Source organism: Mycobacterium sp. TH-M116, assembly GCF_057473685.1.
The window spans coordinates 1-49,835 of the sequence record NZ_JBYCLC010000368.1; the positions used below are offsets into that span (position 1 = coordinate 1).

A 49,835-nucleotide genomic window follows, 5' to 3' on the forward strand; every position below is an offset into this window, starting at 1 on the left:
GGGAACAGCACCGCGCTCGGGGCGACCGGCGGGGCCGGCGGGCCCGCCGGGCTGTTCGGCACCGGCGGCACCGGCGGCACCGGGGGCCCTGGTGGGCTCGGCGGGGCCGGCGGGGCCGGCGGACTGCTCTGGGGTGCCCCCGGGGCGAGCGGTGCGGCAGGCACTGCCGCCCCCGACTCAGTGACATTGACGTTGTCAGATGAGCGCCTGGTCACGACCCTCTCGGTCGGCAGCAACGGGCCCACCGATCAGGTGATCGTCGACACCGGGTCAACCGGCCTGGTACTGCCGCCCCAAGACGTCAACACGTCCAGCCTCACCTACACCGGGCAGACGGGCACCGCAACGTACGGCGACGGCGGGGACTATCTGACCGAAACCTACAAGATCTACGACGGGACAGTGAACTTCGGCAACGGAATTTCGACCTCGTCGAACACCCCGATCGCCGTCGTGCAGACGATGACCGAAGGCGGTCGCCCCGATCCGGCCTCGCAGGCGCCCGCGGTCTTGGGGATCGGGGTCGACGACGGCGGGCCGATGGTGGGTGCCAGCCCGGTGCAGTATCTGTCCGGCAGCCTCGGCCAGGGCGTGCTGCTCGACGAACCCGCCGGGACGATGACATTCGGGGCCGTCGCGCCGTCGTCGTCGACCCCGTACACGACGGGCGCACCGGCCGGCACCCTGGAAATCAGCATCGACGGCGGGACCCCGGTGCCGACGCAGGATGCGTTCATCGATTCCGGCGGGTTGTACGGCGACATGCCGACCAACCTCAACGCCCCCAGCAGCGGCGGCTACGTGGATGCCGGAACGACCATCACCGTCGAGAACAGCAGCGGCACGGTGCTGTACACGGCGACCGTGGGCTCGGACCAGATGTCGGTCGTGTCGAGTGCGGCGGGCGGCGACTTCAACAGCGGAATCGCCCCGTTCCTGGAAGGCCCCGTCTACCTCTCCTACAGCCCTGCCGGAACCGGGACGATGTACTTCGGCACCTGACCGTCGTGCTGGCCGGGCTGCCCACTTTCCGGTGCGGATGGGAAGCTCATGTGGTGGACCAGACCCCGGTGTTCGAATTCGCCGACGTCGTCGTGGAACGGGCCGGGGTGCGGGCCCTGGACGGGTTCACCGCCGCCGTCCCCGGACGGGGGGTGACGGCGATATTCGGGCCGTCCGGTTCGGGCAAGTCGACCGTGCTGCGCCTGTGCAACCGGCTGGAGCTGCCGACCAGCGGCCGAGTGTCGTTCTGCGACAACGACATCTCCGAGATCGACCCGTTGGCACTGCGACGACGGGTGGGCATGTGCTTCCAGCGCCCGACGCCGTTCCCCGGCACCGTGGCCGACAACCTGCGCATCGCCGACCCGGACGCCTCCGACGCGCGGATGCGCGAGACGCTGGAGCGCGTCGCGTTGACCGAGCCGGGGACCGGGTCGGGGAGCCGCTCATGGCTTGGCCGTGACGCGACCGCGCTGTCGGGCGGGGAGGCGCAGCGCATGTGCCTGGCCCGCACCCTGATGGCCCGACCGCAGGTGCTGCTGCTGGACGAACCCACCTCCGCGGTGGACGCCGAGGCGGCCGGCGTGATCGAGCGCGCGGTACGCCGGCTCGCCGACGATGACGGCATCCCGGCCATCTGGGTCACCCACGACGCGGCGCAGGCCGCACGGGCCGCCGATCGGGTGCTGTGGATCGAGCGGGGCCGCTGCCTGGGCTTCGGGCCCGTCGCCCCGGGGAACGGGTCACGATGAGCGGGCAGGTCGGTTGGGTCGGGCTGGCGACGTCGCTGGCACTGGTCGCCGTGGCGGCGGCGGTGTCACTGTGGCAGCGGCTGGGCCTGGAGCGTCAGGTGCTGTGGGCGGCGGCCCGCGCCCTGGTCCAGTTGCTGCTGGTGGGCGGCGCCCTGACGTTGCTGTTCGAGCCGGGTCGTTCGCTGTGGTGGTCGTGGGCCTGGATCGCGGGCATGGTCGGCTATGCCGGCGACGTCGCCCGTCGGCGGGCACCGGAGGTGCCCCGGTTGGCGCCGCTGGCGATCGTCGCGTTCACCGCGGCGGCGGCGATCACGCTGGGGGTGATCTTCGGGATGCGGGTGTTCCCCCTGCAGGCACGGACCGTGGTCCCGATCGCCGGGATGATGATCGGCAACTCGATGACGGCCATGGTGCTGGTGGCCCGGCGCCTGGTCGACGAGTTGCGTGACAAGCGCGACGAGGTGGAGGCCAGGCTGGCCCTGGGGCAGCCGTCCCGGCAGGCCGCCACGCCGTACCTGCGCGTCGCGTTGCGCTCGGCGATCAGCCCGCAGATCGAAACCACGAAGGCCACCGGCCTGGTGTTCCTGCCGGGCGCCATGACCGGGCTGATCCTGGCCGGTGTGCCCCCGGTTCAGGCCGTGCTCGTGCAGGCGGTGGTGATGTTCCTCATCCTGGGATCGGTCGCGGCGACCACCGTCGTGGTCGCCCTGGGCCTGGTGCGTCTGGTGTTCACCCGCGATCACCGGCTGCTGCCGCTGGGCCGCCGCTCCGGCGCCGCTGCCCCCGCCGGCGGCCGGACCCGGTAACGGGCCACCGACCGCCCGCCCGCCCGCCTTGCCTTGCCTTGCCTTGCCTTGCCAAGGCCCGGCACCGGTTACTAGGATATGCAAGTATCCGCTCGAGCGACGCCACTCACACCCAAAGGCACCCATGACCACACAGATCCCCCACTTCATCGACGGGAAGCGCACCACCGGGCAGTCCACCCGCACCGCCGATGTCTTCAACCCCAGCACCGGTCAGGTGCAGGCCCGGGTCGCGATGGCGGGCAAGACCGACGTCGACGCCGCCGTGGCGTCGGCCGTCGAAGCCCAAAAAGTCTGGGCGGCATGGAATCCGCAGCGCCGCGCCCGCGTGATGATGAAGTTCGTCGAGCTGGTCAACGACCACATGGACGAGCTCGCCGAGCTGCTGTCCCTCGAACACGGCAAGACCCTGCCCGACGCGCGCGGCGACATCCAGCGCGGCATCGAGGTGATCGAGTTCGCGATCGGGATACCCCATCTGCTCAAGGGCGAGTACAGCGAGGGCGCCGGTCCGGGCATCGACGTGTACTCGCTGCGCCAGCCGCTCGGTGTCGTCGCGGGCATCACCCCGTTCAACTTCCCGGCGATGATCCCGCTCTGGAAGGCCGGCCCGGCCCTGGCCTGCGGCAACGCCTTCGTGCTCAAGCCCAGCGAACGCGACCCGTCGGTTCCGCTGCGCCTGGCCGAGCTGTTCGGAGAAGCCGGCCTACCGCCGGGGGTGTTCCAGGTCGTGCACGGCGACAAGGAGGCCGTCGACGCCATCCTGGCGCACCCCGACATCCAGGCCGTCGGGTTCGTCGGCAGCTCCGACATCGCCCAGTACATCTACTCCACCGCCGCGGCCACCGGAAAACGCGCGCAGTGCTTCGGCGGCGCCAAGAACCACATGATCGTGATGCCCGACGCGGACCTCGACCAGGCCGTCGACGCGCTGATCGGCGCCGGCTACGGCAGCGCCGGCGAACGCTGCATGGCGATCAGCGTCGCCGTGCCAGTCGGCGAGCAGACCGCGCAACGGTTGCGCGCCCGCCTCGTCGAGCGGATCAACAACCTGCGCGTGGGCCACGGCCTGGACCCCAAGGCCGACTACGGGCCACTGGTCACCGAGGCCGCGCTGGCCCGGGTGCGCGACTACATCGCCCAGGGCGTGTCCGCCGGGGCGGAGATCGTCATCGACGGCCGCGAGCGGGCCAGCGACGACATGACGTTCGGGGACACCAGCCTCGAGGGCGGCTTCTTCATCGGCCCGACGCTGTTCGACCACGTCACCCCCGGCATGTCGATCTACACCGACGAGATCTTCGGACCCGTGCTGTGCATGGTCCGGGCCAAAAACTACGAAGAAGCGCTGGCGCTTCCGTCGGCGCACGAGTACGGCAACGGCGTGGCGATCTTCACCCGCGACGGCGACTCCGCCCGCGACTTCGTCTCCCGCGTGCAGGTGGGCATGGTGGGGGTCAACGTGCCGATCCCGGTTCCGGTGGCCTACCACACCTTCGGCGGCTGGAAGCGCTCCGGCTTCGGCGACCTCAACCAGCACGGTCCGGCGTCGATCCAGTTCTACACCAAGGTCAAGACAGTCACGTCGCGGTGGCCGTCCGGCATCAAAGACGGCGCCGAATTCGTCATCCCGACAATGGATTAGGGCTCTTGAGTCCATGGAACTCTTCGCGCTCAACGACGACGAACGGGTGATCACCGAAACGGCCGCCGCGTTCGCCGCCAAACGCCTCGCCCCGCACGCCCTGGAATGGGATGCTGCGCAGCACTTTCCGATCGACGTGCTGCGCGAGGCCGCCGATCTCGGCATGGCGGCCATCTATTGCCGCGACGACGTGGGCGGCAGCGGGCTGCACCGCCTCGACGGGGTCCGCATCTTCGAGCAGCTTGCCGTCGCGGACCCGACGACCGCCGCGTTCCTGTCCATCCACAACATGTGCGCGTGGATGATCGACTGCTACGGCACCGAAGAACAACGCAAGATCTGGGTTCCGCGGCTGGCGTCGATGGACGTCATCGCCAGCTACTGCCTCACCGAGCCGGGTGTCGGTTCCGACGCCGGCGCGCTGAGCACCCGCGCCGTCAAGCAGGGGGGCGATTACGTCCTCGACGGTGTCAAGCAGTTCATCTCCGGCGCGGGCGCCTCCGACGTCTATGTGGTGATGGCCCGCACGGGCGGCCCAGAAAATCCGGGCCCCCGCGGCATCTCGACCTTCATCGTCGAAAAGGGCTCTGCGGGGCTGAGTTTCGGCGCGCCGGAACAGAAGATGGGTTGGCACGCCCAACCCACCGCGCAGGTGATCCTCGACGGGGTGCGGGTGCCCGCCGACGCGATGCTCGGGGGCGCCGCCGGCGAGGGCGCCGGCTTCGGCATCGCGATGAACGGCCTCAACGGCGGCCGCCTCAACATCGCGGCGTGCTCGCTCGGCGGCGCGCAGGGCGCCTTCGACAAGGCTGGCTCCTATGTGCGCGAGCGCCAGGCGTTCGGCTCCGCGCTGATCGACGAACCGACCATCCGCTTCACCCTGGCCGACATGGCCACCGCGCTGCAGACGTCGCGACTGTTGCTGTGGCGGGCCGCCACCGCCCTGGACGCCGACGACGCCGACAAGGTCGAGCTGTGCGCGATGGCCAAGCGCTACGTCACCGACGCGTGCTACGACGTCGCCGACAAGGCCCTGCAGCTGCACGGCGGCTACGGCTACCTGCGCGAGTACGGCCTGGAGAAGATCGTGCGCGACCTGCGCGTGCACCGGATCCTGGAGGGGACCAACGAGATCATGCGGGTGGTCATCGGCCGGGCCGAGGCCGCACGGTTCCGGGCCACCGCGTAGAAAGGCGCCATGACCAACGTTTCCCGCGTCGCGTTCCTGGGACTGGGCCACATGGGCGGACCCATGTCGGCGAATCTCGTTGCCGCCGGCCACACCGTGCGCGGGTTCGATCCGGTGCCCGCATCGGCGACGGCCGCGGCCGGCAACGGCGTGACGGTGTTCGACAACGCCGCGCACGCCGTCGCCGGGGCCGACGTCGTCGTCACCATGCTGCCCACCGGCGAGGTGGTCAAGCGCTGCTACGCCGAGGTACTGCCGGCCGCGCGGGCCGGTGCGCTGTTCATCGACAGCTCCACGATCTCGGTCGACGACGCGCGGGAGGTCCACGCGCTGGCGGAATCGCACGGGATAGCCCAGTTGGACGCGCCGGTGTCGGGTGGGGTGAAGGGCGCCGCCGCGGGGACCCTGGCGTTCATGGTGGGCGGCGAGGCATCCGCGCTGCAGCGGGCGCGGCCGGTGCTGGAACCGATGGCGGGCAAGATCATCCACTGCGGCGGGGCCGGGGCCGGGCAGGCCGCCAAAGTCTGCAACAACATGGTGCTGGCCGTGCAGCAGATCGCCATCGGCGAGGCGTTCGTGCTGGCGGAGAGGCTCGGGTTGTCGGCGCAGTCGCTGTTCGACGTCATCACCGGCGCGACCGGCAACTGCTGGGCGGTGCACACCAATTGCCCGGTGCCGGGCCCGGTTCCCGCCTCACCGGCCAACAACGACTTCAGGCCGGGATTTGCGGCTGCGCTGATGAACAAGGACCTGCACCTCGCGATGGATGCCGTGGCCTCGACCGGCTCGTCGGCACCGCTGGGCAGTCACGCCGCCGAGATGTACGCGGAGTTCATCGCGTCCGATCCCTCGCACGCCGACAAAGACTTCAGCGCCGTCATCGAGATGCTGCGCGGTTAGAAGTCGCCGGCGTTGCGGCGCAACGTCTCGATCGCCGACACCAGGGCCTGGGATGCGGCGGCGTCCATGCCGATCTCGGCGAACACCTGCTCGTTGAGCGTCACGGTGGCGTCCTCGACCGTGGAGCGGCCCAGCTCGGTGATCTGCACCAGCGTCGTGCGCCCGTCGGTGGGATGCGGCACCCGCTTGACCAGCCCGTCGGCCTCCAGCCGGCGGATCGCGTGGGTCACGCTGGTGACGTGCACCTGCAGCCGGTCGGACGCCTTGGTGATCGGCAGCGCCCCGGTGCGACTGAACGCCAGCAGCCGCAGCAGTTCGTACCGCGAGAAGCTCAGATCGTAAGGGCGCAAAGCGTTCTCGACGCGGGCCAGCAGAATCTGATGAGCTCGCATCACCGAGGTCACCGCAACCATGCCCGGCGCCACGTGGCCCCATCCGGCGCGCTCCCAATTGGCCCGCGCCGCGGCGATCGGGTCCGGTTTGGGCAGTCTCGAGGCGGTCACGTCCCCTTTCTTACCGCGTCTACATCGAACGCTGCAGCAGGACCTGCCCGTTGTCGGCGGAAACCACCTGCACGGCGGCGATCTGGTCGACCGGCGTCGAGATGCTGCCGGCCGGCGTCGCGGTGTGCCCGGGCACGGCGACCCAGGTCGCCAGCCGGGTCTGGCTGCCGTCGCGGCCCACCACCACCATCGCCAGGGTGTCGTGGTGCGCGGTGAGCGGGGCCAGGCACACGCAGTCCAGGTTGATGGACGTCCCCCAGTTCCGGTCGCTGACCTGCACCGTGGAGGCCAGCAGGGTGGTGCCGACCTGTGCCATCTGCTGCGCCGACGCACTCACCTGCGGCTCAGGGGCCGACGGATGACCATGTACGCCGACGAACACGCCGACCCCCAGTACCGCGGCCGCGGCCGACGCGGCCACCCATGTGGCCAGGCGCGCGCGGCGGCGCCGGAAGCGCACCGCCGCCAGCAGCGACGGCAACAGCGCCGGTGACATCTCCGGGGCCGTCGGGAGCGGGCCCGACTCGACGAGCCCGGCCACCTCGTCGCGGTCCAGCCGCGACAGCAGGGCCGGCACGCCGCTCAGGTCGGCGACGGCGTCCCGGCACGACCGGCAACCGGCCATGTGCGCCTCGAATTCGCGGCGTTCGGCGGCGCACAGCGAGCCCAGCACGTAGGCGGCATCCCACATCGCGTACCGGTCACACGGCGGACCGGCATCCCCTGGCTGCGGGTTCATCTCATCCATCTCCTGTTCCTCATGCGCTAGCGGGTGACCCCGAGTTCCTGCAGGGTCAGGCGCAGCGCCCGTACTGCGTAGTGCAGCCGCGACTTCACCGTTCCCTCGGCGATCTGCAGGTCCGCGGCGATCTGAGCGGTGGTCCAGCCGCGGTAGTAGGACCTGTCGATCACGGCTCGGTGTTCGGCGGACAGCTGGGCCATCGCCTCGGCGATCAACAGCCGGTCCAGCGCCGCGTTGACCTCGTCGGGGGTGGACTGCTCGGGCGCTCCGTCCTCGTCGGTGGAGCCGACGACATGGCGGGACCGGGCGCTGCGCCGGTCGTCGATGATCATGTTGCGGGCGACGGTGAACATCCACGCCCGCGAAGATCGTTCAGCATCGCCGATGATCTCCGGATGCTGCCACGCCCGCAGCAGCGTTTCCTGGACGACGTCCTCGGCGTGACTCGCGTCGCCGGTCAGCCGCAGCGCGTAACGCCACAGCACCGCCGCGTGTTCGTCGTAGATCGCCTTCATCACCGCGGCCTCGGTAGCCCCCGTGGCCGCCCCGTTGCCAGCAACCCGACCCACTCGATCACCTCCGCCTGGTAAAACGAGCCGCCGGGGCGGTTGGTTCACGCGGGCCTCAAGCCGGCCTTACCCGGGTAGCGTCAGGATGCGTGGCCCGTCTTCGGTGGCGGCGACCGTGTGCTCCCAGTGTGCTGCGCGGGAGCCGTCGGAGGTGGTGACCGTCCACTCGTCGTCGAGCACCACTGTCTTTCCCGTGCCGAGCGTCAGCATCGGTTCGATGGCCAGCACCGAACCGGGCGCCAGCAACGGGCCCCGCCCCGGGGCGCCCTCGTTGGGCAGGAAGGGGTCCATGTGCATCTGCCGGCCGATGCCGTGGCCACCGTAGCCCTCCACGATCCCGAACCGGCGCCCGTGGCGACGCTCGGCCGCGCGGGTCCCCGTCTCGATCGCGTGCGCGACGTCGGTCAGCCGGTTGCCGACGACCATCGCCGCGATCCCGGCCTCCAGCGACTCTCGGGTCGCCGCCGAGAGCGCCTCGTCGGCGGGCCGCAGCGTGCCCACGCCGAAAGTGATCGCGGCGTCTCCGTGCCAACCGGCCAGCACCGCCCCGCAGTCGATGGACACCAGGTCACCGGGGGCCAGGATTTCGGCGGCCGACGGGATGCCGTGGACGACCCGGTCGTTGACCGATGCGCAGATCGACGCCGGGTAGCCGTGATATCCCAGGAAAGACGGCGTCGCCCCGGCGCCGCGGATCACCGCAATGGCGATCTCGTCGAGGCTCAACGTCGACACCCCGGGAATCGCCGCCGCACGGACGGCGTGCAGGGCGGCGGCGACGACGGCGCCGGCCGCCGCCATCGCGTCCAGTTCGGCGGCGCTGCGCTGCGGCACGACCCGGCGACTGCGCAGTCGGGCCAGCGGTGTCATGGTGGTTCGCCCGAAATCGTTATCGGCCCAGGGCTCGCAGCGCGCGGGTGAACACCTCGTCCATCGAGCCGACGGCGTCGACGGTCTTCAGTTGCTCGCGGTAGTACTCCAGCAGCGGCGCCGTTTCCTCGCGGTAGACCTTCATCCGGTTGAGAATGACGTCGTCGGTGTCGTCGGCCCGCCCGCGTGCCTTGAGCCGCCCCAACAACTCGTCCTGCGACACCCGGAACTCCAGCACCGCGTCGATGTCGGTGCCGCGGCGTCGGAGCATCTCGTGCAGCGCCTCGGCCTGCTGCAGCGAGCGCGGGTATCCGTCGAGGATGAACCCGCCCGCGGCGTCCGGGTCGCAGAGCCGGTTGTCGACGAGCTGGTTGGTCAACTCGGCGGGCACCAGGTCGCCGGCGTCCAGGTAGCGCTTGGCCTCCAGGCCGAGTTCGGTGCCCTCGCCGATGTTGCGCCGAAACAACTCGCCGGTCGAGATCTGCGGGACTCCCAGCTTCGCAGCGAGCTTCTCCGCTTGCGTGCCCTTGCCCGCCCCCGGCGGCCCCAGCAAAACGAGTCTCACTTGAGGAACCCTTCGTAGTTGCGCTGCATGAGCTGACTCTCGATTTGTTTGACCGTATCCAACCCGACGCCGATCATGATCAGCACGGCCGTACCACCGAACGGCAGGTTCTGCACCGCCCCGCCGTTGCCGATCTGCAGGAACAGGTTGGGCAGCACAGCGATCGCGCCCAGGTAGATCGAGCCCGGCAGCGTGATCCTGCTCAGCACGTAGCGCAGGTAGTCGGCGGTGGGCTTGCCCGGCCGGATGCCGGGGATGAAACCGCCGAACTTCTTCATCTCGTCGGCACGCTCGTCGGGATTGAAGGTGATCGACACGTAGAAGTACGTGAAGAAGATGATCAGCCCGAAATAGATGGCGATGTAGACCGGGTCGCTCGGGTCGGACAGGTAGGTACTGACGAACTTGTCCCACCAGCTGCTGCCCAGCCCGCCGCTGCCGCTGCGGATCAGCTGGGTTACCAGGTGCGGAATGTAGATCAGCGACGACGCGAAGATGACCGGGATGACGCCGGCCTGGTTGACCTTGAGCGGCAGGTAGGTCGAGGTCCCACCGTACATGCGGCGGCCCACCATGCGCTTGGCGTACTGCACCGGGATCCGGCGTTGGCCCTGCTCGACGAACACCACGCCCACGATGATGCCCAGCGCGGCGACCAGCACGGCGGTGAAGATGACACCGCCGCGGCTGTCCAGGATGGTCTTGCCCTCGGACGGAATGCGCGCGGCGATGCCGACGAAGATCAGCAGCGACATGCCGTTGCCGATACCGCGTTCGGTGATCAGCTCGCCCATCCACATCACCAGCGCCGCCCCGCCCGTCATCACCATCACGATGACGACCAGCGTGAAGATGCTCTGGTCGGCGATGATGTCCAGCGAGCAGCCCTGCAGCAGCCCCCCGTTGGCCGCCAGCGCCACGATGCTGGTGGCCTGCAGGACGGCCAGCGCGACAGCCAGGTAGCGGGTGTACTGGGTCATCTTGGCCTGGCCGGACTGGCCTTCTTTGCGCAACTCCTCGAAACGCGGGATGACGACGGTGAGCAACTGCACGATGATGCTGGCCGTGATGTAGGGCATCACACCCACCGCGAACACCGTGAGCTTGAGCAGCGCCCCGCCGGAGAAAAGATTGATCAGCGAGTAGATCTGCCCGGCCTCGCCGCCGGTGGCCTCTTTGATGCACTGCTGCACGTTGGGGTAGTTGACGCCGGGAGACGGCAGGGCGGCGCCGAGGCGGTAGAGCAGCAGAATGCCCAGGGTGAAGAGGATCTTCCGTCTCAGGTCGACTGTTCGCAGCGACGAGATGAAAGCCGAGAGCACTCTGTCCTCCTGCGCAGTCGAGGGCCATCCTGGTCACGCGCCCAACACCCGCAAGCCTGGACGTACGGCCGACTCGATCTACAGCGCGTCAAATCGTGTACGAGACTAACAGCCGATCTGTGCAGTTTCGTCAGCGGGCCGTCTCGCCTGCGGCGTACTGCAAAGTCCCGGAAATTCGTTATGTCTGCTAAACATAGGTACTGGAGGCCCCGGGACGTCCCCGGGGGGGCATGAACACCGGGGAGATGAACCACCATGACGCGCAGTGATCACGACAGTTGGGACCTGGCCTCCAGTGTCGGCGCCACGGCCACCATGGTCGCCGCGGCCCGCGCCCTGGCCAGCCAGGGGTCCGACCCGATCATCGACGACCCGTTCGCGGCGCCGTTGGTGCGGGCTGTCGGGCTCGACTTCTTCCGCCGACTGGTCGACGGCGAGGTGGTCCCCGAGGCGCGCGCGGACGGCGAGCGGGACGTGCAGCTGGAAACCGACTCGATCGCGGTGCGCACCCGCTTCTTCGACGACTTCTTCCTCAACGCGGCGCGCGACGGCATCCGACAAGCGGTGATCCTGGCCGCCGGGCTCGACGCGCGCGCCTACCGGCTCAGTTGGCCGCCCTGCAGTGTGGTGTACGAGGTCGATCAACCCAAGGTCGTCGACTTCAAGAGCACCGCGATGGCGAACTTGGGCGCCACCCCGACCGCGGAACGGCGGACCGTAGCCGTCGACCTGCGGGAAGACTGGCCGGAAGCATTGCGGCGCAGCGGATTTGACACCAACCAACCAACATCCTGGAGCGCCGAGGGTCTGCTGATGTACCTTCCGCCGCAAGCCCAGGACCGGCTGTTCGACAACATCACCGGGCTCAGCGCCCCCGGAAGCAAGCTGGCCACCGAATTCCACGGGGATGCGGGCCGCACCATGAGCGAACGAGCGAAGCAGTTCAACGACCGGTGGGCCAAAGCGGGCTGCGACATCGACTTGTCGGGACTGTTTTTCGACGGCGAGCGCAGCGACGTCGTCGACTACCTGACCGGTGCGGGCTGGCAGGTCAGCACCCGGCCCCGGCGTGAACTCTTCGCCGACTACGGCCTGGTCTACCCGGACGACGAGGAATCCCAGCTCCGCAACATCGTCGCCGTCACCGCAACGCTGCGCTGAACCCGACGGCCGTCCGGCGGCATCGGGTTGCACAGGTCGGGGGGTGTTGATCAGTGAGTTGTGCTGCCGTGTTCGCGCGGGCCAGTTCCCCAGGGGCCGGCGAACGTGAGCCGAGTCGGGTGGTGGCTGATGGCCACAGCGGCGACGACGATGCGCAGGTGCGCTTCGATGGATTGGCGGAGGCGGTGTCAGTCACCTCCATCGGGGCGGTAATCGGCCGCGGGGATGACGCCGGAAGGGCGCGCCGTCTTTCGTGAAGAGCGATGGGGATTGACGGCGCACTCTTGTCGGCTATGGCTCGAACCCTGCGGTGTTTGCTTACCCGGGGCGCTTGAATACGTCGCGCTCGAGCCGCGCCAGACGTTCGGCGACGGTTCCTGATTCTGCCGGCACCGACGTTTCCCGTCCATTTCGAGCTCGAGATCACCACGACCGACCGGGCGGAGGCGACAGCGGCGTCTGGTACCAACCCCCGACGAACTTACGGGGAAGGCCGCTTAGTGTATGAGACGGTTTCAGCCAAAAGGAGGCACCGTTGAGCGAGCACGAAGTAAAAATGGTCATCTTGTCCACCGACGATCTCGACGAGTCGATCCGGTTCTACAGCGAGACGCTGGGCATGCCGCTGAAGTTTCGCGACGGAACCCATTTTGCGGCCCTCGACGGCGGGCCGGTAACCCTCGCGCTGGCCACCGCGGTGGACCACCCCATCCACGGACAGGTCGTCGTCGGCATCAAGACCGCCGATGTCGACGCCGCGGCAAAGGCGGTGGAGGACAGTGGCGGCGGCATCGTGAAAGGCCCGTACGACGACGCACACGAACGCCGTGCCGTGGTCTATGACAACAAGGGCAACGGCCTCGTCTTCTACAAGCCGCTGGCCAGGTGAAAGAAGCTGTGCCGCAATGTGATTACGCCTACGTCCCGTGAACCGGCGGCGCGCCGGATGGTGGTGGCTGTGGCGCGCCGGCCCTACGGCAGCACCGTGTGCATCAGCATCACGTCGTAGGCCGACCACAGCGACAGGTTGAAGTACAGGTCCTTGCCCGACGACCAGGGGTGGATCATCGGCGCGTAGATGCCGCCGGGCATCTGGAACGACGACACGAGCGGCTGCTCGGGGCTCCACGGCCCCTGGGGCGCCGGCGCCGTCCTTGCCACGACGTCGTTGCTGGCGCCGTTGGTGTAGAGCACCAGATACTGCCTGAGGTAGTCGTTGTACTGCGCTGACATCTCCCCGACAGGACCCGGGATGACCGGAGTCGCGGCCCCCGGATTGGCCGGAACCCAGGCGTTCGAGTCGCCGTTCCAGTACTGATATTTGCTCAGGTCCGGCAGGACACCCGGCTGAACCCGGGCCAGATAAGCGTTACCACCTCGCCCGGACGGGGTCCCGAACGAGTACAGGTAACCGTCGTTGCCCTTCATGAACGCCCCCATCTGGAAATTCTCGTTTCCCGGGACAAAATTGACGCCCGGGATCGCATCCGGTGAGGCCGTGCGGATGGTTCCGGGGTAGACCCCCCAAGTTTGGCCGTTGTCAAGCGATCTCGCGATCGCCGAATAGTTGGTCGACCACTCGCCGTCACGGCCCCATCGCCGGATGGACATGTAGCTCATGAACTGGGTCCGGCCGATGGAAATGGCCGCGGTGGGAATGATCCCCGTCTCGTGCGGGGCCTTGTGGATACTGTTGACGACCTGCTTGGAAAGGCCCGAGGTCCACACCGGGGAACCGGAGTACCTGTTGTTGGGCACGCCGTCGGCGACGTGGATTCCTTGGGACAAATCGTGATCCGAACTGCGGAACAGCGTGTTGTAACGCCATTGCTGGCCGTGCACGCTGCAGTAGCCGAATGTGTCACCGAACGCCATGAGGACCTGGTGATTGGCGGGATCCCCGTTGTCCCAGACGATCCCGAGGTCGGTTCCTGAGATGCCGAACCGTTGGAGGGTGTTGTTGGGACTGTTGACTCCGGTCACGAAGTCGACCAGAGATGTCGGGGACCCCGCAATCGAGGGCACTTCAGCCTCCGGTAGCGGCGCCGGCGGCTTCGCCGGTGCGGCGTTCGGCGCCAGCTGCTTGGCGTTCGGCGGCTGCGGAGCAGGGGGGTTGGGTCCGGGCGGAGCGACCCCCGCCTGCGGCTGCAGGGGGGCGACGTATTGCGTGTTCGGAGCAACGGGCTTGAGCATCGACGCGATCAGCGGACCCAGCTTCGGCAGCGGCGCGTTGTCGTTGGTGTGCGCGGGCCGGCGACCCGTGGGTGGTTGCACGACGGGCCCAGGCGCCGGCATCGCCGGCTGCATGTGGGGCGGCGGAATATTCGCTTCCGGCGCATTGCAAGGCGTGGCGGTCGCCGACGGTGCGGTCCCTATCGCGACGGTGAGTCCGATAGCAGCCGCCGACGCCATCGAAAGCGCCATGCTTCGAAGAATCGCCGACATCGAAGACCTTTCCGCGAGCAGAACCTCGCATTGACGCCGCAGTTGGCAAATGTGACGATAGTGATCTGCGGGACGGTTGTGACCAGTGATTTGCTGATAGGTACGCATCCGTGACCGTGTCGAAACTCGGCGGTACGCGGCCCCTTGTCCGCACGAAGGCGAACTCATCGAGGCGCGCCACCACGGCCCGAGCCGAACCCTGCCATGGTGCACACTGGTGGCTGGGTTTGCACGCTCCGACGCGCGGCCGTGTTGCCCGGCAGATCGGAGAAGACGTGGACGACCAGAAGCCCCACCGCGCAACGCACTGGCCCGCGCAATTGGCACCCATTGGTGCCGTCCGTTTCGCCCGCCGCTCGCCGAATTTCCTTGAAACGATGCGGTTCTACCGCGATTTGGTTGGCCTGCCGCTCTTTGAGACGTTCGACGCCGGCTACGGCAGCAATGGTGCGATCTTCGGGCTGCCGAGCTGGAACCTGACGCTCGAAATCGTCGAGTCGGTCGAGCCGGTCGCGGTGGCCGACCACGAACAGCTCTGCCTGTATTTTCCCGACCCGCAGGCAATGCAGGCGGCAACTGCGCGACTGCGTGCCGCGGCGGCCGAACCAGTGGCACAGCAACCGTACTGGGAGGCGCACGGGGCGGTCACCTATCAGGACCCCGACGGCCGCGAAGTCGTGTTCGCGCCGTTCGTTTTCGGCGTCAACGAGCCCGCCGGCAGCGCCGACTGGGGCCACCCCGAGTTTCCCTCGTCCTGAAACTCACCGCGCGGGCCCGCCGGACACCGTCGCCGCGATCACGGCCGCCATCGAGCACGCCGCCGCGCACAGCGCGGCCACCGAGCCGACGTAGAGTCCGTATTCGGCCGATACCGGCGGATTGACGTTGAGCTTGTAGTACCACGCCATCAGAGCCAGGATGAGCAGCGAAATGATCAGCGCGGCAATGGAGGCGAATTTCGCCGATAGTCCGCGGCCCACCATCGCCCCAGCCACCAGCAGCGCCGAAGACAGCAACACGATGAGCTGCCCGGCACTGAACCCGGGGGGAAGCCGCAGGCTGCCATGCGTGCCCCCGATGGCGTTGGCCCAGCCTCCGCCGTTGACCGCCGTCGTGAGCCACGGCATCCATGCGCTGGCCGAGATGATCAGCGCGCAGCACACCACCAGCCAACCAGGGCCGAGCCGCCGTGTCACGAGACCCTACATTAGTAGGGGATTCGGACAGCGTTCCAGCTCGCCACACGGCGTCGCGCCGCGGTCAGCGCCGGGTGCGGCCGTCTCCGTGGAAGTCCGGCTGTGTCGAGGGGCCGGTTCCGGTGAAGACCGAAAGGAAGTTCTGCAGCGATTCGTTGATGTCGCTTCGCAACGCCGCGGCGACGATCATGCCGATCGGCCCGAACAGGGCTGGGCCACCGAGGTGGACGTCGAAGCTGACGACGGCCCCCTCTTCCTTGGGCGCCACCTTGGCCATCAGCTTGACCTTGACGCCGCCGACACCGTCGCCGTTGAGGGTCATGCCCTCGGGCGGCTTGTAGCGCACGACCGTCCAGGTGACCCGGTTGTACATCCCCTTGACCTCGACGATCGATTCGACGACGGTACCCTTGACGATCTCGTCGGGTAGTTTGCTGCGCCACACCCGGTGGATGGTCAGCCAGTCCTTGTACCGGGACAGGTCGGAGGCATGCCGCCAGGCCGTCTCCGCGGGCAGGGGTACGTCGATGGATCCCGAGAGTTTCGCCATGGGTCAGCCCTGCTGATCGTCAGCAGCCGCGGAACCGGCCACCTTCTTGACCTCTTCGGCCACCACGTGGATGGTGGCGGAGTACTTGCCCTGCGTCTTGTCGTCGACGAACGCGCCGGCGTTGTCGATGGCCGTCTCCACCTTGTCGGCGTTCTGCGACAACAGGTCCTTCGCCTTGTCCAGGAATCCCATGCACCTGTCCTTTCCCCGGCAAACCCTACTCAACCGCTGAAAACCCTACTGGCCCGTTCCCCCGCCCTCACGCCAGAGCCGCGGCTGCTCGCCGAGCATCCTGGCCCGGATCCACCACGCTGCCTCGATCGCCGCGGCGCCCAGCACGCCGATCCCGAGCGCGACCATGGTGACCGTCACATTGGAGGGATCCAGCAGGAACTTCTGCCGGGCCAGCGGGACACTGAAGAGCACCACGTAAGCCAGCCCCGAGCCGACGACGAGGCCGACGCGCCACCACTGGTACGGTCGTGCCACTACGGCCAGCACCCACAGCGCGCTGACCAGTAGCGTGATCAGCGCCGCGGTCGACGCCTGATCCTGTTGCCGGAACGTGGCGTGGCGACCCTGGTAGGACGCCAGGTAGGAGACGAACGTCGCAACGCCCACAATCAGTCCGGACGGCAGCGCCGACGTCAGCACCCGCCGCACGAAACCGCGTTGGGCGCGTTCGTTGTTGGGCGCCAGCGACAGGATGAACGAGGGGATCCCGATCGTGAACCAGGCCGCGATGGTGACGTGAATCGGCTGGAACGGATACAGCAGCGGGTCGGCGTTCAGCGGTTTCGCGAACACACATTCGATAGCGACCAGCAACGCCAGCAGCACCGAGTAGACCGTCTTGGTCAGGAACAGGTTGGCAACCCGCTCGATGTTGCCGATCACCCGCCTGCCCTCGCCGACGACATCCGGGAGCGTAGCAAAACTGTTGTCCAGCAGAACTATCTGCGCAACGGCACGCGACGCCGGGCTGCCCGAGCCCATCGCCACACCGATGTCCGCGTCCTTGAGGGCCAGCACGTCGTTGACGCCGTCACCGGTCATCGCCACGGTGTGGCCACGCGATTGCAGCGCATGCACGACGGCGCGCTTCTGGTCGGGACGCACCCGGCCGAAGGTGGTGTGGGATTCCAGGGCGTCAGCCAGGGCCGCGTCGTCGGCCGGCAGCCGGCGCCCATCCATCGTCTCTCCGTGCAGCCCGAGCTCGCCGGCCACCGCAGCCACCGACACCGCGTTGTCCCCGGACAGCACCTTGACGGAAACCCCTTGGGCGGCAAAGTACTCCAGGGTCTTGCGGGCGTCCGGTCGCACCTTCTGCTCGAGCACCACCAAGGCCACCGGGCGGACGCGGCCCGGTGCGTCCGGGCGGTCCACGGGCTCCTCGGCGGCACCCAACAGCAGCACCCGCAGCCCCCGCGAGCCGATCCGCTCGGCCCGCTGCGCAGCCACCGACGCGGGGTCGAGCAGCACGTCGGGCGCCCCGATCACCCAGCTGCCGTGGTCGCGGAAGGACACGCCGCTCCACTTGGTCGCCGACTTGAACGGCGCACTCGCCGTGGCGACCCAGTCCGGTGGGCGGCCATAGGTTGCTGCGATCGCCTGCATGCTGGCGTTGGGTCGCGCGTCGGCGGCGGCCAGCGCGGCCAGGATCTCGGCGAACGTTTCGCGGGGCGCAGCGAGTTCCTCGACGTCGCGAACCCGCATCCCGCTCTCGGTCAGCGTGCCCGTCTTGTCGGCGCAGACCACGTCGACGCGGGCCAGTCCCTCGATCGCCGGCAATTCCTGTACCAGGCAACGGCGTTGCCCGAGCCTGACGACGCCGGCGGCGAATGCGATCGAGGTCATCAGCACCAGCCCTTCGGGCACCATCGGCACCAGCGCACCGACCGTGCGCAACACCGACCGGCGCCAGCCGGCGTGGGTGGTGAACAACTGGGTGTAGATCGTCAGCAGGCCGGCCGGCACCAACAGGTAGGTGATGAACTGCAGGATCCGGTTGATGCCGTTGCGCAGCTCGGAATTCACCAGGCTGAACTTGCTGGACTCCGCGGCGAGTCTGGCGGCATAGGACCCCGGTCCGACGTTGGTCGCCCGGTAGGCTCCGGCACCGGCGACGACGAAGCTGCCCGACATCACCGCGTCGCCGACGTCCTTGGGGATCGGGTCGGCCTCCCCGGTGAGCAGCGATTCGTCGGTCTCCAGGTTGTTCTCCTCGACGATCACTCCGTCGACGACGACCTGTTCACCGGGGCCGAGCTCGATGACGTCGTCCCGCACCACCTGCTCGGGCGGCAGGGCGCGCGTTCCGGATGCCCTGCGCACCAGAGGTTTCGCCTGCCCGAGGATCGCCAGCCGGTCCAGCGTCTGCTTGGCGCGGATTTCCTGGACCATGCCGATGACGCTGTTGGCGACGATCAGCAGACCGAAGAGCCCGTTGATCACCGGGCCAGTCACCAGCACGATCAGCAGCAGCACCCCCAGGATCGCGTTGATCCGGGTGAAGACGTTGGCGCGGACGATCGCGGCGATGCTGCGGGTGGCGCGGTGCGGCGTCGCGTTGCTGTGGCCGTCGGCGACCCGCTGAGCCACCTCGGCGTCGGTCAGGCCGACGGCGCCGGCCGGCGTCATCGGGTGAAGGTCCCCAGCTTGTCGGTGTCGAAGTACTCCACGTTCAGCGTGGCGGCGGGGGATCCGGAGAATACCGCCTTGGAAATCGTTCCGGGCGGAGCGTTTTCGTCGGTGATCGCAAGGGTGAAGGTGTCGCCGTCCCAGTGCGTCAGGGGAAATGTCCGGTTCTTGGGCCCCATCGCCAGCTGCAGCGCGCCGTCGTGTTCGGTCACGATCGCGCGACCCCAGTAGTCGCTGGTGTAGACGCCGAGGTACTCACCGAGCGGCCGGGCCGGCGCGGGATCGGCCGGGGGCTGCTTGCCGACCAGCGAGCCCTCGGGATTGTTCAGCCAGCCCGTCGCCTTCTGGTACAGGCCGGCCCAGTCCTCGCGGATCTGGCCGTACTGCACCAGATCCAGGAATTCGGCGGTCAGTGTCTCCGGCACGCCGATGGGCGCGGCGTTGGTCAGCGCGACGATGGCCAGGTCCTCGGACGGCAAGACGACGAAGTTGGTGGCGGCGCCCACCGTGAAGGCACCGGAATGGCTCAGCTCGGTGCGCCCCGATGAGCTCACCGTGACGTTGAACCCGTGGCCGTAGAAACCTGCGCGCGCCTTGGGGTTTGTGGCCGGGATCGAGACGACCTGGGGGGTGATGGCGGGCAGCAGGGCTTCGGGCGAGGTGATCCGCTGACCGGCGTAGGTGCCGTTGGCCAACAGCATGGTCAGCCAGCGCGCCATGTCGTGGACCGAGGAGCTCACGCCGCCGGCGGCCGATTGGGGGTCGGGATCGCGCTGAAAGCGCGGCTCCCAGGTGTCCCCGACCTTGACGTGACCGACCGCGTGGTCGGGTCGGGCCAGGAAGTCGGCGTAACGCGAACTCGTCGACTCCATGCCCAGCGGCTGGTAGAGCACTTCGGCGGAGAGCTCCTCCCACGGTTTGCCCGCCGCCGCGGCCACCGCCTCGGCCGCGGCGCTCACGCCGAAGTTGGTGTAGGCGTAGCTGTTCCGAAACGGCCCCAGCGGCAGGTACTTCAGCCGCGCCAGCGTCTGGCGGCGGTCATAGCCCAGGTCCTCGAGCTGGTCGCCGGCGTGGTCGGGCAGCCCGGAGCGGTGCGAGTAGAAGTCGGCGACGGTCACGTGGCCGGTGACGTACGGGTCGGACAGCGAGAACCACGGCAGCACCGACGCCACCGGCGTGTCCCAGGCGATCACCTTGTCGGTCACCGCGTGTGCCACCACAGTGGCACCCACCGACTTGGACACCGATGCCAGCTGGAAGACGGTGTCGGCGTCGACCCTGTTGTCCGGATCGTCGCCCCTGCTTGCGTCGCGGACACCGAAACCCTTGGCGTAGAGGGTTTTCCCACCGTGGACGATGGCGACTGCCATGCCCGGGATGCCGCTCGTCTTCATCAGGTCGGCGACCAGGCCGTCGACCTTGGCCACGGCGTCGCCGATGCGGCCGGGCGGGATGACGACGCCCGACGCCTCGTCGGGCGGGACCTTCGACACCGGCGACGACGGGGCCGTCAGGTGCTGCGCGGAATCGCATCCGGTGAGAGCGAGGAACACCATCACGACAGCGGCCGTTGCCGTGCGTTTCGTCATGGGCGAACTCTAACCCGGTGGTGGTGACGCCGCCGTCGTCGCGCACCTCGGCCAGGCGATGCGTCGCTCGACGACCCGGTCGCGCAACCACCTAGAGTGCGGGCGCATGGACATCGTGTTCGTCGACGCCGCCGCCTGGGCCTACGATCCGGACACTCCGTTCCAGCGACCGCTGGGCGGGTCGCAGTCCGCGGCCTGCTACCTGACACCCGAGCTGGTCAAGATGGGGCACCGGGTAACCCTGGCCAGCCGCGACGCCGCGGTCACGGTGGTGCGTGGAGTCCACTGCCAGCCGGTCCCCGGCATCGAGCAGGGCATGCTGCACGACGCCGACTGCGTCGTGCACCTCGGTGGCGTGCACCCCGGGCTCGCCGAATTCCAGGCGCTGTGCCGACCCGGCGCCCGCCACATCCTGTGGACCGGCCTGGCCCACGACCAGCCCTTCGTCGCGCCCCTGGCCTCGCCCGCGATCCGGGCGCTGTTCAGCGGCTTCGCGATGGTCAGCGAGTGGCAGGCCGACTGTTTCCACCAGGCGTTCGGGCTCGATCCCGCCCGAATCGGCATCCTGCGCAACGCCGTCGGCCCGGCCTTCGCCGAGTTGTTCGCCGAGGCTCCGATCTTGCCGGCCAAATCGGGCCCGCCGACCCTGTGCTACACCAGCGCGCCCTACCGGGGCCTGGATCGGCTGTTGGCCGCCTTCACTCTCATCCGGGCCGCGGTGCCGGACGCCCACCTCGACATCTACAGCAGCATGGCCGTCTACAACGCCCTGCTGGACCCGTTCCGGCCGCTCTACGAAGCGGCACGCAGCGCGCCCGGCGTCACCTACCACGGTGCGGTCGCCCAGCCGGCACTGGCCCGCGCGCTGCAGGGCGCCACCATGCTCGCCTACCCCAACACCTTCGCCGAGACGTCCTGCATCGCCGTGATGGAGGCGATGGCGGCCGGCTGCACCATTGTCACCAGCGATCTCGGCGCGTTACCCGAGACAGGCGCCGGTTTCGTCGAGCTGATGCGCCCGCCGGCCGATCCACACGCACATGCCGAGGCGTTCGCCGACCGTGTCATCGAATCACTGGCCGCACGCGAGTCCGATCCTGCCGGCACCGAAGCGCACCTGCGGGCGCAGGTCGACCACACCGTCGCCGAGAACAACTGGGCGCGGCGGGCCGAGCAGTGGCACACCTGGCTCACCCTGCTGGTCTGACATCCACGCTCAGAGCCGCCACCACGGGTCGGTGCTCATCCGCGCGGACGGCTCGATGCGTTGCCCGGGCAGCGGGACCGCCGCCTCGACGCCGGCGGCTTCGGTGGCCTCGAGAAGACGTTCGACGGGCTCCGCCCAGGGATGCGGAGCGAGGCGGAACGTACCCCAGTGAATGGGCACCAGCAGGCCCGACCCGGCGCTCGTCAGGTCGAGGTGAGCCCGCACCGCCTCCTCGGGGTTCATGTGGATGTCCGGCCATGCCGGGTTGTAGGCGCCGATGGGCAGCAGGGTCAGGTCGAAAGGCCCATGGTCGGCACCGATCCGGGCGAAGCTCTCGGTGTAGCCGGTGTCGCCGCCGAAATAGGCGCGATGACGCGGCCCGACCATCGCCCACGACGCCCACAGCGTGGTGTTGCGATCCAGGAAGCGCCCCGAGAAGTGCCGCGCCGGAGCACAGACCACCGTGAGTTCGTCAACCCGTGCGCTCTGGTTCCAGTCGAGTTCGACGACGCGGTGCTCGGGAATACCCCACGCGCGCAGATGTGCGCCCACCCCGAGGGGAACGAAGAACGGCGCCCGTTGAGTACGCGCGAGCCTCATGACGGTGTCGATGTCGAGGTGGTCGTAGTGGTCGTGGCTGATGACCACCGCGTCGAGGGCGGGCAGCGCCTCCAGCTGCACCGGTGGCGGATGCAGCCGCTCCGGGCCGACCACGTCCGACGGCGAGCATCGCCGGCTCCACACCGGATCGGTCAGCACCCGGTAGCCGTCGATCTCCACCAGCGCCGTGGAATGACCCAACCAGCTCACGGCCAGGCCGGAGTCATTACCGAAGATTCCGGGCGAACTCAACGGGATCGCGGCCTGCGGGCGGCTTTTGGCGCGTCCGGCCACCAAATCCCACGCGATCAGCCTCAGCTGCTCGCGGTCCATGGTGAACATCGACACCGGGTCGAGGTTGACGAAGACGCCGTCGCGACAGTGCGGCGAGCGCTCGGTCACCGCCCGGATCGCCGTGGGGTCGGCACCCAGCGCGATCGGTGCACCGTGCAGGGCACGGACCACCCAGCCGCCGGCGGCCAGCGAGGCCGTGCCGGCGGCGAGTCGCAGCGCCGCGCGCACCATGTCCGTCAGGCGCCCGTGAAGTTGGGCGGCCGCTTCTCGATGCGGGCGACCTGGGCCTCGATGACGTCCTGGCTCGCCCACGCCTTGTCGAAGAGTTCCTTGTGCACGGGCAGCTGGTCGTCCATGGCGCCGTCGTCGTTGAGCACCCGCTTGGCGTGCTGGATGGCCAGCGGCGCCAAACCGGCGATCTCGGCGGCCCACGCCTGGGCGTCGGCGAGCGTCCCGATGCGGTTGGCCATCCCGGTCTGCAGCGCAGTCTCGGCGGTCAGCTTCTCGGCGGTCAGCAGCATCGCGCCGGCCCGCCCGTGACCGACCAGCGAGGCCAGTCGGCGGATGCTCCAATTGTCCAGGGCCAGGCCATACTTGGAAGTCGGGAACTGGAAGAACGCCTCGGGTGCGACGACCCTCAGGTCGCAGCGCATGGCCAGCTGCAGGCCCGCGCCGACGGCGGGGCCGTTGACCGCTCCGATGACCGGGATCAAGGTGGCGTCCATCAACCTGTGCAGTTCGATGAGCCGCTCGGGGTAGTCGGCCGCGAACACGTCACCGCTGAGGTCGGCGCCGGCGCAGAACGCGGTCCCCTGCCCGGTGAGCACGATCGCCCGGACCGTCCCGTCGCCGGCTTTCTGGAAGGCTTCCCGCAGCTCCTCGACGAGCTGGGAGTTCAGTGCGTTGCGGCGCTCGGGTCGTTGCAGCTCGATGGTCAAGACGGCCTCGGCCTGGGTGACACCGATCATGAAGGTCACCTTATATAGCCTCGTGTCGTGAGTCGTATCACGGCCGGTCAACTCCGGGACGCGGCGCTCGATGAGGGGTCCTTTCTCAGCTGGGACAGCGCGCCGCCACCGCTGCAGCTCAGCCAGTCCTATGCGCAGGAACTGGCCGACGCCCGCGCCGCCACCGGACTGGACGAATCGGTGCTCACCGGCGAGGGCCGCATCTTCGGGCGTCGAGTGGCGTTGGTGGTCTGCGAGTTCGGCTTCCTGGGCGGCTCGATCGGGGTGGCCGCGGCCGAACGCATCACCGCCGCCCTCGAGCGGGCCACCGCCGAGCGATTGCCGCTGCTGGCCTCGCCGAGTTCGGGCGGTACCCGCATGCAGGAGGGCACCGTCGCGTTCCTGCAGATGGTCAAGATCGCGGCCGCGGTCACGCTGCACAAGCAGGCCCACCTGCCCTACCTGGTGTACCTGCGCCACCCGACCACGGGCGGGGTGTTCGCGTCGTGGGGGTCGCTGGGGCATGTCACGGTCGCCGAGCCGGGCGCCCTGATCGGCTTTCTGGGCCCCCGCGTGTACGAGCTGCTGTATGGCGAACCCTTCCCGGAAGGTGTGCAGACCGCGGAGAACCTGCAGCGTTACGGAGTCCTCGACGGGGTCGTCGCCCTCGACGAGCTGCGGGGCACGCTGGACCGAGCGCTGAGCGTCATCGCCGACCCCGCACAACCGCTGCCGGACCCGGCGCCGGCGCAACCGGTCGCCGACGTGCCGGCCTGGGATTCGGTGGTGGCTTCGCGGCGGCCGGACCGACCGGGCGTCGGGCATCTGTTGCGGCACGGCGCGAGTGACGTGGTGCTGTTGTCGGGCACCGGGGGCGCGTCGACCACCCTGCTGGCGCTGGCGCGATTCGCCGGCCAGCCCGCGGTGGTCCTCGGCCAGCAGCGAGGTGCCGGCGGGTCGGAGAAGGGACCAGAAAACGGCCCAGAAAAGGGCCGCGTAGGGCCGGCCGCATTACGCGAGGCCCGGCGCGGCATGGCGCTGGCCGCCGAACTGCGCCTGCCTCTGGTGCTGGTGATCGACACGGCCGGGCCCGCGCTGTCGGCCGACGCCGAGCAGGGCGGGCTCGCCGGCCAGATCGCCCAGTGCCTGTCCGAGCTCGTGACGCTGGACACCCCAACCGTGTCGGTGCTGCTGGGACAGGGCAGCGGCGGGCCGGCACTGGCGATGGTGCCCGCCGACCGGGTGCTGGCCGCCCTGCACGGCTGGCTGGCGCCGCTACCACCTGAGGGGGCCAGCGCGATCGTCTTCCGGGACACCGCGCACGCCGCCGAGCTCGCCGCCAGCCAGGGGATCCGCTCGGTCGAGTTGCTGGGCGCCGGGATCGTCGACGTCGTGGTGCCCGAGGAGCCCGACGCCGCCGAGGAGCCGGTGAAGTTCAGCCGGCGGATGTCGCGCGCCATCGCCGCCGAGCTGCACGCGTTGCGCGACGTGCCGGACGACGAGCGGCTGGCCACGCGGCTGCGACGCTACCGCCGCATCGGCGTGCAGCCAGAGACCTGATCGGAACTGTCGGCGCGACTTTCCCGCCGCGTCCCACGGTCGACGACCGAAATCCGGCAAAATGTCGAGCATGGACACTGGAGCGACCTCACCTCGGGTTTTGGTCGTCGACGACGACTCCGACGTGCTTGCCTCGTTGGAACGCGGTCTGCGGCTGTCCGGTTTCGAGGTGTCGACGGCGGTCGACGGCGCCGAAGCCCTGCGCAGCGCGACCGAGATGCGCCCGGACGCGATCGTGCTCGACATCAACATGCCCATCCTGGACGGGGTCAGCGTGGTCACGGCACTGCGCGCCATGGACAACGACGTGCCGGTCTGCGTGCTGTCCGCCCGCAGTTCGGTGGACGACCGGGTGGCGGGGCTGGAAGCCGGCGCCGACGACTACCTGGTCAAACCGTTCGTGTTGGCCGAGCTGGTGGCGCGGGTGAAGGCGCTGCTGCGCCGTCGCGGCGCGACCGCGACATCCTCGTCGGAAACCATCACCGTGGGTCCGCTGGAAGTCGACATCCCCGGCCGACGGGCCCGGGTCAACGGTGTCGAAGTCGACCTGACCAAGCGGGAGTTCGACCTGTTGGCGGTGCTGGCCGAACACAAGACCGCGGTGCTGTCCCGCGCCCAGCTGCTGGAGCTGGTCTGGGGTTATGACTTCGCCGCTGACACCAACGTCGTCGACGTGTTCATCGGGTACCTGCGCCGCAAGCTGGAGGCCAACGGAGGGCCCCGCCTGCTGCACACCGTTCGCGGGGTCGGGTTCGTACTGCGCATGCAGTGACCGAGTCGGAGCAGGTCATGCGCATCTTGGCGCGGACCTTCGCCCGCACGCCCTCGCTGCGAACGCGGGCTCATCGGTGGCGACAGTGATCGGCGCCGCGGCGGTGTTCGCCGGGCTGCTGGCGGTCTTCGCGGTGCGGCCGTTCACACAGCTCGCTCGGCACACCCGCTCGATCGACGCGAACGACGAGGCACCTCCGTTTTTGCCCGCTCCGCGGGTCACTTTCGCCGGGAGGAGTTGCGCCAGGGCGTGAAAGCGGCCCGCACGGCCGCTTGCTCGTCCTTGAACCAGACCTGAGCGACGGTGAGGTGATAGACAGGGTCGTCGGGAGTGTAGAAGAGCCTGGTATCCGAGCGGCCCTTCACCGACCAGCCGGACGGTCCGCCACCCTCGGGGGTGGCGCGCGCGGAGCCGGGACCATAGGGCGCATAGGGCAGCTTCGGCCGCTTCGCCGGCGCACCTTTGGCGGGCCGCGGCCTTTTCCCGGGCGGGGCTTTGGCGGGCGGGGCTTTGGCGGGCGGGGCTTTGGCGGGCGGAGCCTTGGCGGGCGGAGCCTTCTTCGCCGGTGGCGCCTCGGCGGGCGGAACCTCTCTCGACGGGACCGGCGGTACCGGACCCATCGTCGACGGCCACTCGTGGGGTGCCGGGAAATCCGTGGTCATCGAATCCTCGACAACCGGGGCCTGTTCGGCGGCCGGAACCGTCGCTGAGAGCAACTCGACAGCATCAGCTATCTGGACGGTGGGCGACTCGAGAGCGGTCGGTAGTGGGCCGGGCCGCTCCGTAGCACCCGCCATAGCGGCCCCCACAGACTGCTCCAACAGCGACGAGCCCTTGGGGGGTCGGAGTATCAGCACCGACGTCAGCACCAAGCCCATCACGAAGGACAGGCCGACCAGCCACCAGTGCACGTGACTCATCGCCGCACACCGGTATCCTGGCCGGTCGGATCGGCAAGTACCTTCCCGGCGGCAAAGCGTTTGATCAGTCTCGTCGCAATCACCCAGGCGACGACCGAGCCCGCCACGAAAGCCGTCAGATACCACAACCATTGGACGATCAAATCCATGCTGCTTCTCCTCAGCTGACCACGATGTCGACGCGGCGATTCTTGGCGCGGTCCTCGGCCGTGTCGTTGGGAGCGACCGCGTCTACCGAACCCAGGCCCCTGACCGCCAACTGGCCGCTCGGGACGCCATGGCCGGCCAGAAAGTCGGCGACTTTCTGGGCTCGCTGGCTGCTCAGCGCAATGTTGATGGCCTCGGTACCGTTGTCATCGCTGTAACCGTTGATCGTCGCGCGCGCCGTGGGACAAGCCTTGAGCTTGTCCGCCACCTCACTGAGGATTTGCTCGTCGGCCGGGGTCAAGCTGAACCCGTCTTCGCCGAATGCGATGCGCCCGCCGGTCACCGCGTTGATGGCCGACGGCAGATCAGGGCACGCCGCGGGGGCCGGAGCAGGTGAGCCGGGCGATGCCGGTCCCGCGACCACAACGCTGTCGACCACGTTCAACCCCGACCACGTGGTCGCGGCGGCGCGTTGGGCGGCGATCTTCTCGTCCTGCGATCCGGCAGTACCCGCCACGACGATGGTGTTCCCGTCGACCGTCAGACGGAAATCGAGAATCGGCGCGCTGTCTTTGAAAAGCACTCCGGCGTTTGCAAAGTCGAGGGAGTCCACTTTGGGGTCGACAATCGTTTGATCGACGATGTTGATTCCCGGACCCAGCGCATTCTTGATCGCAACGATCAGCGCCGCCTTGGCGGAATCATCGGGGAATTTGCCGCTCACCGTGATGTCGTTGCCGTTCCGGACCAGGGAAAGCGGCGCCAAGGACAGCTTCGGGGCACCTGACGTGTTCGACGGCGTCAAGGTAGGGACCGCCCCGCTCGGCCCGCTGGTGGCAGCGGGGCGGTCCAAGGCACCGTCGCCGATCACCGCTATCAGCAGCGGAACAACGACGAGAGCAATCAACCAGGGCAGGCCGAGCGATCTCCGAAAAGACAACGGAATGACCAACAGGGCGATCAGCCAGGGACGACCCAACGACCGCCGGAACATTTCCGGACTGCGCCGCGAGTCGGTCGTTTCGGGCGTTCGGCTCAAATCCGTCCCTAAACTCAATTCCGCCCCCTAGCTCGAATTCCATCCTCATGCCAGTCGGTTCTGCGGGCGCTATGCAGCCTACCCAGTCCGCAGCGCTGCGAGGTTATGTCGGGCACACTGGAGCGGTGGGCAACGGCAGCAAACCGAGCGACACCGATACCCTGGGAGAAATCCGCGCGATCTGGTCCGTGGACGGTTCGTCCTGGCCGGCCTGCTCGGCCAAAGGGCCACGACACGGGCGCAGGGCGCACAGGTCAAGGTGAACATGGTGGTGCGGCGGCTGCCCCGCCGCACACCCTGTTCGCCGGCGCCGACCCGGACATCCTGCGGGACCGGTTGACCGAGTCGGTGCTGACGTCGCTGAATTCCGTTCTGGCCGAGCCGATCCAGGACGTGTTGATGCCCGACGCGCACGACCGGCCGTGCATCGAGGCCACGACCACCCTGGATCTGCATCGCACCCTGGCGATGACGGAGGGCAACATCTTCCACGGCGGGTTGTCGTGGCCGTTCGCCGCCGACGACGACCCGCTGGACACCCCGGCGCGGCGCTGGGGAGTCGCCACGGCCAACGACGGGATCATGCTGTGCGGCGCGGGGGCGCGTCGCGGCGGTGCGGTGTCGGGCATCGGGGGCCACAACGCCGCGATGGCGGTCCTGTCGTCCCTGTGACAGAGCCGCCCGACGGGCCTACCGCCCGTCGATACCGACGTAGTCGCGCTCGGTGTAACCGGTGTAGATCTGGCGCGGACGGCCGATCTTGCTGTCGCCCTCGTCGTGCATCTCACGCCAGTGCGCGATCCAGCCGGGAAGCCGGCCCAACGCGAACAACACCGTGAACATCCGGGTCGGGAATCCGAGGGCCCGGTAGATCAGGCCCGTGTAGAAGTCGACGTTCGGGTAGAGCTTGCGCTCGATGAAGTAGTCGTCGGTCAGCGCCGTCTCTTCGAGCTCCTTGGCAATGCCCAGCAGGTCGTCGTCGCCGCCGAGCTTGGCCAGGATCTTGTCGGCCTGCTCCTTGACGATCCGGGCCCGCGGGTCGTAGTTCTTGTAGACGCGGTGGCCGAAGCCCATCAGCTTGACACCGGCCTCGCGGTTCTTGGCTTTCCGGACGAATTCCTCGACGCCGTCGCCGCTGTCGCGGATCTGCTCGAGCATCTCGAGCACGGCCTGGTTGGCGCCGCCGTGCAGCGGACCCCACAGCGCGTTGATGCCGCCGGAGATCGAGGTGAACAGGTTGGCTCGGGACGAGCCGACCAGGCGCACCGTCGACGTCGAGCAGTTCTGCTCGTGGTCGGCGTGCAGGATGAACAGCATGTCCAGCGCCCGCACGATCTCCGGGTCGACCACGTAGGGTTCGGCCGGCAACCCGAAGGTCATCCGCAGGAAGTTCTCCACCAGGGTCTGCGAGTTGTCCGGATACAGGAACGGCTGCCCGATGGACTTCTTATAGGCGTACGCCGCGATGGTCGGCAGCTTGGCCAGCAAGCGGGTGGTCGACAGCTCCACCTGCTCGTTGTCCATCGGGTCCAGCGCGTCCGGATAGTAGGAGCTCAGCGCGTTGACGACGCTGGACAGCACCGGCATCGGGTGGGCGTTGGGCGGAAAGCCGTCGAAGAACCGCTTGAGATCCTCGTGCAGCATGGTGTGTCGCTGGATCCGGTTGGTGAACTCCGCCAGCTGCGCCTTGTTCGGCAACTCCCCGTAGATCAGCAGATAGCTGACCTCGATGAATGTCGACTTCTCCGCCAGCTGCTCGATCGGGATGCCCCGGTACCGCAGGATGCCGGCATCGCCGTCGATGTAGGTGATGGAGCTCTTGGTGGATGCGGTGTTGACGAAACCGTTGTCGAAGGTGGTGTACCCCGTCTTGGCCAAGAGAGACCCGAGCGCAATACCGTCGTTTCCTTCGGTGGCGCGAACGACTTCCAAGTCGATCTCGCCCCCCGGATACCGGAGGGTTGCGCTGTCGTCGATGTCGGCCACGAGAACCCCTTTGCACTCTGGCTGGTCTGATTATGGCTGGCCCGCACTGGGTGCGTACTACTGAAGGTAGTCGTTCTCGCGGCGGCGCGCCTGCCCGGGGTCGGGTTCGCCGGACGTGCGCCCCTCTGGCCGGGCGAGACCCGGCACCACCGACGCATCCGCACACAGCCGGCGGCGGCGGCGGTCGACGCCGGCGAGACGCACCGTCAGGGCTGCAGGCGTTCGACGCGGCCGCCGCTGACCCGAATCCGGTTGTGCAGCCGATTCTCCCGCCCCTGCCAGAACTCCACCACCTCGGGCGCGATGAGGTACCCGCCCCAACTCGGGGGCGTCGGCACGCATTCGGAATCTGCGAACCGCGCGGTCACCTGCGCCAGCTGGTCAAGCAGCGCATCCCGCGACGCGATCGGGCGCGACTGATGCGACGCCCACGCTCCCAGCTGTGAGCCGCGCGGCCGCTTGGCCCAGTAGCCCTCGGTGACGTGGGCATCGACCCGGCTGACCGGCCCGCGGATGTGGACCTGGCGGCCCAGCCGGAACCAGGGAAACGTGGCCGACGCGAACGGCGTCGCGGCAATCTCGTTGCCCTTGGCCGAGTCGTAGTTGGTGAAAAATGTGATTCCGGTCTCGTCGGCGCTCTTGCACAGCACCGTCCGGCTGACCGGTAGTCCGTCCGCGACCGTGGCCAGCACCATGGCGTTGGGCTCGGCCAGCCCGGCCCTCTCGGCGTCGTCAATCCACTTGCGGAACAACGCAAGCCAGCCCTCAGCCAGCCAGCCGGCATCCAGATCGGGACTGCCGTCTTTTTCCGCCGACCCGTATTCCACCCGCATCTGCGAAAGATGCATATTGTCCGGCCCTGCCATCCACACCACGCTACCGTTCGTGACGCGGTAGCTACCGGCCGGTAGGAGAGCTCCCGCAAAGAGGTGCGAGAATTTTCCTATGACTGTGGTCCCGGATGACTTCGTACCCGGCCTCGAAGGCGTGGTCGCCTTCACCACCGAGATCGCCGAACCGGACAAAAACGGCGGCGCGCTGCGCTATCGCGGTGTCGACATCGAGGATCTGGTGAGCCAGAAGGTCACGTTCGGCGACGTCTGGGCGCTGCTGGCCGACGGCAGGTTCGGCCACGGGCTGCCGCCCGCCGAACCCTTCCCACTGCCGATCCACACCGGTGACGTGCGTGTCGACGTACAGGCGGGCCTGGCGATGCTGGCACCCATCTGGGGCTACAAGCCGCTGCTCGACACCGATGACGCCACCGCCCGCGCGCAGTTGGCCCGGGCGTCGGTGATGGCGCTGTCCTACGTCGCGCAGTCCGCGCGCGGCATCTACCAGCCGGCGGTTCCCCAGCGGGTCATCGACGAATGCCCCACCGTCACAGCGCGTTTCATGACGCGGTGGCAAGGTGAGCCGGATCCCAGGCACGTCGAGGCCATCGACGCCTACTGGGTTTCGGCAGCCGAGCACGGCATGAACGCCTCGACGTTCACCGCGCGGGTGATCGCTTCGACGGGGGCCGACGTGGCCGCGGCCTTGTCCGGTGCTATCGGCGCGATGAGCGGGCCGCTGCACGGCGGGGCCCCGGCCCGGGTACTGCCGATGATCGAGGAGGTCGAGCGCACCGGTGACGCCCGCGGCCTGGTCAAGGGAATCCTGGACCGCGGCGAGAAGCTGATGGGATTCGGGCACCGCGTTTATCGGGCCGAGGACCCGCGCGCGCGGGTGCTGCGCGCCGCCGCCGAGCGGCTCGGCGCCCCGCGCCACGAGGTCGCCGTCGCCCTCGAGCAGGCCGCGCTGGCCGAGCTGCGCGAGCGCCGCCCGGATCGCGCCATCGAAACCAACGTGGAATTCTGGGCCGCGGTGATCCTGGACTTCGCGCGGGTTCCGGCCAACATGATGCCGGCGATGTTCACCTGTGGGCGCACCGCGGGATGGTGTGCCCACATCCTCGAGCAGAAGCGACTGGGCAAGCTGGTCCGCCCGTCGGCCATCTACGTCGGACCGGGCCCGCGCAGCCCGGAGGCGGTCGAGGGCTGGGAGCGGGTGCGCACCAGCGCCTGAACGGATGCGCACCAGCGCCTGATCTTCGCGCGAGCGTAGCCACACCGCGAATTTCGGCCCAATTTTTGTCACTGTGGTTACGCTCGCGCGTGGGCGGCTGCCAAGGCGCGAGAAAGCATATCTACGCCAATTGTTGGGGAGGGTTCGCTCTCCGGCTGGGGCAGAAGCTGAAGGCTCGTGGAACCACAGCTTGTCGAGGTGGCGGCAAGGTACAGCAGCACCCGTCGTCAGAAAAGCCCCAGCCGGCGGCGTGGCCGGGGTTGCGCTGCAGCAGCGGCGGCGAGCATGTCGGCGACCTCGGTGAACTTGTTGCGCGGCCGCCCGTCGCGACGACCGCGGGCGATTTCCGCGGCGTCGATCGCACGCCACCCCGCCGAGCCCACGACGTCGGGCCGACGGGCCCGCACCAGCTCGTCGAGCGCCCGGGGCCGGGCCTGCGGCTCTGACAACGCGCCGGCGTTGAAATCGGCGACCAGGGCCTGCACGGTCTGGACGGAGCAGGACTTGTTGGTGCCGATGAACCCCGTGGGACCGCGCTTGATCCACCCGGCGACGTACGCGCCGGGAACCGGCCGGCCGGAGCCGGGATCGAGCACCCGGCCATACTTGTTCGGCACCGTGCCGGCTGATTCGTCGAACGGAAGATCGCGAATCATCCTGCCGCGGTAGCCGATCGACGTCAGCACCAGGCCGGCATCGAGTCGGCGCGGCTCCCGGGTGCCGGTGACCGAGAACTCCACGCCAGCGGCACGGCGCTCGCCGACCACGCGCTCGGTGTGAGCTCGTAGGCGAATCGGATTCGCGGGCGCCCGGCCCCCGAGGGTGGCGCCGAACCGTCGCCGAGTGCGCTCAGGATCTCCAGCTTGTTCCTGGTCAACGCGTCCGACGCCGTCGCGCGATCCCGTGCGACCAGATCGCGGTCACCGGCATCCAGCACAACCTTCGACGAGCCCGTGAGCCCGATCAGCTCGGGCAGCGTGAACGCCGACTGGGCGGGACCGCGCCGCGCGGCGATCACCACTTCACGCAACGCGGAGCCACGTAAGGCGTCGAGTGCGCGGTCGGAGATGTCGGTGCGGGCCAGGTCTTCCGGGTCCGCGGTGAGCACCCGGGCCACATCGAGCGCGACATTGCCGTTGCCGATGATCACCGCGCGCTCGTGGCCCAGATCGACCGGCAGCTCGGCGAAGTCGGGATGCCCGTTGATCCACGCCACCACCTGGGTGGCGGTTCCGGTGCCCGCAATACCCACGCCGTCGATGTCGAGCCGACGGTCCTCGGGCGCACCGACGGCGTAGAGCACAGCGTGATGATGCGCCAACAGCTCGGCATGGCTCAGGTGTTCGCCGACCTCGACGTTGAGGTAGAAGCGGAAGTCGCGGTGACCGACGACGCGATCGAAGAGCCGGGTGACCGTTTTGGTGTCCTGATGATCGGGTGCGACCCCGGCGCGCACCAGGCCGTAGGGGGTGGGCAGCTTCTCGAACACGTTGACCCGCACGCCATTCTGGGTGAGCAGTTCATCGGCGGCGTACATCGCCGCCGGCCCGGATCCCACGATCGCCACGCTCAGCGGCCTGCGACGGGCCCGCACCTCGACCGCGGGGATCACCGGGGCCAGCTTGGAGGTGGGCGGCAGCTTCACCCCCGCGGGCCGCTTCGGGTAGAACGACGCGTTGATCTCGATGAACGGCAGCTGCCTGGCTTCCAGCCGGGCGTCGGGCGCGATGGCGCCCGCCGGGCAGGCGCTCACGCAGGCCCCACAGTCCACGCAGGCCACCGGGTCGATGTACAACATCTCCGAGTCGGCGAAGCCCGGCTCGTCCGGTGTCGGGTGGATGCAGTTCACCGGACACGCGTAAACGCAGGACCCGTCGTTGCAGCACGACTGGGTGATCACGTGCGGCATGAAAACCCGGAACGAGCTAGGCGGCCGGGGCCACGGCAAGGTGCTGGCGTTGCGGCTCGCTGCGGTAGCGCGACGGCTTGCCGTCGATCTTGCAGAGCCGCCACATCAGCCGCGCGAGACGATTTTCCATCAGCCCCGTGTCACATGCCAGCATGCGCACGTCGGCGAACATGTCGCTCAACCACTTTCGCGACTCCGGCGACTTGAAGAAGAGCTCCTTCTTGACCGCGCGGGGGATGTCGAACTCCGCCCAGAAGGCCTTGGGCGGCACCACGATGGCCTGGCAGAGCACGCGCATCGTCAGCGGGTAGAACAGCGAGATCCAGAACCGCTGCCTGCGGGTCAGCTGCGGCAACCGCTTGCGCAGGAACTCGTGGGCGAAGGAGATGTGCCGCGCCTCCTCGGCCACGTGGATGGCCATCACCCGTTCCATGATCGGGTGCAGCGCCTTGCCCTCGCGGAGCACATTCTTCTGGGTGTGGTCGATGGGCTCCTCACCGGCGAGCACCCCGATGAAGAACGCCGCCGGCAGCGGCCCAGCCACCAGCGGGACCAGCGGCGAGATCCAGCGCAGCATCCGCGGCATCCCGGGGACGTCGGCCCCGACCCGGTTGACCATCTCCTGGAACATCATGGTGTGGTTGCACTCTTCGACGGATTCGTGCAGGCAATACCGGTATTCCGGGGATCCGTTGGGCAGCCAGAACGTGTAGTTCATCAGGCCGCGGATCAGGATGGACTCGAAGTGCAGCCCGACCTTGGCCACGTTGGCCTGCCGCCACATGCCGATCTTGATCCTGCGCTCGTCGGACTGCGCCTGATACCAAGGGTGGCGGCCCAACGGGTCGGTCGCCGGCAGGATCCACCGGGGATCGTCGTCGGTGACCGCGAACTCCGGCGAGTCCCAGTCGATGTCGGTGTAAGGGTTGAAATTTCGCCGCACCGACCCCTCGGACAATGTGGCGAGCATGTCGACGTACTCGGCGTCGTCACGCACCTCCATGGTGCGGCGCCAACGCCGGACCGTCCGCGTCCTGTCCATCCCGAGAGCCTCCCCGAACGAGGTTTACATTTGGACGTGCAATGTCTAGACAGTACCGCAGGTACCGGATATGTGCCAGGTCCTTGCGAACCACCGTGACCTGACCGGTGGTCATGCGCGTGGTGCAGCCTGGCTCACCGTCGAAGGACGCGGCCGGACCACCGCTCGTGGCCGCCGAGGCGCCTCACTACGCTGATGAGCATGGCTGACCAGCTCGAGATTCCCGCTGACCTCAAACCGCGCGACGGCCGCTTCGGATGCGGCCCGTCCAAGGTCCGACCCGAACAGCTGAACGCGCTGAACACCACCGCGGCCGGCCTGTTCGGCACGTCGCACCGGCAGGCGCCCGTCAAGAACCTGGTAGGCCGGGTGCGCTCGGGAGTGGCCGAGTTGTTCTCGCTGCCCGAGGGCTACGAGGTCATCCTCGGCAACGGCGGCGCGACGGCGTTCTGGGACGCCGCGGCCTTCGGGCTGATCGACAAACGGTCGCTGCACCTGACCTACGGCGAGTTCAGCTCGAAGTTCGCCTCCGCCGTCACCAAAAACCCGTTCGTCGGCGATCCCGTCGTCATCAAGGCGGAACCCGGCAGCGCCCCCGAGCCGCAGTCCGACCCGTCCGTGGACGTGATCGCCTGGGCGCACAACGAGACCTCGACGGGCGTGGCCGTGCCGATCCGCCGCCCGTCCGGTTCCGGCGACGCGCTGGTCGTCATCGACGCCACCTCCGGGGCCGGGGGCCTCCCGGTCGACATCACCGACACCGACGCCTACTACTTCTCTCCGCAGAAGAACTTCGCCAGCGACGGCGGCCTGTGGCTGGCCGTCATGAGCCCGGCCGCGCTGGCCCGCGTCGAGTCCATCGCCGGCTCGGGTCGCTGGGTGCCCGACTTCTTGTCGTTGCCGATCGCGATCGACAACAGCCTGAAGGACCAGACCTACAACACTCCGGCGATCGGCACGCTGGTGCTGATGGCCGAGCAACTCGACTGGATGCTGGGCAACGGCGGGCTGGACTGGGCGGTCAAGCGCACGGCGGATTCGTCGCGGCGACTGTACTCCTGGGCCGAGGAACGGCCCTACACCACGCCGTTCGTCGCCGACCCCGCCCTGCGTTCGCAGGTAGTGGGCACGATCGACTTCGCTGACGACGTCGACGCCTCAGCCGTCGCGAAGGTTCTGCGGGCCAACGGCATCGTCGACACCGAGCCGTACCGCAAACTCGGCCGCAACCAGTTGCGCGTCGCGATGTTCCCCGCGGTGGATCCCGATGACGTCAGCGCCCTCACCCGGTGCGTCGACTGGGTCGTCGAGCGGCTTTGACTGCACCGTCATCAGCCGGCAACCGGCAACCGGCAAGCGTGTCAGATCCGCTTCTGGACATCAGCTGGACTAGAGTGCGCACGTGATGGGTCCGTTGCCGACGCACCTGGACCCCGCGAGGAGAAGCCATGCGGGAACTCAAGATGGTTGGGCTCGATGCCGACGGCAAATACCTCATCTGCGAAGGCCGCGCCCCCGCAGAGCAGTTCAAGCTGGCGGTCGACGACCGGTTGCGGGCCGCCCTGCGGGATGACCCCGCAGGTTCGGAACAACCGCAGCTCGACATCGAGATCACGAACATGCTGAGCCCCAGAGAGATTCAGTCGAAAATCCGCGCCGGCGCGTCCGTCGAGCAAGTGGCGGCAGCATCGGGCTCCGACATCGCGCGGGTCCGCCGATTCGCCCACCCGGTGCTGCTGGAACGTTCCCGCGCGGCGGAGCTGGCGACGGCCGCACACCCCGTTCTCGCCGACGGCCCGGCCGTGCTGACGCTGCTGGAAACCGTGAGCACCGCCCTGGTGACGCGCGGCCTCGATCCGGACAAAGTCGCCTGGGATGCCTGGCGCAACGAAGACAACCGTTGGACGGTGCAGCTGGCGTGGAAGGTGGGCCGCTCTGACAACGCCGCACACTTCTGCTTCGTGCCCGGCGCCCACGGCGGCACGGTCAGCGCGGTCGATGACACGGCCAGCGAATTGATCGACCCGAGCTTCGAACGCCCGCTCCGGCCCCTCGCGAGGGTGGCCCATCTCGACATCGAGGAAAGCGCAGAGCCCGAGGCCGCACCGCGGGCTGCTGCGCCCGCAACTGCTCCACCGCCCGAGCCACCCACGCATGCCAGGCGGGGTAAGCCGGCGATACCGGCCTGGGAAGATGTGCTGCTCGGAGTGCGTTCGAGCGGGCAGCGCTAGCGGTTCCCCGACACCGTCAGGGCCAGCAGCACCAGCCACCCGCCGAGAACTCCCACTGCCGCTCCCAGCACGAACCAGCGCAGCACCGGCGTCCGCCGCCAACCCCACAGCGTGGGCGCGAGCCCACCCGCCGCCACCGCGTTGAGGCCGACCGCCAACAACGGATGCACCCGGATCAAACCCAGGCTGAGCACAACTATCGCGGCACCGGTGACCGCGGCGACGAACCCTGCCACCGCCAATCCCGTGGCCCACGGCACCGAGTTGTTCACGACCGCAGCCTAGATCGTTCGTAGAAAGCCAAGGCCGCCGCAGTCGCCACGTTGAGCGAGTCGGTGCCCCGCGACATGGGGATGCAGACCCGCATGTCACTCAACCGTAACGTGGCCGCCGTCAGTCCCGGGCCTTCCGCGCCCATGACGACCGCGATGCGTTCGCCGCACACCGCCGCCATCGCCTCCGGCAGCGCCCGGGCGTCGCTGCGTGGGGTCATCGCCAGCAGCCGAAAACCGTTTTCTCGCAACGTCACCAGATCGCCGGGCCAGGCACCGGCCCGCGCATACGGCACCAGCAAGGCATGACCCATGGAAACCCGGACGGCGCGGCGGTACAGCGGGTCGGCGCAGCCGCTGCCAAAGATCACCGCATCCACGCCCAGGCCCGCGGCGTTGCGGAACATCGAGCCCAGGTTCTCGTGGTCGTTGACACCCTCGAGTACCGCAAGAGTGTGGGCGCCCTCGGCCACCTGCGCCACCCCGTATTCCGGCACCCTTCTCGCGACCGCCAGCACGCCGCGGTTGAGATGGAAACCCACCACCCGCGCCATGAGATCGGCGGAGGTCCGATAAAACGGCGCCGCAACACCGGCCAGGTCACCCGCGAGTTCGGCCAGCCTGCGTTCGGTGCCCAGCAGCGCGTGCGGGGTGAACCGCGACGCGAGCATGCGCTGGACCACCAGGACACCCTCGGCGATCACCAGCCCTTTGCCGCTGGGCAGGTCAGGACGGCGATCAACGCTGTTCAGGTCGCGGAAATCGTCGAGGCGGGGGTCGTCGGGGTCGTCGACGTCGTGAACGTCCGGGCCGTCGGGCGCCTCGCTCACGGACTTTCGTCGACGAGGGCCAGCATCAGATCCGTGGCGCTGCGCAGGGTCTCGCGCTGCCGGACGTCGAGGGTGGCGAGCCGCTTGACCAGCCACTCCTGCCGGGCACGCCGAGTCGCCTTGACCAACTCGGCGCCGGCCTCGGACACCGAGATCAGCACCTGCCGGCCGTCGTCCGGATGCGGGACGCGGTCCACCAACCCCATGTCGGCCAGCGAGGCGATCACCCGGGTCATCGACGGCGGCCGGACCCCTTCGCGCAGCGCCAGCGTGCCCGGGGTCATCGAGCCCTCGTTGACCAAGGTCGCCAGTGCCGACAGCTGGGACAACGACACCGGCGACGAGACGTTGCGGAACCTCAGCTGGCGGGCCAGCCGCATGACGGCCAGCGACAAGTCGCTAGCCGTCCGCGCATCGCTGTCAGGCATGGCGCGAGGTTACACGCAACCGGATGAACGCCAGAGGCCGACCGGCCACAGGACCCGCCGGACCGGCAGCCTGGACTCCGGCGAATTCGGCCGTTCGCCGGTGGCCCCGCGCACGTGTCCGGGTAGCCCCTGTCGGCCCAGAGAAGGTCGCGCGCAGCGGCGACGCTATGTTGTCGGCTATGTCTGTCGGGCCGGGCCGGGGCCGCAACCCACCACCTCTGCCGCCTGCGCTGCTCGAGGTATGGCCAGTCATCGCGGTCGGCGCCGTGGCCTGGCTGTGCGCCGCGGCGGCCGCCTTTCTCCTTCCTTCCCTGCACGGTTGGCGCCCGGTGACGGTGGCCGGGCTGGCAGTCGGGTTGCTGGGAACAGCCATCTTCGTCTGGCAGCTTGCCGCGGCCCGGCGCGGCGCCCGAGGCGCGCAGGCCGGGCTCGAGAAGTATCTCCACCGGAAATGAAGTCGGCCGCAACACGTCAGACGCGGAAAGGTCGATGACAGCCCGGCTACTGCGAGCCGCTCAAAGCTGCCGCCGAGCGACGCTAGTCCGGCGGCTCCTGCGGCGCGGGCTGGGGCTCGGACAGCTCGGCGGCCGCCTCCGGAGTACCGGGCAACTGGGGCTCGACCTCGGGGCGGGGCTCCGCGATCGGCGGCGTCTCCGTGACGTCGAGCATGCCGTCGTCGTAGGCCTCGTACCTCGGCGAGCCGCTACCTGCCGGGGCAGGCGTGTCCGAATGAGCGCCGCAGCCATAGAGTTTGTCCACGACGTGGCCGTCGGCGGACAGTTCGTTGCCGCAGACCCCGAACATCGCGCCCAACGAGCCCGCCAACGGCAGGAAGAAACCGCAGTCGCGGCAGACCCGTTTGGTGGACCTCGCCATCGGGGCCTCGGGCCCGTAATTCCCGGTGTGCCACCTCTCGGCAACGTCCGACCGGCCCAGAACGCCCAGTACCCAGCGCCGCCCCAGCCCGAACTCCGCGGCGGTCTCGTCGACCTGGGGGTCACCGCTGGCGGTATAGCCCGGGACCAGCCGCGGGTCGTCGGCAGCCGGTGCCAGGAGATCTCCGGGGCTCAGGTCCCCGGGCCGCACCCGCTGCTCCCACGGCACCCACTCGGGCGCCAACAAGGCGGTCGGACCGGGAATCAGCACGACTTCGCTGATGGTGGCGTGCCCGGCTCCCTGGGGGGCGGCGACGACTACGGCCCACTGCCAGCCCTGGTAACCGGGTAGGTGCGCCAGGAAGCGATGGGTCGCGGCATTGGGGTCCTCGTAGCTCACGCCCAGGTGGTCACCGACTGCTTCGGGGCCGCTGAACTCCTCCACAGCCGTTCTCGCCTGGTCGACCGCACCCGTGAGCACCTCCGCCAGCTCTTCGTGCCAGTCGGTCACGGTGGCTACGAAGGTCTCCTCGATGGGTCCGGTCACGCTCACCTCTTTCTGCATCGCGCCTCCAATACTAGGGTGCGTGCCACACCCGGTGACCTACGGACGAAGGAAGCCGCCATAGGGGAGAATTGCATCGTGTCTGGACGGCGGCGTGATGATCCGGGCCGTGTGGCCTCCAACCCGGGCCGCCGGACCCTCCCGGACCTCAGGGGATCTGCCAACCAGCATCCCGGCATGGCCAATTACCCGGCCGACGGTGGCGATCATCGGCGTGCGCATCGCCCCACCCCGATGCCGAGCGCCAACCGTTACCTACCGCCCCTCAGTGAGCGATCAGAATCGGGCCGAAAATCCAGTACGCCGCGTGGTCCCGCTCCGGCTGAACGCATCACCGTCACCCGCGCCGCGGCACAGCGCAGTCGGGAAATGGGCTCTCGGATGTACTCGATGGTGCAACGCGCAGCCACCGCCGACGGCGCGGACAAGTCCGGGCTGACAGCGCTGACATGGCCGGTGGTGGCGAATTTCGCGGTGGACGCCGCAATGGCCGTCGCGCTGGCCAACACGCTGTTCTTCGCCGCGGCCACCGGGGAGAGTAAAGGCCGGGTCGCGCTGTACCTGTTGATCACCATCGCGCCGTTCGCGGTGATCGCGCCGTTGATCGGTCCGGCGCTGGACCGGTTGCAGCACGGCCGCCGCGTGGCCCTGGCGACGTCGTTCGCGTTGCGCACCGGACTGGCCGCGCTGCTGATCATGAACTACGACGGCCCGACCGGCAGCTACCCGTCATGGGTGCTCTATCCGTGCGCGCTGGCCATGATGGTGCTGTCGAAGTCGTTCAGCGTGTTGCGCAGCGCCGTCACGCCCAGGGTGATGCCACCGTCGATCGATCTCGTGCGGGTCAACTCCCGGCTTACCGTGTTCGGCTTGCTGGGCGGCACCATCGCAGGCGGCGCGATCGCGGCGGGTGTCGAGTTCGTCTGCACCCACCTGTTCAAGCTCCCGGGAGCGCTGTTCGTCGTCACCGCGGCCACGATCACGGGCGCCATGCTGTCGATGCGGATTCCGCGCTGGGTCGAGGTGACCGCCGGCGAAGTCCCGGCGACACTGAGCTACCGCACCGACAGCGGCCCGCTGCGCCGCTGGGGGCACCTCCCACGTGTGGGGGACTGGCCCGAAGAGGTCAAAAAGGTCAGCGGAACACTGCGACAACCGCTGGGCCGCAACATCATCACCTCGCTCTGGGGCAATTGCACCGTGAAGGTGATGGTGGGCTTTCTGTTTTTGTACCCGGCCTTCGTGGCCAAGGCGCACCAAGCCAACGGCTGGGCGCAGCTGGGCATGCTGGGCATGATCGGCGCCGCGGCGGGAATCGGCAACTTCGCCGGCAACTTCGCCAGCGCCCGCCTCCAACTGGGCAGGCCCGCGGTGCTGGTGGTGCGCTGCGCGGTGGCGGTGTGCACCGTCGCCCTGGCGGCGGCGGTGGCAGGCAACCTGACGGTGGCGGTGATCGCGACACTGGTCACGTCGGGATCCAGCGCGATCGCGAAGGCCTCGCTGGATGCCTCGTTGCAAAACGATCTGCCGGAGGAATCGCGGGCGTCCGGGTTCGGGCGCTCGGAATCCACGCTGCAGCTGGCCTGGGTGCTGGGCGGGGCGCTCGGGGTGTTGGTCTACACGGATTGGTGGATCGGCTTCACCGCGGTCTGCGCCCTGCTCATCCTCGGTCTGGCGCAGACTCTGGTGAGCTTCCGCGGCGACTCGCTGATTCCCGGCCTCGGGGGCAACCGTCCGGTCATGGTCGAGCAGGAAGGCAGGCGGCGGGGCGCCGGGAGACCGGCGGCGGTGCGGGAGTGAGAACCCGGCCCACGCGGGGTGTGTCATTGCTGGTCGTGACCCTGGCGATGTCGCTGTCCGTGGGCGGCGGGGTAGCAACATGGCTGTTCGTGCGTCAGCCCGGTCCGCAACGGCCGCAGATCAGCGCGTACTCGCACGGACACCTGACCCGGGTCGGGCCCTACCTGTACTGCAACGTGCTCGATCTCAGCGACTGTCAAAATACGCAGACCCAGGGCGAATTGCCGGTCACCGAACGCTACCCGGTGCAACTCTCGGTGCCCGAAGCGATCTCCCGGGCGCCCTGGCGGCTCCTGCAGGTGTACGAGGACCCGGCCGACACCAGCGCCACCCTGTTCCGGCCGCACACCCGGATGGCGGTCACCATCCCCTCCGTCGACCGCCGGCGGGGTCGGCTCACCGGCATCGTCGTGCAGTTGCTGACGCTGGCATTCGCTCCCTCTGGTGAGTTACGCGATGTCCCGCACGCGGAATGGTCGGTGCGGCTTACCTTCTGAGCGATCACCGAGATGCCGGATTGCCCCGGATTGCCCCGGATTGCCCCGGATTGCCCCGGATTGCCGAAGTGTCGGGTTGTGGGGCATCAAGTCACCGATGCGTGGGACGAAAGGCTCCTGACTGCGCGATCGCAGGCTTCTAGTTTAGGGTCAAGAGCGCCGAATTGAACTTTCCAGTGATTGGACATCGATATGGCCAGCGACATAGCGAATCCGGGAATCGTCGTCGGGGTCGACGGATCCCCCGACGCGACTGCGGCCATGCAGTGGGCGGTCCACGAGGCGGGGATGCGCAACGTGCCGCTGACGCTGGTTCACGCCGCGGTACGGTTGCCGGCCGGCTCGCCGTCGCTCGAGTGGTCGGGTGAGTCGCTCCCGGCGGAAATCGTCGCGCAGCTGGACGCGAACGCACGACAGGTCCTCACCGACGCTGCCAAGCTCGTCGAAGACATGACGCAGGACCATCGCCTGGGTGTCAACAGCGAGTTGTCCGCCGCGGGACCCGTCGCCGCCCTTGTCGACCTGTCCAGGAGTGCTGCCATGGTGGTCGTGGGAAGAAGCGGCCACGGCGCACTGGAACGAGCGCTGCTGGGATCTGTCAGTACCGGATTGGTCCATCACGCTCATTGCCCGGTGGCAGTGATACACAGCGACTATTCGCCGCCGACGCAGGGAAGCATCCTGGTCGGCGTCGACGGGTCACCGGCGTCGGAACTGGCCACCGCGATCGCCTTCGACGAAGCTTCTTGGCGCGGTGCGGATTTGGTGGCCCTGCACGCCTGGACCGACGCCGAAGTTCCCGACCTCCCCAGCCGGGAGTGGGCCGGAACCACCCGGACGTCCTGGACGAGGCTGCGCTCGGCGGCCGAGGAGACATTGGCCGAGCGCTTGGTTGGCTGGCGGGAACGCTATCCCGACGTCACCGTCCATCGCGTGGTCGTCACCAACCGACCCGCGCAGCATCTCATCGAGCACTCGGCGTCTGCGCAGCTGGTGGTCGTCGGCAGCCACGGGCGCGGTGGCTTCGCTGGGATGCTGCTCGGATCGGTGGGCACCGCCGTCGTGCAGGCCGTGCGCGCGCCGGTGATCGTCGCCCGACAGGGCTAGCTAACAAGCCTCCGAACCCTGGATGACGCGCTCGCCTTCCAGGGTGGGCCCGGGCGGCGTTCCCTTCCCGAAGGGATTGCCGCCGAGCGCTTCCCGGCCATGCGGAGTCAGCCAGTTTTCCAGGTCGGGCCCCTTGGGCACGATTCCGGTCGGGTTGATGTCGGCATGCACGATGTAGTAGTGCCGCTTGATCTGGTCGAAGTCCACGGTGTCGCCGAAGCCCGGAGTCTGGAACAGATCGCGCGCGTAGGCCCACAGCACGGGCATCTCGCTGAGCTTGCAGCGATTGCACTTGAAGTGCCCGTGGTAGACGGGGTCGAAGCGAACCAGCGTGGTGAACAACCGCACATCAGCCTCGGTGATGCTGTCCCCCGACAGATACCGCTGGCCGGCCAGGCGATCGCTCACCCAGTCCAGACCGGCGAACAGCCGGTCGTAGGCCGCTTCGTAGGCCTGCTGTGAGCCGGCGAAGCCGCAGCGATAAACGCCGTTGTTGATCTCGGTGTAAACCCTCTTGTTCACCTCGTCGATGTCAGCCCGCAGCGACTTCGGGTACAGTTCAGGCGCGCCGGCGCGATGGTGGGCGGTCCACTCCGTCGAGAAGTCCAGCGTCATCTGCGCGAAGTCGTTGGTGACCACCGCGCCGGTCGCAATGTCGACGATCGCGGGGACGGTGACGCCTCTGGGATAGTCGGGGAATCGCTTGAAGTAGGCATCCTGCAGCCGCGCGATCCTCAGCACGGGGTCCACGCCGCCGCGGTCGAGATCGAACGTCCAGCTCCGGTGATCGTGTGTGGGTCCGCAAAAGCCAATGGAGAGAACGTGTTCCAAACCCAGCAGCCGCCGTACGATGATGGCGCGGTTGGCCCACGGGCAGGCCCGGGCGACGACGAGCCGATACCGACCGACCTCGACCGGGTAGCCATCGCGTCCGTCGGCGGTGATCCGCGTGGTGATGTAGTTGGCGTCCCGGGTGAATTCGCCCGCCGGTGCGACGTAGAAGGCCATGGCGGCAATTCTGCCCCGGCGCGAAGACGCTCCGCGCCTAGGGCGTCAAAAAGCGTCGAGACAGGTCGGTTTGGGTCGACGGTCCCGGTTCCCAGTGCGCGATCCAGGGGCCGGTACCCTCCGACGGGTCGAAGACGCCCTTCTCCAGCCAGGTGTAGCGGCCTTCGAGCACATCGCGAGTCAACGCGACGTCGCTGCTGTCGGTGTTGGTCCACAACGCGTGGAACAGCCCTTCGACCCGCAGGGTCGCGTGCCGGCAGAACGTGTCGGCCAGCTCGTAGGCCTGCCGGCCTACGGTCGGGTCGCAGACCCGCTGCCCCTCGGCACGCACGCACACCGCCGACATCGCGAAGAGTTCGGCGCCGATATCGACCACGCGCCCCAGAAAGCCCTGCCTCTGCTCCAGCTTTGCCTGCCAGCGCGCCATGCCGTAGAACGTGTTGCGGGCCAGCTTGCGGGCGGAGCGTTCGACGAACCGCAGATGAGCCGCCAGCGGGCCGAACTCGCTGTAAGCCGCAGGTCGTTGACCTTCACCAAAGATGAGCTTGGGCAACCACTTCGCGTAGAATCCGCTTGCGCCGACGGCCGCGGTCGCCTTCTGCCGCAGATCGGTGTCGGGCTTGGCGAGGTCGCCGGCGGCGCTCAGGTGGGCGTCCACCGCTTCGCGGGCGATCAGCAACCGCATGATCTCGCTGGATCCCTCAAAGATGCGGTTGATCCGCAGATCACGAACCAGCTGTTCGACGGGCACCGCGCGCTCCCCGCGCGCGGCGAGGGATTCCGCGGTCTCGTAGCCACGTCCACCGCGGATCTGCATGAGCTCGTCGGCGATCAGACAGGCCATCTCGCTGCACCACAGCTTGGCCAGTGCAGCCTCGATGCGGATGTCGTTACGGCCCTCGTCGGCCATTTGCGAGGAAAGCTCCAGCACCGCATCGAGCGCGTAGGCGGTCGCGGCGATGAAGGCGATCTTGCGGGCCACCGCTTCGTGCCCGGCCAACGGCCTGCCCCATTGGATGCGCTCGCCGGACCACTCGCGAGCGATCTTCAGCGCCCACTTCGCCGTCCCGGCGGCAGTCGCCGGAATCGACAGCCGCCCGGCGTTGAGCGTGGTCAGCGCGATCTTGAGGCCGTCGCCCTCACGGCCGATCAGGTTGTCGCGCGGCACTCGCACGCGGTCGAAACGGGTCACGCCGTTCTCGATGCCGCGCAGCCCCATGAACTGGTTGCGCCGCTCGACGGTGATCCCCGGCGAGTCGGACTCGACGACAAAGGCGCTGATACCGCCACGGTGGCCGTCGCTCTGAGGTACCCGCGCCATGACCACCAGCAGCTCGGCGACCACACCGTTGGTGGTCCACAGTTTCACCCCGTCGAGCTCGTAAGCCTGGCCGTTGTCGACTGGCGTCGCCGTGGATGCCAGCCGCGCCGGGTCGGACCCCACGTCTGGCTCGGTCAGTAGAAATGCCGATATGGCGCCGGCGGCGCAGCGCGGCAGGAACTTTCGCTTCTGTTCCGGGGTACCGGCGAGTTTCAGCGGCTCCGGCACACCGATCGATTGGTGGGCCGACAGCAGCGCGCCGAGGCTGGCGTTGACCGTCGAAACCATCATCAGAGCCCGGTTGTAGGCGACCTGCGACATCTCCAGACCGCCGTAATCGACCGGTATTTTCATGCCGAAACAGCCCAATTCGGCCAGGCCCTTCACGTACTCGTCGGGAATCCTCGCCTCGCGCTCGATGACGCGGCCGTCCACGGTCCGTAGGAACTTCTTCAGCGCGTCCAGGAAAGCGACGGTACGGGCCTCCTGCGCGTCGTTGGGCTTGGGAAACGGGTGGATCAGGCCCAGCCGGAACCGACCCAGGAACAATTCTTTGCCGAATGACGCTTTTTCCCAACCGGTTTCGCGGGACTCCTCGGCAACGGCTCTGGCCTGTTCTTCGGTGACATGTGCTTGCTGTGGCATTGCAGCCTCCTCGCTGGTCGCAAAGCAAGGAGTACCCAGCACACGTCGTTTCTCACGCCACCACACCGCACGACTGCGGGACCTTCCGCCGCGCCGCCCGCCGCCACGCAAGACGTCAGGCGTCGAGTTCCCGGGCCACAGCTTTGACCACCTCGGAAACCCGGCGGGCCGTCTTGCGGTCCGGGTAGCGGCCCTTGCGCAATTCAGGCTGCACCGCGCTCTCCAGCAACGTGATCATGTCCTCGACCATGCCGTGCAACTCGTCCGGGCTGTGCTTGTGCTCGGCGGGCACCTCGCGGCGGGTCTTGGTGAGGCTGGGCGGCGGCTCAATCAGCTTGAGACTCAACGCCTGCGGTCCGCGCCGACCCGAAGCGATGCCGAACTCCACCCGCTGCCCGGCTTTGAGCCCCTCGATGCCTTCGGGCAGCGCCGACGCGCGGACGTAGACGTCCTCGCCGTCCTCCTGCGACAGGAAGCCAAACCCCTTTTCGGAGTCGTACCACTTAACCTTGCCGGTCGGCACTGGTTTCACCTGCTTGTCTGACGGCTCACTGGTTGGACAACACAAATCGCGTCCCGACTACGCAGGACGCGATGTCGCGTGACGATCCTACTCGGATCGTCGTCTGCCGAGCACCACCGCTTGTCGGTTACTCGCTAGGCTGACATTACCGCGGAGGTGACATGCGCCCGATCCTGAACATTGTCTGGCTGATATTCGGCGGCCTCTGGCTGGCCGCCGGCTACCTGGTGGCGGCGCTCGTCTGTTTCCTGCTGATCGTCACGATTCCGTTCGGGTTCGCGTCGCTACGCATCGCCTCCTACGCGTTGTGGCCTTTCGGCCGCACGATCGTCGACAAGCCGACGGCCGGCACCGGGGCACTGGTGGGGAATGTCATCTGGGTGGTGCTGTTCGGGGTGTGGCTGGCGATCGGACATCTGGTCAGCGCCGTGGCGATGGCGCTCACGGTCGTCGGCCTGCCGCTGGCACTGGCAAACCTCAAGCTCATCCCGGTCTCGCTGATGCCGCTGGGCAAGCAGATCGTTTCCCTTGACTCGCTGGATCAGTTCGCGGGGGTGCCCGCATGACGCTGACCGCACTGGGCGTACCCACGGTGCGCGGCCGCACGGACCGCCGTTCCGCATCGGGGCACGCCCCGGCCGACGGTCCTTTGATCGACGCCCACGGCCGGGTCGCCACCGATCTGCGGGTGTCGCTGACCGACCGTTGCAATCTGCGGTGCAGCTACTGCATGCCCGCCGACGGGCTGGACTGGCTGCCCGGGGAACAACTCCTGCGCCCCGACGAGCTGTCCAGACTGATGTGTGTCGCCGTGACCCGGCTGGGTGTCACCAGCGTGCGGTTCACCGGCGGCGAGCCGCTGCTGTCCCGTCACCTGGAGGAAATGGTCGAAGCGGCGGCCCGCCTGCGGCCGCGGCCGGAGATCTCGCTGACCACCAACGGCGTGGGATTGGCCCACCGTGCCGCCGCTCTGGCCGGGGCCGGCCTGGACCGGGTCAACGTGTCGTTGGACACCATGGAACGGGCCCGCTTCGCGGCCATCACCCGCCGGGACCGGCTGGGCGACGTGCTCGACGGCCTGACCGCCGCCAAAGAGGCGGGCCTCGCCCCGGTGAAGGTGAACGCCGTGCTCGACCCCGCCTCCGGCCGCGAGGACGTCGTCGCACTGTTGCGGTTCTGCCTCGACCACGGCTACCAGCTGCGGGTCATCGAACAGATGCCGCTGGACGCCGGGCATCAGTGGCGGCGCGGAGCGGCGCTGAGCGCCGACGACGTGCTGGATACGCTGCGGTCGCACTTCCGGCTGCGGCCCGATCCGACGCCGCGCGGGTCCGCTCCGGCTGAGCTGTGGCTGGCCGACACCGGACCCGACACGCCGGCCGGGAAGGTCGGTGTGATCGCGTCGGTTTCACACGCATTCTGCGCGTCCTGCGATCGCACCCGGCTGACGGCGGACGGACAGGTCCGCAGCTGCCTGTTCTCCACCGAGGAGACCGACCTTCGGGGCTTGCTGCGCGGTGGCGCGGGCGACGACGCGATCGAGTCGGCCTGGCGCGACGCGATGTGGGGCAAACCCGCCGGCCACGGCATCAACGACCCCGGCTTCATCCAGCCCGCCCGACCGATGAGCGCGATCGGCGGCTAGCGCGATGAGTGACACGCCCGCCGAGCCGGCCGGGATGCAGGTGACGGTCCGCTACTTTGCCGCCGCGCGTGCAGCCGCCGGAGTGGAATCGGAAACCGTGGTGGTGCCAGCGGGCACGACCGTGACCGGGCTCGTCGACATGTTGGCCGTGCGCGGAACCCGACTGGCCACGGTATTGAGCCGGTGCTCCTGCCTGCGCAGTGGGATCGCCGTACGAGACCCTGCGACGGCGTTGTCACCCGGTGACACCGTCGACGTCCTCCCGCCGTTTGCCGGCGGCTGAGGCATGTGACATATCTCACGTAACGGAAAGATAACGAGCGAGACACGGCCCGGTCTCGAGCCCTGTGAGCTGCGGAAACCTGCACCGCTGCTCGACTTTTCGAAGGTCCCCAAAGCGGAAACGCCGGATTGCGCCAAACGTGACGCCCCCGGCGGAAACCGCTAGCCTCTCCCGGAGGTTCGCCAAGCAAGCCGAACGGCGTCCCTCCCCCGCCTATCGCGCCGAGCTCCATCCAGTAGGTGGGGGCAGACCATACGTGGATGGAGGCGGGGGTCCCAACGGGTCCGCCGTGACCGATCCGGAGCCGCTCCGCGACTCCTTGGGGTGAAGCCGGCGTCGTCTCGCTGCCGAGTACGACGCGGCCGGGTGGCCTCTCCAACCCGAACCCGACAGCTGACCTCGCAGGCGCTAGATGAGAGGACTTACCCGGCGCGTATGAGTGGACGTCACCGCAAGCCCACTATGTCAAACGTCAATGCCGCCAAGATCGCCTTTGCCGGGGCGGTGCTCGGTGGGGGCAGTATCGCCCTCGCCGGCCAAGCGGCCGGCGCGACCGACGGCGAATGGGACCAGGTAGCCCGCTGCGAGTCCGGTGGCAACTGGTCGATCAACACCGGCAACGGCTACCAAGGCGGCCTGCAGTTCAGCCAGGGCACCTGGGCCGCTCACGGGGGCAGTGACTACGCGCCGGCGGCTCAAATGGCCAGCCGGGAACAGCAGATCGCCGTTGCCGAGCGGGTGCTGGCAACCCAGGGCCGGGGCGCCTGGCCCGCGTGCGGACACGGGCTGTCGAACCCGACGCCGCGCGACGTGCCGGCACCGGCGGCGATGGACGCTCCCCCGGAGGACGCTCCCCCGATGGACGCTCC

At 68.5% G+C, this 49,835-nt stretch carries 50 protein-coding genes, 3 pseudogenes and 1 riboswitch; of the genes and pseudogenes, 25 read left to right on the forward strand and 28 right to left on the reverse strand.

Translation table 11 applies throughout. The features are described 5' to 3' along the window. From AC2VOK_RS19035 to mmsB, 6 genes are all read left to right on the forward strand, one after another. On the forward strand, positions 1–1,002 hold a 1,002-nt coding region (locus AC2VOK_RS19035), incomplete at its 5' end, for a PecA family PE domain-processing aspartic protease (RefSeq protein WP_428901858.1). 53 nt (positions 1,003–1,055) lie between these two features. Further along, positions 1,056–1,754 carry an ABC transporter ATP-binding protein gene (locus AC2VOK_RS19040; RefSeq protein WP_428901859.1) on the forward strand — a complete coding sequence of 233 codons (699 nt, stop codon included), beginning with the start codon at positions 1,056–1,058 and terminating at the stop codon, positions 1,752–1,754. Further along, positions 1,751–2,560: an ABC transporter permease gene (locus AC2VOK_RS19045; protein WP_428901860.1), complete on the forward strand. Its 810-nt coding sequence runs from the start codon at positions 1,751–1,753 to the stop codon at positions 2,558–2,560. The genes AC2VOK_RS19040 and AC2VOK_RS19045 overlap by 4 nt, the downstream gene beginning before the upstream one ends. A gap of 124 nt (positions 2,561–2,684) precedes the next feature. Continuing rightward, positions 2,685–4,205, forward strand: coding sequence for a CoA-acylating methylmalonate-semialdehyde dehydrogenase (locus AC2VOK_RS19050; RefSeq protein ID WP_428901861.1), 1,521 nt, complete (start codon positions 2,685–2,687; stop codon positions 4,203–4,205). A gap of 13 nt (positions 4,206–4,218) precedes the next feature. Next, positions 4,219–5,394: an acyl-CoA dehydrogenase family protein gene (locus tag AC2VOK_RS19055; RefSeq protein ID WP_428901862.1), complete on the forward strand. Its 1,176-nt coding sequence runs from the start codon at positions 4,219–4,221 to the stop codon at positions 5,392–5,394. A gap of 9 nt (positions 5,395–5,403) precedes the next feature. Beyond that, positions 5,404–6,294: a 3-hydroxyisobutyrate dehydrogenase gene (gene mmsB, locus AC2VOK_RS19060; protein ID WP_428901863.1), complete on the forward strand. Its 891-nt coding sequence runs from the start codon at positions 5,404–5,406 to the stop codon at positions 6,292–6,294. Here the strand turns inward: mmsB and AC2VOK_RS19065 are convergent. From AC2VOK_RS19065 to secY, 6 genes are all read right to left on the reverse strand, one after another. Next, complete coding sequence (locus AC2VOK_RS19065; protein ID WP_428901900.1) at positions 6,291–6,782, reverse strand: MarR family transcriptional regulator; 492 nt, start codon at positions 6,780–6,782, stop codon at positions 6,291–6,293. The two genes, mmsB and AC2VOK_RS19065, sit on opposite strands and share 4 nt — an antisense overlap. Positions 6,783–6,816: 34 nt before the next feature. Next, a complete protein-coding gene (locus AC2VOK_RS19070; RefSeq protein WP_428901864.1) occupies positions 6,817–7,545 on the reverse strand; it encodes an anti-sigma factor family protein in 729 nt (242 codons plus the stop codon). A 17-nt stretch (positions 7,546–7,562) separates the two neighbouring features. Then, on the reverse strand, positions 7,563–8,108 hold the full coding sequence (locus tag AC2VOK_RS19075) for a sigma-70 family RNA polymerase sigma factor (RefSeq protein ID WP_428901865.1): 546 nt from the start codon (positions 8,106–8,108) through the stop codon (positions 7,563–7,565). A 66-nt stretch (positions 8,109–8,174) separates the two neighbouring features. Continuing rightward, positions 8,175–8,978 (reverse strand): type I methionyl aminopeptidase, encoded by an 804-nt coding sequence (map, locus tag AC2VOK_RS19080; protein ID WP_428901866.1) that lies wholly within the window; start codon positions 8,976–8,978, stop codon positions 8,175–8,177. A gap of 19 nt (positions 8,979–8,997) precedes the next feature. Then, a complete protein-coding gene (locus AC2VOK_RS19085) occupies positions 8,998–9,543 on the reverse strand; it encodes an adenylate kinase (RefSeq protein WP_428901867.1) in 546 nt (181 codons plus the stop codon). After that, on the reverse strand, positions 9,540–10,865 hold the full coding sequence (gene secY / locus AC2VOK_RS19090; protein ID WP_421529672.1) for a preprotein translocase subunit SecY: 1,326 nt from the start codon (positions 10,863–10,865) through the stop codon (positions 9,540–9,542). Before secY ends, AC2VOK_RS19085 begins: the two co-directional genes overlap by 4 nt. Positions 10,866–11,120: 255 nt before the next feature. On the opposite strand from secY, the gene AC2VOK_RS19095 reads away from it, so the two are divergent. Both AC2VOK_RS19095 and AC2VOK_RS19100 read left to right on the forward strand, forming a co-directional pair. Beyond that, complete coding sequence (locus AC2VOK_RS19095; RefSeq protein ID WP_428901868.1) at positions 11,121–12,026, forward strand: class I SAM-dependent methyltransferase; 906 nt, start codon at positions 11,121–11,123, stop codon at positions 12,024–12,026. A 535-nt stretch (positions 12,027–12,561) separates the two neighbouring features. Then, a complete protein-coding gene (locus AC2VOK_RS19100) occupies positions 12,562–12,915 on the forward strand; it encodes a VOC family protein (protein WP_421530880.1) in 354 nt (117 codons plus the stop codon). An 83-nt stretch (positions 12,916–12,998) separates the two neighbouring features. Here AC2VOK_RS19100 and AC2VOK_RS19105 read toward each other — a convergent pair whose 3' ends face one another. After that, on the reverse strand, positions 12,999–14,471 hold the full coding sequence (locus tag AC2VOK_RS19105; RefSeq protein WP_428901869.1) for a glycoside hydrolase family 183 protein: 1,473 nt from the start codon (positions 14,469–14,471) through the stop codon (positions 12,999–13,001). A 275-nt stretch (positions 14,472–14,746) separates the two neighbouring features. Here AC2VOK_RS19105 and AC2VOK_RS19110 point away from each other — a divergent pair, with 275 nt between their 5' ends. Beyond that, the gene (locus AC2VOK_RS19110; protein ID WP_428901870.1) at positions 14,747–15,229 is read left to right on the forward strand and encodes a VOC family protein; all 483 of its coding nucleotides are present in this window, start codon (positions 14,747–14,749) and stop codon (positions 15,227–15,229) included. Positions 15,230–15,232: 3 nt separating this feature from the next. Here the strand turns inward: AC2VOK_RS19110 and AC2VOK_RS19115 are convergent, their stop codons facing one another. From AC2VOK_RS19115 to AC2VOK_RS19135, 5 genes are all read right to left on the reverse strand, one after another. Next, a complete protein-coding gene (locus AC2VOK_RS19115) occupies positions 15,233–15,667 on the reverse strand; it encodes a hypothetical protein (RefSeq protein ID WP_428901871.1) in 435 nt (144 codons plus the stop codon). Positions 15,668–15,731: 64 nt separating this feature from the next. Then, positions 15,732–16,217: a type II toxin-antitoxin system Rv0910 family toxin gene (locus AC2VOK_RS19120; protein WP_428901872.1), complete on the reverse strand. Its 486-nt coding sequence runs from the start codon at positions 16,215–16,217 to the stop codon at positions 15,732–15,734. A 3-nt stretch (positions 16,218–16,220) separates the two neighbouring features. Beyond that, positions 16,221–16,409, reverse strand: coding sequence for an antitoxin (locus AC2VOK_RS19125; RefSeq protein ID WP_428901873.1), 189 nt, complete (start codon positions 16,407–16,409; stop codon positions 16,221–16,223). A gap of 45 nt (positions 16,410–16,454) precedes the next feature. Further along, the gene (locus AC2VOK_RS19130; RefSeq protein WP_428901874.1) at positions 16,455–18,857 is read right to left on the reverse strand and encodes a cation-translocating P-type ATPase; all 2,403 of its coding nucleotides are present in this window, start codon (positions 18,855–18,857) and stop codon (positions 16,455–16,457) included. Continuing rightward, positions 18,854–20,446, reverse strand: coding sequence for a serine hydrolase (locus AC2VOK_RS19135; protein ID WP_428901875.1), 1,593 nt, complete (start codon positions 20,444–20,446; stop codon positions 18,854–18,856). The genes AC2VOK_RS19130 and AC2VOK_RS19135 overlap by 4 nt, the downstream gene beginning before the upstream one ends. Positions 20,447–20,552: 106 nt before the next feature. Between AC2VOK_RS19135 and AC2VOK_RS19140 the strand changes: the two genes are divergently transcribed. Beyond that, complete coding sequence (locus AC2VOK_RS19140) at positions 20,553–21,653, forward strand: glycosyltransferase family 4 protein (protein ID WP_428901876.1); 1,101 nt, start codon at positions 20,553–20,555, stop codon at positions 21,651–21,653. Between the two features lie 9 nt (positions 21,654–21,662). Here AC2VOK_RS19140 and AC2VOK_RS19145 read toward each other — a convergent pair whose 3' ends face one another. Then, on the reverse strand, positions 21,663–22,778 hold the full coding sequence (locus tag AC2VOK_RS19145) for an MBL fold metallo-hydrolase (RefSeq protein WP_428901877.1): 1,116 nt from the start codon (positions 22,776–22,778) through the stop codon (positions 21,663–21,665). A gap of 5 nt (positions 22,779–22,783) precedes the next feature. Then, positions 22,784–23,515, reverse strand: coding sequence for an enoyl-CoA hydratase (locus AC2VOK_RS19150; protein ID WP_428901878.1), 732 nt, complete (start codon positions 23,513–23,515; stop codon positions 22,784–22,786). A gap of 27 nt (positions 23,516–23,542) precedes the next feature. Between AC2VOK_RS19150 and AC2VOK_RS19155 the strand changes: the two genes are divergently transcribed. From AC2VOK_RS19155 to AC2VOK_RS19165, 3 genes and pseudogenes are all read left to right on the forward strand, one after another. Next, a complete protein-coding gene (locus AC2VOK_RS19155) occupies positions 23,543–25,054 on the forward strand; it encodes a carboxyl transferase domain-containing protein (protein ID WP_428901879.1) in 1,512 nt (503 codons plus the stop codon). A gap of 61 nt (positions 25,055–25,115) precedes the next feature. Continuing rightward, a complete protein-coding gene (gene prrA / locus AC2VOK_RS19160) occupies positions 25,116–25,826 on the forward strand; it encodes a two-component system response regulator PrrA (protein WP_421530868.1) in 711 nt (236 codons plus the stop codon). 88 nt (positions 25,827–25,914) lie between these two features. Then, positions 25,915–26,022, forward strand: a pseudogene (locus AC2VOK_RS19165) (hypothetical protein); the annotation flags it as partial. Positions 26,023–26,044: 22 nt separating this feature from the next. Here AC2VOK_RS19165 and arfC read toward each other — a convergent pair. From arfC to arfA, 3 genes are read right to left on the reverse strand one after another with little or no spacing between them, the layout of a single operon-like run. Next, a complete protein-coding gene (gene arfC / locus AC2VOK_RS19170; RefSeq protein ID WP_428901880.1) occupies positions 26,045–26,746 on the reverse strand; it encodes a channel accessory protein ArfC, sunset domain variant in 702 nt (233 codons plus the stop codon). Beyond that, on the reverse strand, positions 26,743–26,895 hold the full coding sequence (arfB, locus tag AC2VOK_RS19175) for a channel accessory protein ArfB (RefSeq protein WP_428901881.1): 153 nt from the start codon (positions 26,893–26,895) through the stop codon (positions 26,743–26,745). The genes arfC and arfB overlap by 4 nt, the downstream gene beginning before the upstream one ends. 11 nt (positions 26,896–26,906) lie before the next feature. Continuing rightward, positions 26,907–27,887 carry a channel-forming protein ArfA/OmpATb gene (gene arfA / locus AC2VOK_RS19180; RefSeq protein ID WP_428901882.1) on the reverse strand — a complete coding sequence of 327 codons (981 nt, stop codon included), beginning with the start codon at positions 27,885–27,887 and terminating at the stop codon, positions 26,907–26,909. Between the two features lie 333 nt (positions 27,888–28,220). On the opposite strand from arfA, the pseudogene AC2VOK_RS19185 reads away from it, so the two are divergent. Continuing rightward, positions 28,221–28,604, forward strand: a pseudogene (locus AC2VOK_RS19185) (NAD(P)/FAD-dependent oxidoreductase); the annotation flags it as partial. An 18-nt stretch (positions 28,605–28,622) separates the two neighbouring features. Here AC2VOK_RS19185 and AC2VOK_RS19190 read toward each other — a convergent pair. Together AC2VOK_RS19190 and pdxH are read right to left on the reverse strand one after the other, a co-directional pair. Beyond that, the gene (locus tag AC2VOK_RS19190) at positions 28,623–29,918 is read right to left on the reverse strand and encodes a citrate synthase (RefSeq protein WP_428901883.1); all 1,296 of its coding nucleotides are present in this window, start codon (positions 29,916–29,918) and stop codon (positions 28,623–28,625) included. A 206-nt stretch (positions 29,919–30,124) separates the two neighbouring features. Beyond that, on the reverse strand, positions 30,125–30,784 hold the full coding sequence (gene pdxH, locus AC2VOK_RS19195) for a pyridoxamine 5'-phosphate oxidase (RefSeq protein WP_428901884.1): 660 nt from the start codon (positions 30,782–30,784) through the stop codon (positions 30,125–30,127). 79 nt (positions 30,785–30,863) lie between these two features. On the opposite strand from pdxH, the gene AC2VOK_RS19200 reads away from it, so the two are divergent. Further along, positions 30,864–31,985: a citrate synthase 2 gene (locus AC2VOK_RS19200; RefSeq protein WP_428901885.1), complete on the forward strand. Its 1,122-nt coding sequence runs from the start codon at positions 30,864–30,866 to the stop codon at positions 31,983–31,985. Between the two features lie 227 nt (positions 31,986–32,212). Here the strand turns inward: AC2VOK_RS19200 and AC2VOK_RS19205 are convergent. Both AC2VOK_RS19205 and AC2VOK_RS19210 read right to left on the reverse strand, forming a co-directional pair. Beyond that, positions 32,213–33,894: pseudogene (locus AC2VOK_RS19205) on the reverse strand (FAD-dependent oxidoreductase). 16 nt (positions 33,895–33,910) lie between these two features. Continuing rightward, on the reverse strand, positions 33,911–34,936 hold the full coding sequence (locus tag AC2VOK_RS19210) for an AurF N-oxygenase family protein (RefSeq protein WP_428901886.1): 1,026 nt from the start codon (positions 34,934–34,936) through the stop codon (positions 33,911–33,913). A 201-nt stretch (positions 34,937–35,137) separates the two neighbouring features. On the opposite strand from AC2VOK_RS19210, the gene serC reads away from it, so the two are divergent. Both serC and sepH read left to right on the forward strand, forming a co-directional pair. Beyond that, complete coding sequence (gene serC, locus AC2VOK_RS19215; protein WP_428901887.1) at positions 35,138–36,256, forward strand: phosphoserine transaminase; 1,119 nt, start codon at positions 35,138–35,140, stop codon at positions 36,254–36,256. Between the two features lie 128 nt (positions 36,257–36,384). Beyond that, positions 36,385–37,167 (forward strand): septation protein SepH, encoded by a 783-nt coding sequence (gene sepH, locus AC2VOK_RS19220; protein WP_428901888.1) that lies wholly within the window; start codon positions 36,385–36,387, stop codon positions 37,165–37,167. Here sepH and AC2VOK_RS19225 read toward each other — a convergent pair. From AC2VOK_RS19225 to AC2VOK_RS19235, 3 genes are read right to left on the reverse strand one after another with little or no spacing between them, the layout of a single operon-like run. Then, positions 37,164–37,439 (reverse strand): DUF2537 domain-containing protein, encoded by a 276-nt coding sequence (locus AC2VOK_RS19225; protein ID WP_428901889.1) that lies wholly within the window; start codon positions 37,437–37,439, stop codon positions 37,164–37,166. The two genes, sepH and AC2VOK_RS19225, sit on opposite strands and share 4 nt — an antisense overlap. Further along, positions 37,436–38,269 carry a TrmH family RNA methyltransferase gene (locus tag AC2VOK_RS19230; RefSeq protein ID WP_428901890.1) on the reverse strand — a complete coding sequence of 278 codons (834 nt, stop codon included), beginning with the start codon at positions 38,267–38,269 and terminating at the stop codon, positions 37,436–37,438. The genes AC2VOK_RS19225 and AC2VOK_RS19230 overlap by 4 nt, the downstream gene beginning before the upstream one ends. Beyond that, positions 38,266–38,697 (reverse strand): Rv0880 family HTH-type transcriptional regulator, encoded by a 432-nt coding sequence (locus AC2VOK_RS19235; protein WP_428901891.1) that lies wholly within the window; start codon positions 38,695–38,697, stop codon positions 38,266–38,268. Before AC2VOK_RS19235 ends, AC2VOK_RS19230 begins: the two co-directional genes overlap by 4 nt. Before the next feature lie 179 nt (positions 38,698–38,876). Between AC2VOK_RS19235 and AC2VOK_RS19240 the strand changes: the two genes are divergently transcribed. Next, positions 38,877–39,152, forward strand: a complete 276-nt coding sequence (locus tag AC2VOK_RS19240) for a DUF2530 domain-containing protein (RefSeq protein WP_421529698.1) — start codon at positions 38,877–38,879, stop codon at positions 39,150–39,152. Positions 39,153–39,234: 82 nt separating this feature from the next. Here the strand turns inward: AC2VOK_RS19240 and AC2VOK_RS19245 are convergent, their stop codons facing one another. Continuing rightward, the gene (locus AC2VOK_RS19245; RefSeq protein ID WP_428901892.1) at positions 39,235–40,119 is read right to left on the reverse strand and encodes a DUF3027 domain-containing protein; all 885 of its coding nucleotides are present in this window, start codon (positions 40,117–40,119) and stop codon (positions 39,235–39,237) included. A gap of 129 nt (positions 40,120–40,248) precedes the next feature. Here AC2VOK_RS19245 and AC2VOK_RS19250 point away from each other — a divergent pair, with 129 nt between their 5' ends. From AC2VOK_RS19250 to AC2VOK_RS19260, 3 genes are all read left to right on the forward strand, one after another. Next, positions 40,249–41,937, forward strand: coding sequence for an MFS transporter (locus AC2VOK_RS19250; protein ID WP_428901901.1), 1,689 nt, complete (start codon positions 40,249–40,251; stop codon positions 41,935–41,937). A 47-nt stretch (positions 41,938–41,984) separates the two neighbouring features. Next, complete coding sequence (locus AC2VOK_RS19255; protein ID WP_421529702.1) at positions 41,985–42,434, forward strand: DUF2771 domain-containing protein; 450 nt, start codon at positions 41,985–41,987, stop codon at positions 42,432–42,434. A gap of 192 nt (positions 42,435–42,626) precedes the next feature. Beyond that, the gene (locus AC2VOK_RS19260; protein WP_428901893.1) at positions 42,627–43,541 is read left to right on the forward strand and encodes a universal stress protein; all 915 of its coding nucleotides are present in this window, start codon (positions 42,627–42,629) and stop codon (positions 43,539–43,541) included. Here the strand turns inward: AC2VOK_RS19260 and AC2VOK_RS19265 are convergent, their stop codons facing one another. The 3 genes from AC2VOK_RS19265 to AC2VOK_RS19275 form a co-directional block, all read right to left on the reverse strand. Next, positions 43,542–44,549, reverse strand: coding sequence for a glutathione S-transferase family protein (locus AC2VOK_RS19265; protein ID WP_428901894.1), 1,008 nt, complete (start codon positions 44,547–44,549; stop codon positions 43,542–43,544). A gap of 37 nt (positions 44,550–44,586) precedes the next feature. Further along, on the reverse strand, positions 44,587–46,515 hold the full coding sequence (locus AC2VOK_RS19270) for an acyl-CoA dehydrogenase family protein (protein ID WP_428901895.1): 1,929 nt from the start codon (positions 46,513–46,515) through the stop codon (positions 44,587–44,589). A 115-nt stretch (positions 46,516–46,630) separates the two neighbouring features. Then, a complete protein-coding gene (locus AC2VOK_RS19275; protein WP_428901896.1) occupies positions 46,631–47,038 on the reverse strand; it encodes a cold-shock protein in 408 nt (135 codons plus the stop codon). A gap of 161 nt (positions 47,039–47,199) precedes the next feature. Between AC2VOK_RS19275 and AC2VOK_RS19280 the strand changes: the two genes are divergently transcribed. The 4 genes from AC2VOK_RS19280 to AC2VOK_RS19295 form a co-directional block, all read left to right on the forward strand. After that, a complete protein-coding gene (locus AC2VOK_RS19280) occupies positions 47,200–47,604 on the forward strand; it encodes a YccF domain-containing protein (RefSeq protein ID WP_428901897.1) in 405 nt (134 codons plus the stop codon). Next, complete coding sequence (moaA, locus tag AC2VOK_RS19285; RefSeq protein ID WP_428901898.1) at positions 47,601–48,683, forward strand: GTP 3',8-cyclase MoaA; 1,083 nt, start codon at positions 47,601–47,603, stop codon at positions 48,681–48,683. The genes AC2VOK_RS19280 and moaA overlap by 4 nt, the downstream gene beginning before the upstream one ends. Positions 48,684–48,687: 4 nt before the next feature. Beyond that, positions 48,688–48,966, forward strand: coding sequence for a MoaD/ThiS family protein (locus AC2VOK_RS19290; protein WP_421531389.1), 279 nt, complete (start codon positions 48,688–48,690; stop codon positions 48,964–48,966). Positions 48,967–49,175: 209 nt separating this feature from the next. Continuing rightward, positions 49,176–49,390: riboswitch (cyclic di-AMP (ydaO/yuaA leader) on the forward strand. A gap of 11 nt (positions 49,391–49,401) precedes the next feature. Further along, the coding region (locus AC2VOK_RS19295) for a transglycosylase family protein (protein ID WP_428901899.1) at positions 49,402–49,835 on the forward strand (434 nt) is incomplete at its 3' end.

Bases quoted from the DNA above. Each gene is read 5' to 3' on its own strand.
- AC2VOK_RS19045 (WP_428901860.1), top strand. From the start codon at position 1,751: ATGAGCGGGCAGGTCGGTTGGGTCGGGCTGGCGACGTCGCTGGCACTG.
- AC2VOK_RS19050 (WP_428901861.1), top strand. From the start codon at position 2,685: ATGACCACACAGATCCCCCACTTCATCGACGGGAAGCGCACCACCGGG.
- AC2VOK_RS19055 (WP_428901862.1), top strand. From the start codon at position 4,219: ATGGAACTCTTCGCGCTCAACGACGACGAACGGGTGATCACCGAAACG.
- mmsB (WP_428901863.1), top strand. From the start codon at position 5,404: ATGACCAACGTTTCCCGCGTCGCGTTCCTGGGACTGGGCCACATGGGC.
- AC2VOK_RS19070 (WP_428901864.1), bottom strand. From the start codon at position 7,545: ATGGATGAGATGAACCCGCAGCCAGGGGATGCCGGTCCGCCGTGTGAC.
- map (WP_428901866.1), bottom strand. From the start codon at position 8,978: ATGACACCGCTGGCCCGACTGCGCAGTCGCCGGGTCGTGCCGCAGCGC.
- AC2VOK_RS19095 (WP_428901868.1), top strand. From the start codon at position 11,121: ATGACGCGCAGTGATCACGACAGTTGGGACCTGGCCTCCAGTGTCGGC.
- AC2VOK_RS19105 (WP_428901869.1), bottom strand. From the start codon at position 14,471: ATGTCGGCGATTCTTCGAAGCATGGCGCTTTCGATGGCGTCGGCGGCT.
- AC2VOK_RS19120 (WP_428901872.1), bottom strand. From the start codon at position 16,217: ATGGCGAAACTCTCGGGATCCATCGACGTACCCCTGCCCGCGGAGACG.
- AC2VOK_RS19125 (WP_428901873.1), bottom strand. From the start codon at position 16,409: ATGGGATTCCTGGACAAGGCGAAGGACCTGTTGTCGCAGAACGCCGAC.
- AC2VOK_RS19130 (WP_428901874.1), bottom strand. From the start codon at position 18,857: ATGACGCCGGCCGGCGCCGTCGGCCTGACCGACGCCGAGGTGGCTCAG.
- AC2VOK_RS19135 (WP_428901875.1), bottom strand. From the start codon at position 20,446: ATGACGAAACGCACGGCAACGGCCGCTGTCGTGATGGTGTTCCTCGCT.
- AC2VOK_RS19140 (WP_428901876.1), top strand. From the start codon at position 20,553: ATGGACATCGTGTTCGTCGACGCCGCCGCCTGGGCCTACGATCCGGAC.
- AC2VOK_RS19145 (WP_428901877.1), bottom strand. From the start codon at position 22,778: ATGGTGCGCGCGGCGCTGCGACTCGCCGCCGGCACGGCCTCGCTGGCC.
- AC2VOK_RS19150 (WP_428901878.1), bottom strand. From the start codon at position 23,515: ATGATCGGTGTCACCCAGGCCGAGGCCGTCTTGACCATCGAGCTGCAA.
- prrA (WP_421530868.1), top strand. From the start codon at position 25,116: ATGTCGAGCATGGACACTGGAGCGACCTCACCTCGGGTTTTGGTCGTC.
- arfC (WP_428901880.1), bottom strand. From the start codon at position 26,746: ATGAGTCACGTGCACTGGTGGCTGGTCGGCCTGTCCTTCGTGATGGGC.
- arfB (WP_428901881.1), bottom strand. From the start codon at position 26,895: ATGGATTTGATCGTCCAATGGTTGTGGTATCTGACGGCTTTCGTGGCG.
- arfA (WP_428901882.1), bottom strand. From the start codon at position 27,887: ATGTTCCGGCGGTCGTTGGGTCGTCCCTGGCTGATCGCCCTGTTGGTC.
- pdxH (WP_428901884.1), bottom strand. From the start codon at position 30,784: ATGGCAGGGCCGGACAATATGCATCTTTCGCAGATGCGGGTGGAATAC.
- AC2VOK_RS19200 (WP_428901885.1), top strand. From the start codon at position 30,864: ATGACTGTGGTCCCGGATGACTTCGTACCCGGCCTCGAAGGCGTGGTC.
- AC2VOK_RS19210 (WP_428901886.1), bottom strand. From the start codon at position 34,936: ATGGACAGGACGCGGACGGTCCGGCGTTGGCGCCGCACCATGGAGGTG.
- serC (WP_428901887.1), top strand. From the start codon at position 35,138: ATGGCTGACCAGCTCGAGATTCCCGCTGACCTCAAACCGCGCGACGGC.
- sepH (WP_428901888.1), top strand. From the start codon at position 36,385: ATGCGGGAACTCAAGATGGTTGGGCTCGATGCCGACGGCAAATACCTC.
- AC2VOK_RS19235 (WP_428901891.1), bottom strand. From the start codon at position 38,697: ATGCCTGACAGCGATGCGCGGACGGCTAGCGACTTGTCGCTGGCCGTC.
- AC2VOK_RS19240 (WP_421529698.1), top strand. From the start codon at position 38,877: ATGTCTGTCGGGCCGGGCCGGGGCCGCAACCCACCACCTCTGCCGCCT.
- AC2VOK_RS19255 (WP_421529702.1), top strand. From the start codon at position 41,985: ATGTCGCTGTCCGTGGGCGGCGGGGTAGCAACATGGCTGTTCGTGCGT.
- AC2VOK_RS19260 (WP_428901893.1), top strand. From the start codon at position 42,627: ATGGCCAGCGACATAGCGAATCCGGGAATCGTCGTCGGGGTCGACGGA.
- AC2VOK_RS19265 (WP_428901894.1), bottom strand. From the start codon at position 44,549: ATGGCCTTCTACGTCGCACCGGCGGGCGAATTCACCCGGGACGCCAAC.
- AC2VOK_RS19270 (WP_428901895.1), bottom strand. From the start codon at position 46,515: ATGCCACAGCAAGCACATGTCACCGAAGAACAGGCCAGAGCCGTTGCC.
- AC2VOK_RS19280 (WP_428901897.1), top strand. From the start codon at position 47,200: ATGCGCCCGATCCTGAACATTGTCTGGCTGATATTCGGCGGCCTCTGG.
- moaA (WP_428901898.1), top strand. From the start codon at position 47,601: ATGACGCTGACCGCACTGGGCGTACCCACGGTGCGCGGCCGCACGGAC.
- AC2VOK_RS19290 (WP_421531389.1), top strand. From the start codon at position 48,688: ATGAGTGACACGCCCGCCGAGCCGGCCGGGATGCAGGTGACGGTCCGC.